Annotated in this window: 42 protein-coding genes and 1 pseudogene (1 of these 43 only partly in view); 34 read left to right on the forward strand and 9 right to left on the reverse strand. The window is 68.4% G+C overall.

Annotation, left to right across the window (positions count from 1 at the left end; genetic code table 11):
- Together BLQ39_RS06645 and BLQ39_RS06650 are read left to right on the forward strand one after the other, a co-directional pair.
- Positions 1–104, forward strand: the 3' portion of a protein-coding gene (locus BLQ39_RS06645; RefSeq protein WP_092322690.1) for a ParA family protein. Its footprint begins 826 nt before the window's first position; 104 of the gene's 930 nt are visible here — the last part of the coding sequence; its start codon lies off the left edge, out of view; it ends in the stop codon at positions 102–104.
- The gene (locus BLQ39_RS06650) at positions 104–1,081 is read left to right on the forward strand and encodes a ParB/RepB/Spo0J family partition protein (RefSeq protein WP_092322692.1); all 978 of its coding nucleotides are present in this window, start codon (positions 104–106) and stop codon (positions 1,079–1,081) included. The genes BLQ39_RS06645 and BLQ39_RS06650 overlap by 1 nt, the downstream gene beginning before the upstream one ends.
- Before the next feature lie 2,146 nt (positions 1,082–3,227).
- Here the strand turns inward: BLQ39_RS06650 and BLQ39_RS06655 are convergent.
- From BLQ39_RS06655 to BLQ39_RS06680, 6 genes are all read right to left on the reverse strand, one after another.
- Positions 3,228–4,184, reverse strand: coding sequence for a D-alanine--D-alanine ligase family protein (locus tag BLQ39_RS06655; protein ID WP_092322693.1), 957 nt, complete (start codon positions 4,182–4,184; stop codon positions 3,228–3,230).
- A gap of 39 nt (positions 4,185–4,223) precedes the next feature.
- The gene (locus tag BLQ39_RS06660; protein WP_092322695.1) at positions 4,224–5,543 is read right to left on the reverse strand and encodes an aminotransferase-like domain-containing protein; all 1,320 of its coding nucleotides are present in this window, start codon (positions 5,541–5,543) and stop codon (positions 4,224–4,226) included.
- 140 nt (positions 5,544–5,683) lie between these two features.
- A complete protein-coding gene (gene trxA / locus BLQ39_RS06665; RefSeq protein WP_092322696.1) occupies positions 5,684–6,007 on the reverse strand; it encodes a thioredoxin in 324 nt (107 codons plus the stop codon).
- 10 nt (positions 6,008–6,017) lie between these two features.
- Positions 6,018–6,992, reverse strand: a complete 975-nt coding sequence (trxB, locus tag BLQ39_RS06670) for a thioredoxin-disulfide reductase (protein ID WP_092322698.1) — start codon at positions 6,990–6,992, stop codon at positions 6,018–6,020.
- 159 nt (positions 6,993–7,151) lie between these two features.
- Positions 7,152–8,783, reverse strand: coding sequence for a murein biosynthesis integral membrane protein MurJ (gene murJ / locus BLQ39_RS06675; RefSeq protein WP_241982833.1), 1,632 nt, complete (start codon positions 8,781–8,783; stop codon positions 7,152–7,154).
- Positions 8,776–11,043, reverse strand: a complete 2,268-nt coding sequence (locus BLQ39_RS06680) for a DUF6049 family protein (RefSeq protein WP_134574922.1) — start codon at positions 11,041–11,043, stop codon at positions 8,776–8,778. The genes murJ and BLQ39_RS06680 overlap by 8 nt, the downstream gene beginning before the upstream one ends.
- A gap of 81 nt (positions 11,044–11,124) precedes the next feature.
- Between BLQ39_RS06680 and BLQ39_RS06685 the strand changes: the two genes are divergently transcribed.
- From BLQ39_RS06685 to BLQ39_RS06755, 15 genes and pseudogenes are all read left to right on the forward strand, one after another.
- Positions 11,125–12,555 carry a CCA tRNA nucleotidyltransferase gene (locus tag BLQ39_RS06685; protein WP_092322702.1) on the forward strand — a complete coding sequence of 477 codons (1,431 nt, stop codon included), beginning with the start codon at positions 11,125–11,127 and terminating at the stop codon, positions 12,553–12,555.
- Complete coding sequence (locus tag BLQ39_RS06690) at positions 12,545–13,441, forward strand: carbohydrate ABC transporter permease (RefSeq protein WP_092322704.1); 897 nt, start codon at positions 12,545–12,547, stop codon at positions 13,439–13,441. The genes BLQ39_RS06685 and BLQ39_RS06690 overlap by 11 nt, the downstream gene beginning before the upstream one ends.
- A 6-nt stretch (positions 13,442–13,447) precedes the next feature.
- Positions 13,448–14,269, forward strand: coding sequence for a carbohydrate ABC transporter permease (locus BLQ39_RS06695; RefSeq protein ID WP_092322705.1), 822 nt, complete (start codon positions 13,448–13,450; stop codon positions 14,267–14,269).
- 45 nt (positions 14,270–14,314) lie between these two features.
- Positions 14,315–15,649 (forward strand): ABC transporter substrate-binding protein, encoded by a 1,335-nt coding sequence (locus tag BLQ39_RS06700; RefSeq protein ID WP_092322707.1) that lies wholly within the window; start codon positions 14,315–14,317, stop codon positions 15,647–15,649.
- Positions 15,650–15,841: 192 nt separating this feature from the next.
- Positions 15,842–16,840 carry a hypothetical protein gene (locus BLQ39_RS06705; RefSeq protein ID WP_092322708.1) on the forward strand — a complete coding sequence of 333 codons (999 nt, stop codon included), beginning with the start codon at positions 15,842–15,844 and terminating at the stop codon, positions 16,838–16,840.
- A 242-nt stretch (positions 16,841–17,082) separates the two neighbouring features.
- Positions 17,083–17,451: pseudogene (rpsF, locus tag BLQ39_RS16090) on the forward strand (30S ribosomal protein S6); the annotation flags it as partial.
- Positions 17,452–17,679: 228 nt separating this feature from the next.
- Entirely contained in the window at positions 17,680–18,183 is a 504-nt protein-coding gene (locus tag BLQ39_RS06715; protein WP_092322711.1) for a single-stranded DNA-binding protein, read from the forward strand.
- A gap of 53 nt (positions 18,184–18,236) precedes the next feature.
- Positions 18,237–18,500 (forward strand): 30S ribosomal protein S18, encoded by a 264-nt coding sequence (rpsR, locus tag BLQ39_RS06720; protein WP_035835236.1) that lies wholly within the window; start codon positions 18,237–18,239, stop codon positions 18,498–18,500.
- Between the two features lie 9 nt (positions 18,501–18,509).
- Positions 18,510–18,959: a 50S ribosomal protein L9 gene (gene rplI / locus BLQ39_RS06725; protein WP_092322713.1), complete on the forward strand. Its 450-nt coding sequence runs from the start codon at positions 18,510–18,512 to the stop codon at positions 18,957–18,959.
- A 464-nt stretch (positions 18,960–19,423) separates the two neighbouring features.
- Positions 19,424–20,809: a replicative DNA helicase gene (gene dnaB, locus BLQ39_RS06730; RefSeq protein ID WP_092322714.1), complete on the forward strand. Its 1,386-nt coding sequence runs from the start codon at positions 19,424–19,426 to the stop codon at positions 20,807–20,809.
- Between the two features lie 218 nt (positions 20,810–21,027).
- Entirely contained in the window at positions 21,028–22,176 is a 1,149-nt protein-coding gene (locus BLQ39_RS06735; RefSeq protein WP_092322716.1) for a Re/Si-specific NAD(P)(+) transhydrogenase subunit alpha, read from the forward strand.
- Positions 22,176–22,484: a proton-translocating transhydrogenase family protein gene (locus BLQ39_RS06740; RefSeq protein ID WP_092322717.1), complete on the forward strand. Its 309-nt coding sequence runs from the start codon at positions 22,176–22,178 to the stop codon at positions 22,482–22,484. Before BLQ39_RS06735 ends, BLQ39_RS06740 begins: the two co-directional genes overlap by 1 nt.
- On the forward strand, positions 22,481–23,854 hold the full coding sequence (locus BLQ39_RS06745; RefSeq protein WP_092322719.1) for an NAD(P)(+) transhydrogenase (Re/Si-specific) subunit beta: 1,374 nt from the start codon (positions 22,481–22,483) through the stop codon (positions 23,852–23,854). The genes BLQ39_RS06740 and BLQ39_RS06745 overlap by 4 nt, the downstream gene beginning before the upstream one ends.
- Before the next feature lie 96 nt (positions 23,855–23,950).
- Complete coding sequence (locus BLQ39_RS06750) at positions 23,951–24,571, forward strand: hypothetical protein (protein ID WP_241977225.1); 621 nt, start codon at positions 23,951–23,953, stop codon at positions 24,569–24,571.
- Positions 24,568–24,822, forward strand: a complete 255-nt coding sequence (locus BLQ39_RS06755) for a hypothetical protein (RefSeq protein ID WP_241982832.1) — start codon at positions 24,568–24,570, stop codon at positions 24,820–24,822. The genes BLQ39_RS06750 and BLQ39_RS06755 overlap by 4 nt, the downstream gene beginning before the upstream one ends.
- Before the next feature lie 146 nt (positions 24,823–24,968).
- Here BLQ39_RS06755 and purB read toward each other — a convergent pair whose 3' ends face one another.
- Positions 24,969–26,351, reverse strand: a complete 1,383-nt coding sequence (gene purB / locus BLQ39_RS06760; protein WP_092322720.1) for an adenylosuccinate lyase — start codon at positions 26,349–26,351, stop codon at positions 24,969–24,971.
- A complete protein-coding gene (locus tag BLQ39_RS06765) occupies positions 26,348–26,875 on the reverse strand; it encodes a low molecular weight protein-tyrosine-phosphatase (RefSeq protein WP_092322723.1) in 528 nt (175 codons plus the stop codon). The genes purB and BLQ39_RS06765 overlap by 4 nt, the downstream gene beginning before the upstream one ends.
- Before the next feature lie 130 nt (positions 26,876–27,005).
- Between BLQ39_RS06765 and BLQ39_RS06770 the strand changes: the two genes are divergently transcribed.
- Both BLQ39_RS06770 and BLQ39_RS06775 read left to right on the forward strand, forming a co-directional pair.
- Positions 27,006–27,305 carry a hypothetical protein gene (locus tag BLQ39_RS06770; protein ID WP_092322725.1) on the forward strand — a complete coding sequence of 100 codons (300 nt, stop codon included), beginning with the start codon at positions 27,006–27,008 and terminating at the stop codon, positions 27,303–27,305.
- 16 nt (positions 27,306–27,321) lie between these two features.
- Positions 27,322–28,788 carry a hypothetical protein gene (locus tag BLQ39_RS06775; protein ID WP_092322726.1) on the forward strand — a complete coding sequence of 489 codons (1,467 nt, stop codon included), beginning with the start codon at positions 27,322–27,324 and terminating at the stop codon, positions 28,786–28,788.
- Here the strand turns inward: BLQ39_RS06775 and BLQ39_RS06780 are convergent.
- On the reverse strand, positions 28,772–29,164 hold the full coding sequence (locus BLQ39_RS06780) for a phage holin family protein (RefSeq protein ID WP_092322728.1): 393 nt from the start codon (positions 29,162–29,164) through the stop codon (positions 28,772–28,774). The genes BLQ39_RS06775 and BLQ39_RS06780 overlap by 17 nt on opposite strands.
- Positions 29,165–29,237: 73 nt before the next feature.
- Between BLQ39_RS06780 and BLQ39_RS06785 the strand changes: the two genes are divergently transcribed.
- From BLQ39_RS06785 to BLQ39_RS06855, 15 genes are all read left to right on the forward strand, one after another.
- Positions 29,238–30,344, forward strand: a complete 1,107-nt coding sequence (locus BLQ39_RS06785) for a histidinol-phosphate transaminase (RefSeq protein WP_174775363.1) — start codon at positions 29,238–29,240, stop codon at positions 30,342–30,344.
- A gap of 4 nt (positions 30,345–30,348) precedes the next feature.
- The gene (locus BLQ39_RS06790; protein ID WP_241977227.1) at positions 30,349–31,479 is read left to right on the forward strand and encodes a thiamine pyrophosphate-dependent dehydrogenase E1 component subunit alpha; all 1,131 of its coding nucleotides are present in this window, start codon (positions 30,349–30,351) and stop codon (positions 31,477–31,479) included.
- A gap of 68 nt (positions 31,480–31,547) precedes the next feature.
- Complete coding sequence (locus BLQ39_RS06795) at positions 31,548–32,507, forward strand: alpha-ketoacid dehydrogenase subunit beta (RefSeq protein WP_241977232.1); 960 nt, start codon at positions 31,548–31,550, stop codon at positions 32,505–32,507.
- 29 nt (positions 32,508–32,536) lie between these two features.
- Complete coding sequence (locus BLQ39_RS06800; protein ID WP_092322731.1) at positions 32,537–33,907, forward strand: dihydrolipoamide acetyltransferase family protein; 1,371 nt, start codon at positions 32,537–32,539, stop codon at positions 33,905–33,907.
- Positions 33,908–33,959: 52 nt separating this feature from the next.
- On the forward strand, positions 33,960–35,789 hold the full coding sequence (locus tag BLQ39_RS15810; protein ID WP_092322732.1) for a hypothetical protein: 1,830 nt from the start codon (positions 33,960–33,962) through the stop codon (positions 35,787–35,789).
- A 70-nt stretch (positions 35,790–35,859) separates the two neighbouring features.
- The gene (locus BLQ39_RS06810) at positions 35,860–36,798 is read left to right on the forward strand and encodes a metal ABC transporter substrate-binding protein (protein ID WP_092322734.1); all 939 of its coding nucleotides are present in this window, start codon (positions 35,860–35,862) and stop codon (positions 36,796–36,798) included.
- 7 nt (positions 36,799–36,805) lie between these two features.
- On the forward strand, positions 36,806–37,585 hold the full coding sequence (locus tag BLQ39_RS06815) for a metal ABC transporter ATP-binding protein (protein WP_241982937.1): 780 nt from the start codon (positions 36,806–36,808) through the stop codon (positions 37,583–37,585).
- Positions 37,586–38,452, forward strand: coding sequence for a metal ABC transporter permease (locus BLQ39_RS06820; RefSeq protein ID WP_198417101.1), 867 nt, complete (start codon positions 37,586–37,588; stop codon positions 38,450–38,452).
- Complete coding sequence (locus BLQ39_RS06825; protein ID WP_092322736.1) at positions 38,452–39,258, forward strand: metal ABC transporter permease; 807 nt, start codon at positions 38,452–38,454, stop codon at positions 39,256–39,258. Before BLQ39_RS06820 ends, BLQ39_RS06825 begins: the two co-directional genes overlap by 1 nt.
- Positions 39,255–39,680, forward strand: a complete 426-nt coding sequence (locus tag BLQ39_RS06830; protein ID WP_092322738.1) for a Fur family transcriptional regulator — start codon at positions 39,255–39,257, stop codon at positions 39,678–39,680. Before BLQ39_RS06825 ends, BLQ39_RS06830 begins: the two co-directional genes overlap by 4 nt.
- Positions 39,681–39,812: 132 nt before the next feature.
- Positions 39,813–40,049, forward strand: a complete 237-nt coding sequence (gene rpmB / locus BLQ39_RS06835) for a 50S ribosomal protein L28 (RefSeq protein ID WP_092322739.1) — start codon at positions 39,813–39,815, stop codon at positions 40,047–40,049.
- On the forward strand, positions 40,049–40,216 hold the full coding sequence (rpmG, locus tag BLQ39_RS06840; protein ID WP_092322741.1) for a 50S ribosomal protein L33: 168 nt from the start codon (positions 40,049–40,051) through the stop codon (positions 40,214–40,216). Before rpmB ends, rpmG begins: the two co-directional genes overlap by 1 nt.
- A 2-nt stretch (positions 40,217–40,218) precedes the next feature.
- Positions 40,219–40,524 (forward strand): 30S ribosomal protein S14, encoded by a 306-nt coding sequence (rpsN, locus tag BLQ39_RS06845; RefSeq protein ID WP_092322742.1) that lies wholly within the window; start codon positions 40,219–40,221, stop codon positions 40,522–40,524.
- A gap of 261 nt (positions 40,525–40,785) precedes the next feature.
- Positions 40,786–41,073 (forward strand): HU family DNA-binding protein, encoded by a 288-nt coding sequence (locus BLQ39_RS06850; RefSeq protein WP_092322744.1) that lies wholly within the window; start codon positions 40,786–40,788, stop codon positions 41,071–41,073.
- 112 nt (positions 41,074–41,185) lie between these two features.
- A complete protein-coding gene (locus BLQ39_RS06855) occupies positions 41,186–43,162 on the forward strand; it encodes a bifunctional copper resistance protein CopD/cytochrome c oxidase assembly protein (protein WP_092322745.1) in 1,977 nt (658 codons plus the stop codon).
- Positions 43,163–43,309 lie beyond the last annotated feature (147 nt).

The raw sequence follows: 43,309 nt of genomic DNA on the forward strand, positions 1-43,309 counted from the left end.
GTGTGATCAGTTACGATTTGAACTCCGCAGGATCGCTTTCCTACCTCGAAGCAGCGGCAGAAATCGCCCGGCGGGGCGCCCCAGAAACAGGAGCACAGCAATAATGGCGAAACGGACTGGCCTCGGCCGCGGCATTGGCGCATTGATTCCCGTTCAGGACCCGGCTCGGCTCTCCCGCCCGGTGGACGTCTTCTTCCCCTACGCGGAAGGGCAGGACCCCGACAAGGCGCCGGCCGCGGACGTGGCGGATGAACCGGAGGATCTCCTCCCCGTGCCCGGGGCCCGGCTCGCGCACCTCGACCCGGCCGATATCGTTCCGAACGCGGTTCAGCCCCGCACCGTCTTCGACGAGAGCGACCTGTCGGAACTGATCCACAGCATCCGCGAAGTCGGCGTCTTGCAGCCGATCGTGGTGCGACCGCTCCTGGAACAGCCGGGCAAGTACGAATTGGTCATGGGCGAACGTCGCCTGCGGGCGAGCAAGGCGATCGGGCTGCCGAGCATTCCCGCCGTTGTTCGTGAGACCGCGGATGTCGACATGCTCCGCGACGCCCTGCTCGAGAACCTGCACCGCGCACAGCTCAACCCGCTCGAAGAGGCGTCGGCGTACCAGCAACTGCTGGCCGACTTCGGCATCACGCAGGAGGAGCTCGCGACGCGGATTGGTCGGTCTCGGCCGCAAATCACGAATACCCTGCGTCTGCTGAAACTTCCGGAACCGGTGCAGCTTCGGGTGGCCGCGGGTGTGCTCAGTGCCGGCCACGCGCGGGCGATCCTGTCCGTGGGAGACCACCAGGGGATGTTGCGCCTCGCCGACAAGATCGTCAACGAAGACCTCTCGGTTCGCGCGGCCGAGGCGGCCGCGACCGCGGTGCCCAAAGCGGCGTCGACGCGCCCCGCGCCGGGGAAGCGGCAGGGTCACCTAGACGAGATCGCGGAACGCCTCGGCGACCGCCTCGACACGCGTGTGAAGATCAACTTGGGAGCAAGAAAAGGCCAGATCACAGTGGATTTCGCTACGATCGGTGACCTCAACCGCATCCTCGTCGTCCTGGGCGAGCCCGGCTTCGGAGCGAACTAGCTTTCGACCCGCAGGATCGTTCCTGACGAGGTGAAAACCGCCAAATTAACCTCAGTTCTGCGCCGGATCTGCAAACAGAAGCTGGCGTTGGGGCCGCCGATGATCGCCCCGGGCCGAGTCCGGCACGCAGGCTGAGGCCGCATGTTTCACGTGAAACATCTTCGCTGCCGACCGTTTCAGCGGTGCTGCTTGCGGGCTGCTTGCTGTGTTTCTCGTGGCGCAGCCAGCCGGAGTTCCGCGTTCCCCTATCTGCCGTATGGGGACGCGCGGGATGATTCGCCCACGGCGGGCGAAGGGACTTCACGAGCACGCCAGCGTGTCGGTAGTTTTGATCCTTTGGGCGGTCCCCGTTATGGGGGAGTGTACGTTTCACGTGAAACATCAGCACCCCCGACGACATCTGTGGTCTTCGGCGGGTCCAAGCGGCCCAGGCGGACCCAAATCGGTGAGACTTCGGCGCAGGGACGGAACCCCATGAACTCTCCCCTGCTGGTGCGATCATGACCACCTTGTGTAGGTTCGCGCTTCCGTCGGAGAGTGTTTCCCACGGCAGTAATCCGCGCACGAGTTCCATCAGGCCCGGGTCTCTTACGCGCACCGTGCCGCACGTTTCACGTGAAACATGCCCGATAGCGAGTGGTTCCGGGGCGGAGCGTGCCCTTGCAAGCCTGAATCTTTCCCCAACGCCGCCCGGGCGTGCCCCGATGTGACGCCGATTTCCCGCAGTGGAGGCCATCCTGAGGGCCGACTTTCCCTGTGTGTGCCGTATTGACGGGGATGGGGTCCATGAGTGCCCAGCAATGTTTCACGTGAAACATGCCCTCTGCGCGGCCGAGAGTTGCGGCCATTCCGCTGCACCCAGTAAGTCTTACAGAAAACATGCGAGTCGGTTCGCGCGTGCCAACTTAGGCTCCAGGCGTGCACGCACCGCTGTCGTGGTGAGGCTCCTTTCCGGAGAGAGAGCCGAACTTTGCAGATCGGCCCCGAAAATGCCCCGCCTGAAGGCGTTGTGGGGCAACGTTCCAAGAATGCAGCCCCAAAGACCATGGGGTTTCACGTGAAACATTGCCCCTGCTTGTCTCGGGACAGGTCTCGCGGGAACAGGTGGGTGACCCCGGGTGGCGATATCAGGACATTCGTGGGAGCTTGGTCATCCAGGGGCGCAGCCCCGGCCGACCAGGCCACTATCCCCAGAAATCGACCCGTCTCGCGTCGAACGTTTACGCTGGGTTGATCCAGCTAAGGGCCGTTTGCGGTGAACCAGCAGTGTTTCACGTGAAACATGACGAATCCGGACGCCACGAGTGGTCCCTGGCGCCCGGAACGTGTGGCCAACTCAGGAGATCCGTAGATTTTCGAGGGTCCGACCGGACTGCTCCGGCTGTCGCCGGCGGAATTTCCTGAGTTAGCCCCACGCTGGTGCTCTGCGCGGGACTGACAGCGGAACAGGTGGGCAGAACGGGGCGCGGGTGGGCGGAACGGGGCGCGGGTGGGCTGAACGGGTGGCGGATGGATCTTGGTCTGGTGTGACAAGGCGATGTGCCGTGGGCAAGCAGAGAAACACGTTGCGTTCGGCGTCCTGGGCGCCGGGAAAGAGTGACACTGAGGCACGCGATATCCCCGTACGGGAACCGGGGAGAGGTCAACTCAGGAGGTCCGGGGCCCGCAGGTGGTTTTCGCGCACTGGTTCGGCCCGCGTGGCCGGAATCTGCTGAGCTGGCTCCGGATGAACTCGGCCGTCGCCGGAGGCCGCGTGCGACGATCGGAGATTCGTGCACCGCATTCCGGTTTCCCGGGATGCCGGCCCGATAGCACTCGTCCTGCTGCGCTGCTGCAGCTGTTGCTAAGGAAGAAGCTGCTGCTGTCGCAAAGCAAGTAAATGACCGGATATGCAATTTGATCAGCAATTTTCTATAGACGACCTAGTGTGTCAGCGCGCGTCGATTACGCGGCTTGCATGAGCTGACACACCGGTCAGTCGGGCGACGCCGGGAGTGTTTCACGTGAAACATCGGCCGCACCCGCACCCGCACCCGCACCCGCACCCGGAGCACCACCGGGGCCCAGGTCGCACAAACAGTTCCCGGGCCTGCGGCGCCCCGGGGGAGGGGTTCTCCCTCGACGGATCCGGGACGGAAGAAAAAAATCAGGCTTCGGCGACAGCCGCCCGGGCGAGCGCCGCGTAGACCGCGCCGAGCGACTCGCCCGATGCCTCGATCGCCTGCGGGACCAGCGACGTCTCGGTCAGCCCGGGCAGAACATTGGCCTCCAGGAACCACGGCGTCCCCGCCGCGTCGACGATGAGGTCGATCCGGGACAGGTGGCGGAGGCCCAGGAGCGAATGGATCGCAACCGCAGTCGACTCGACAGCCGCAAGGACGGTCGGGTCCATGCGAGCGGGAGCGTAGAACAGGGTCTCGCCGGCGTTGTAGCGCGCCTCGAAGCTGTACACCCCGCTCAGGGGAACAATCTCGACCGCGGGGAGGGCGATGGGGCCCTCGCCCTTGTCGATAACCGTCACCGAAACCTCCGTGCCGGAGATGCGGGACTCGACCAGGGCGACATCGGCGTAGGCATAGGCGTCCACCATCGCGCGCGGCAGTCCGGCCGCGGCGGTGACGATAGTCACCCCCTGCGCGGACCCGCCCTGAGCCGGCTTGACCACGAGGGGCGCGGGCAGGGCGGCGAGCAGCCGTTCGAGAACACTCGTCGCGCCGAGGTCGCGGAAGGTCTCCTTCGAGAGGGCGACGGATGCCGGCGTCGCGTAACCGGCCCGGCGCACGAGTACCTTCGCCGTGGGCTTGGACCAGGCCAGGGCGGCCGCTTCGCCGCGCGCGCCGACGTGGGGGATACCCGTGGTCTCGATCAACGCGAGGAGCGCACCGTCTTCACCGGTCGCCCCGTGCAGCGTTGGCCAGATGACATCCGGGTTGCGATCGACGAGTTCGGAGAGCAGCCCGGCGTGCGGGTCGATCACCGTGACGTCGTGGCCCGCTCCGGTCAGGGCATCGGCCAGGCGGCGTCCCGAGCGAAGGGACACCTCACGTTCGTGCGAGATCCCGCCCGCCAGCACAACGATGTCGAGGGGTACGAATTCGGTCATGATCAGGGAGTTTCCTTGCTCTAACTGAGGCGGACGAGATCAGGAGGCGTCGGGCGGCGGGGAGCCGAAGCGCGAATCGGCGCTGGGGGCATGCAGTGAGCCGGTTCCGGCGAAGGTGTCGAGCAGGTCCAGTTCGTCCCGGATGACCGTGGCCAGCCTGCGCACACCGAGCCGGATCTGATCCGGGGTCGGGTAACAGAACGACAGGCGCATGTTCCGGCGCCCATCGCCGTTCGCGAAGAAGGCGGTCCCCGGCGTATAGGCCACGAGCTCGGTGACCGCTCGGGGAAGCATTGCCTTCGAGTCGAGCTCATCGGGCAGCGTGACCCAGACATAGAAGCCGCCGTTGGGGTTCGTCCAGGTCAGCTCCGGGAGGTATTCCTCCAGGGCGCCGACCAGGGCGTTCTTGCGCTCACGGTACACGTCGCGGAACGTGTTGATCTGACCCTTCCAATCGGCGGTGGACAGATACTCGGAGATCACGGACTGGGTAAACGAACTGGGCGACAACACGGCGGCCTCGTTCGCGAGCACGAGCTTCTCCCGGATGGCGTGCGGAGCGAGCGCCCAGCCGACGCGAAAGCCCGGTGCCAGGGTCTTGGAGAAGGTGCCCAGGTACACGACGCCGTCCTCTTCGACCGAGCGCATGGCATCCGGCGCGGGGCGGTCGAAGTACAACAATCCGTAGGGGTTGTCTTCCAGCACGAGGATGTCATTCTGCCTGGCGATCTCGAGCACCTCGAGGCGCCGCTCCCAGCTCAGAGTCACGCCGGCCGGGTTATGGAAACTCGGGATCGTGTACAGGAACTTGATCCTCTTCCCGGCGGACTTCAGCCGGGCAATGTGCTCGCGCAGCGCTTCCGGGATGAGACCGTTCTCGTCCATCGGGACGTGCTCGACCTCGGCCTGGTAGGACTTGAAGATGACGAGGGCCGTGACGTAGCTTGGCCCCTCGGAGAGGACAACGTCCCCCGGGTCGAGAAAGAGCTTGCTGACGAGTTCCAGCGCGTGCTGCGATCCGGTCGTCACAACGACATCGTCGGCGTTGGCCCGGATGCCTTCGAGCGCCATCACGTCGAGGATCTGCTCGCGCAGCAGGGGAATGCCCTGCCCCGAGCCGTACTGCAACGCCGCGGCGCCGCGCTCGCGCATGACACGTTCCATGGCGTCGATCACGAGGTTCTGCGGCAGGGCGGCCACGTACGGCATGCCGCCGGCCAGCGAGACGACCTCGGGGCGGGATGCCACGGCGAACAGGGCGCGCACCTCCGAGGCGCGCAATCCAGCGGCCCGGTCCGCGTAGTGGTGATACCACGGGTCGAGGTTGTTGCCGGCCTGGGAGGAGCCCTGTTCTGTCACGTCACGTCCGATCTGGTGTGCTCTTCATCGTATGGGGTCTTCTGCGGCGCCCTCGAAGTGTGTCCCGGCCGGGAGCACAAGAAAAGACCCGCCCGGCGTGAGCCGGACGGGTCTTCGTTCCTCAGGAACCAGCCGGTCGGCTACGCGAGGTAGGCGGCCAGGTCGGCTTCGAGGGCAGGCTTCGGCTTGGCGCCGATGACGGTCTTGACGACCTCGCCCTTCTGGAACACCTTCATCGCGGGGATGGAGGTGATCTGGTACTTCGCGGCCAGGCCCGGGTTGTCATCGACGTTCAGCTTGACGATGTCGAGCTTGTCGGCGTGCTCATGCGCGATCTGGTCCAGGATCGGGCTGACGGCGCGACAGGGGCCACACCACTCCGCCCAGAAGTCCACCAGAACGGTCTTCTCGTTTTTGATGACTTCCTGGTCGAAGGTTGCCTCTGTAACGGCACGTGCAGTCATGTCATTCTCCTTAGTTGGTAACGCTTGCAAGTTCGGTTTCGCCGGCCTTCGCCAGCAGATCCTCGGGAAGAGTGGAGAGGTAGTGCTCGGCGTCGAGCGCGGAGACACAACCGGATGCCGCGGCCGTCACGGCCTGGCGATAGGTGGGGTCGACCACGTCGCCGGCGGCGAAGACACCGGCCTGGCTGGTCTTGGACGAGCGGCCGCCGACGGAGATGGTGCCCTCGGGGGTGAGGTCCAGCTGGCCGTGCACGAGGTGCGTGCGCGGGTCGTTGCCAATGGCCACGAACAGCCCATCCAGTTCGAGGGTGCTCTCCGTGCCTGAGACGGTGTCGCGCAACTGGACGCCTTCAACGGCATCCGCGCCCAGGATGCCGACGACCTCGGAGTTCCAGATGAACTCGATCTTGTCGTTGGAGAAAGCGCGATCCTGCATGATCTTGGAAGCGCGCAGGGTGTCTTTTCGGTGAATGACATAGACCTTGCTGGCGAACCGAGTGAGGAAGGTCGCTTCTTCCATCGCCGAGTCCCCGCCGCCGACAACGGCGATGGTCTTGGCCTTGAAGAAGAAACCGTCGCACGTGGCGCACCAGGAGACTCCGTGGCCCGACAGTCGCTCTTCGTCGTCCAGGCCCAGCTTTCGGTACGCCGAGCCGGTGGCGACGATGACGGCCAGAGCCTCGTGCGTCTCGCCCGAGCCGAGGGTGACGGTCTTGATCGGGCCGGTGAGGTCAACGGCGGTGACGTCGTCGTAGACAACTTCGGTGCCGAACCGCTCGGCCTGCTCCTGCATCTTCGTCATGAGTTCCGGGCCCTGCACGCCATCGGTGAATCCGGGGAAGTTCTCGACGTCCGTCGTGTTCATCAGCTCGCCGCCGGCCTCGACCGAGCTGGCAATCAGCAGGGGCTTGAGGTTGGCCCGTGCGGCGTAAATGGCGGCCGTGTAGCCGGCGGGGCCGGAACCGATGATGATGATCTGGCGCACGCGTGCACACTCCTTGAATTCTGGGGGAAAGCCGGTAGAAGGCGATCGGGAACGTCGCTCACTGCCCGGTACAACACATCCTAATCGGATGCTATTCCGCGCCTTCCCCTCGGCGGGCGGGCGCACAGGAGGTTCGGAGGGGGCTCCCGCCGATTTGGTCTAGCGCCGGAGGCGGGCACGCAGCGGGACGATGACGGAGCGGAGTTCGGCACTGCGCATCAGCAGCAGCATCCCGAAGTAGGCCGCCGACATGACCACTCCGATGAGGAGCATCGACAGGATCGCCGGGATCCGGCCGGAGACGGCGAAGCCGCCCTCCCGGGCGCCGCCGAGTATCCAGAGCAGGGCCAGGCCGAGCGCGAGCGGCAGCAGCACGGCGACGAGGTATTTGGCCAGGCTGCCCAGGATGCGGCGTCCATCGATCCCCCCGAGGCGGCGATGCAGGAGCAGGGCAGCCAGCCCGGTCTGTGCGATGCCCGAGACCGTCACGACGAGTGCGATGCCGACCGCGATCCACTCCTTCGGCAGCAGCGTGCACCCCAGCACCCCGGCCACGATGAGCACGACCTGGAACAGCGTGAAGAAGAACGGCGTGCGCGTGTCACCCAGGGCGTAGAACGTGCGCTGGAGCACGAACAGGATGCAGAAGGCCACGAGGCCGAGAATGAAGGCGACAATCACGTTGCCGATGCCCTGCACCTGCTCGAACGGACGGACGAAGACGGCTGCGAACGGATAGGCGCAGACCGCGATCACGGCCGACGCGAGCACGATCAAGAGCGTCGTTCCGCGGATGGCGGACGAGGCATCCGTGCGCACCAGGTCGTACATGCCCCGCGAGGCATGTTCACTCATCCGGGTGAAGTACGCGGTGGCAACCGAGACGGTGATCACCGAATGCGGGAGCATGAAAATGAGCCAGGCCGTGGCGAGCACGAAGACGGATGCCTTGCCGGTGGCCACGAGGGCGACCTGCGTTTCGACGATCCCGGCGGCCGTACTCAGGATCAGCATTCCGAAGGTCCAGCCGGCCATCTTGCCTGCCGTGCCGAGACCGACTCCGCGGAAGTGGAAGTCCGGACGGTAGCGCAGCCCTGCTCGCCGCCAGAAGTAGAACAGTACGACCGCCTGCGCCACGACGCCGAGGGTGGCGCTGCCCGCGAGGAGGGCGATCATCTCTGGGCTGAAGGCGCCGGCGGGTCGCTGGCCGTTCGGGTCTGCGCCGAAGAGGAGACCGAAGATGACCAGGCCCGCGATGGCGACGATGTTGTTGAGCACCGGGACCCAGGTGGATGGACCGAACGACTTGCGAGCATTCAGCACCTCGCCCAGCAGCGTATACAGCCCGTAGAAGAAGATCTGGGGGAGGCACCAGTAAGCGAACGCGATTGCGAGGCCGAGCTGGTCGCCCTTCAGGGGGAGCCCGATGAACCCCGTGATGGCCGGGGCCAGCAGGGTGGCCAGGATCGTCGTCGCGCCGAGAATGAGCAGGGCCACGGTCAGGAGCTTGTTGATGTAGGCGGCGCCGCCGTCGGCGTTCAGGCTCGCTCGGACGATCTGCGGCACGAGTACCGCGGTGAGGATGCCGCCCGCGACGATGACGTAGACGGTGTTGGGCAGCTGGTTCGCGAGGGCGAAGGCGTCGGCGCCGTTGCCGATCGCACCGATCATCCCGGCGAGAACGATCAGTTTCACGAAGCCCAGAACCCGGGAAACGATCGTGCCCGAGGCGAGGAGGGCACTCGCCCGGCCGATTCCGCCGGTATCGGCGGTGTCGGCGGCGCTAACCACGCGGCTCCGCGGCGGGTGTGGTGACGTCATCGGTCGCCGCCCCCGTCCCTGTTCCGGTCCCGGCGACAGGCTCGGTCCCGGCGCCCGCGGAGGCCGCGCCTTCACGGCGGCGGCGCAGGATGTTGCGCCAGACGCCGAAACCGAAGAACAGCACGACGATGGCGGCGAAGATCAGGGCGCCCAGGCCCTCCCAGTCGGCGTGCACGCTCACCGCGATCTCCGCCGGACGGTCGATCCGCGTGCCGGCCGGTGTGTAGAGCGAGACGCGAAGCGTCACGTCTCCGTTGCCGACCGCGGCCGTCACCGGCACCTTCACGGTGCGCGCCGACTCGGCGTCAATGGTCGCCTCGACGTCATTCCCGACGACGAGACGGCCGTTGGAGGGCACGACCTGCACCCTGACGCTCACGGCCTGGCCGAGGGCGTTGCTCAAGGTGACCGGAATGTCCACCTTGCTGCCCACGACGTTGATCGGGCCCTTGGTGGTCACGGTGACGGACCTCAGCAGGGCGCCGGACGCGGCGGAACTCGCCGCGGTCGCCTGCTGCCAGGCTGCGGGATCGTCGGCCCACGACGCGGACAGCAGCGCCAGGAGTTCGAGCCGGTGTGCGCCCGTGACGCGCACGGGGTCCTCGAGGGCGGTGGCGAAGGCGCCGACCTCGGCCTCACGTCGAAGGAGCTGACGGCCCTGGTCCACCCGGGCTGCCGATTCCGCCTGGGCCTGGAAGGCCACGGTGGCGGCCTGCGGGGCGGAACGCGCTTCCCTCAGCGTGGCGGGGGTCTGCCACGGGAGGGCAGCGAGGGCGTCGAGGGTCTCGCCGAGCCGGTTGGGACTCGCCGGCCAGCCCCGGTCAAAGGTGGCGAGGAGGATGCGCGCGGTGCCCGGACGTTCCGCCGACACCACCGCCAATTGCGACGACGCCTCCGCCACCGCCTCGTGCCACTCGTCGTCGGTGGTTGCGCGCGCGGCCGTCCGCAACGCCCGGGAGATGGCGTCGTCGGTGGCGAGGCCCCGCCCGCTGCCGAGGGAGAGCACGGTGTTGGGCGTGGGGTCGTCCGCCGACTGGGTGACATTGCTGCCGCTGAGGATCGTCGTGGTGAGGCCGCTGGCGGCGAAGACGTCGAGATCGTTCTTCGCCACGACGCCGGCCGCCGGCCAGCCGATATCCGTCATCGTGTAGTCCCAGTCGAGCAGCCCCGCGCTCGTGGGTGGCGTCACCTCGCCCGGGGTCGGGGACGGCGAAGGAGTGGTCGCTTGACCGGGAGTCGGCGCGATGGTGCCGGGCGTCGGCTGGGGCGTGGCCGGGGCCTCGGTGAAGAGTTCGGGGTCGATGAGCCACTCGAACGAAATCGGGGAGAGCACCGTTTTCGAGCCGGCCTGGGCCTGCAGGGCGATGTCGGCGTCTGCATAGCTGAGAGGGAATATATCGTTCGTGGCCGCGGAGAGGCGGGAAAGCCACTCGGTTGCGCTCGGCGGCGCGGAGCTGCCCAGGATGCGGATCGACGCGATGATCATCGGATCGATCGCGATGGCAACGGGGCGGTCGATCACGCCGTCGAGCTGGCGTGAGAGCAGACCGGACTCCTGCGTGTACGTCTCCAGCTCCTCGGCCGGGATCAGGCCCGCCGATGACTGCGGGGCCGTGATCGGCATCGCAACGGCCAGCTTCACCGGGGTGACCGGGTCGCCGGAGTACCAGACGAAGGTGCCGCGTCCCTGCGCCAGCACCTCCCCGTCTGCCGTCAGGGTTGCCGCGATCCCGCGGGCTCCCCACGCATTCGCGGCACCGAGGCCGATGGCGTCGGCGGGCACGCTCAGCTTGACGCTCGCCGTGCTGCCGGGCTGGATGGTCGTCGTCGGGTGGCTCAGCATCCGGTCGCCCGGATCGCCGATGTCCTTGGGCTTCAGCCAGGAGTCCAGCGCGGACCGCGAAGTCAGCGCGCGCTTGGCCAGGTAGAGCTTGATGGTGCCGGCCGGAATTGAGTCTGCTGTGCTGTTTGTGATGCGCACCGTGACCGGAAGCGGCTGGCCGGGGCGCAGGATCGGCGACCCGGTGGGAAACACGTCGATGCTCACCGTGTCGGGCGGGGTCGCGGCCGCGTGGGCCGCGGAGGAGCCGGGGAACGTGCCGGCGAACCCGGTGAGGGCGAGGAGGAGGGTGACGAGCAGCACCGAAAGCGGCATCCGCAGTCGCGAGGTCAGGCTGCGCACGACCCCCGGGTGCACAGGCCGACGCGCGCGCTTAGTCCCGGCCTCCATAGAGGCGATTCTACGGCGTGCTTGCCGGGAGAAGCCTCCGCCGGGCAGCCAGTCGCTCCCCCCAGCAACTAACATGGGGAGATGCAGAGCGTCGCGGCAGCCCTCGCGCGGCTGGGCGACCTGGCTGCCTCCCCCACGGTGTCCCGACTGGCGAACGCATTCGCCGCCGCGGGGCACGAGCTTGCCCTCGTCGGCGGACCGGTGCGCGACGCCTTCCTCGATCGAGTCACCAACGACCTCGACTTCACGACGGATGCCTCTCCGGACCAGATCCTGAAGATCGTGAAGCCCCTCGCCGACGCGCATTGGGACATCGGTCGTGCGTTCGGCACCATCGGGGCAAAGGTCGGCGACGACACGGTCGAGATCACGACCTATCGCGCCGACAGCTACAACGGGCAGACGCGGCGGCCGGACGTGGTCTTCGGCGCGAGCCTCGAAGACGACCTCGTGCGGCGCGACTTCACCGTGAACGCGCTCGCCCTGCGGCTGCCCGAGGTGAAACTCGTCGACCCCTCCGGCGGCATCGACGACATGCTCGCCGGGATCCTGCGCACCCCCGCCGCGCCGGAGGTGTCTTTCGGTGACGACCCGCTGCGAATGATGCGGGCCGCCCGGTTCAGCGCTCAGCTCGGGTTCACCCTCGACCCGGACACCAGGGCCGCGATGACGGCCATGGCGGACAGCATCCGGATCATTTCGGCCGAGCGCGTGGGCGAGGAGCTGTCGAAGCTGCTGAAAGCGGACCGTCCGCGGTCCGGGATCGAAATCCTGGTGGAATCCGGGCTGGCCGAGATCGTGCTGCCCGAGATTCCGGCCCTCCGGCTCGAGGTCGACGAACACCACCACCACAAGGATGTCTACCAGCACACGTTGACCGTGCTGGAGCAGGCCATCGATTACGAACGGGAGCGCGGCAACCTGCCCGCGCCCGACCTGGTCGTGCGCCTGGCCGCCCTGCTTCATGACATCGGCAAGCCGGCCACGCGGCGGCTCGAGCCGGGCGGGGTGGTCAGTTTCTACCACCACGACGTGGTCGGTTCGAAGCTGGCGAAGAAGCGCCTGCGTGCCCTGCGTTTCGACAATGAGACGATCAACGCCGTGGGGCGGCTGGTCGAACTCCACCTGCGTTTCTTCGGCTACACCGAGGGCGCCTGGACCGACTCGGCCGTGCGCCGCTACGTGCGCGACGCCGGCGACCAGCTCGAGCGCCTGCACATCCTGACCCGGGCGGACGTGACCACGCGCAACCGCCGCAAGGCCGACCGGCTCGGCTTCGCCTACGACGACCTCGAGCAGCGGGTGGCCGAGCTGGCCGAGCAGGAGGAGATGGCGGCGGTTCGCCCCGATCTCGACGGCGAGCAGATCATGGCCATCCTCGGCGTGAAGCCCGGACGCGAGGTGGGCGAGGCCTACCGGTACCTGCTCGAGCAGCGTCTCGACGACGGGCCGCTGGGCGAGGAAGAGGCAACCCGGCGGTTGCAGGCCTGGTGGGCGGGGCGTGGCCGGTAGCGGTGTCGCCCGTCGTGGCGCGATCCGACGGCGCAACGCCCTCACCGGGTACTCGTTGCTGGCGCCGAGCCTCTTCGGTGTCGTCTGCTTCCTGCTGCTGCCGGTGCTCGTCGTCGTCTGGCTCAGCTTCCAGAGCTGGGACCTGATCGGGCCGATCTCCTACGTCGGCCTCGACAACTACCGGTCGGTGCTCACCGACGGCGTGTTCGGCAATTCGCTCCTGGTCACGCTGGTCTTCGTGGCGCTGGTGGTGCCGATCCAGACCGCCATCGGCCTGTGGGCGGCAACCCTCCTGACCCGCGGGCTGCCGGGCTCCGCCTGGTTCCGCACCATCTACGTGCTTCCGTGGATCGCCGCCCCGCTCGCCCTGGGCGTCGTCTGGAAATGGATCCTCGCGCCGACCGACGGGGCGCTGAACACGCTGATCGGCCAGCGGATCGAATGGCTGAGCGACCCCTCGCTCGCGCTGCCGTCGGTGGCCGCCGTCGTGATCTGGACCAACGTCGGCTACGTGACGCTCTTCTTCATGGCCGGGCTGCTGAACATCCCGGACCAGGTCCTCGAGGCGGCCAGGATCGACGGGGCCGGCGGCATGTCGCTGTTCTGGCAGATCAAACTGCCGCTGCTCCGGCCGACGATGTTCTTTGTGCTGGTGACGACCGTCATCTCGGCGTTCCAGGTCTTCGACCAGGTGTACGCGCTGACCCAGGGCGGTCCCGCCCGCACGACCGACGTCGTCGCGGCGCGCATCTACTATGAGGCCTTCAGCGCGTTCGACCTGGGCCGCGCGGCGGTGATGGCGGTCGTTCTCCTCGTCATCCTGGTCACGATCACGCTCGCCCAGCAGCTCTACTTCCGGCGGAGGGTCACCTATGAGATGGAGTGAGTCCTGATGCGCTGGACCCGGCCGGCCGCCGTCTACCTCGTGCTCGTGGCCGGGGCCGTTTTCACCCTGGCACCGTTCCTGCTGAGCGTCCTGACCGCGTTCAAGCCGAGGCAACAGTTCGCCCGGGAGTCGGCGCTCGCCTGGCCGGACCCGTTCACGCTCGATAACATCGTGGCGCTCATCACCGGTCCCGCGCAGTTCGGCCGCGCCATCCTGGTCACCCTGCTCGCGGCCACGCTCATCCTGGTCGGACAGCTGATCTCGTCGATCCTGGCCGCCTACGCGTTCGCGCGCGTCGACTTCCCCGGCCGCAACGCGCTGTTCTGGGTCTACCTGTCGACGCTGATGATTCCGCCGGTGGTGCTCGTGGTGCCGCTCTACCTGATGATGACCGAGGCCGGGCTGCGCAACAGCTTCTGGAGCCTCGTGCTGCCGTTCGCGTTCGCGTCGCCGTACGCGATCTTCCTGCTCCGCGAGTATTTCCGCGGCATCCCCCAGGAACTGATTGACGCGGCCCGGCTCGACGGCGCCAGCACCCTCGACGTGCTGGTCGAAATCGTCGTGCCGCTGTCCCGGCCGATCATCGCCACCCTGACACTCATCACGATCGTGAGCCACTGGAACAGTTTCATGTGGCCGCTCGTGGTCACCAGCGGCAGCGAATGGCGCGTTGTCACGGTGGCGACGGCATCCCTGCAAAGCCAGTTCAACGGCAATTGGACCCTCGTGATGGCGGCGACGACGCTCGCCCTGGTGCCGCTGCTCGTGCTCTTCCTCGTCTTCCAGCGGCAGTTCGTGCGTTCCATTACCTTCTCCGGGTTGAAGTAATCTGAGAGGAATTCCCGGCCGTTCGCCGGAGCAGCAGAGGAAACCATGCCCAAGCGTTCAACAGTTCTCGCCGCGGGTGCCGCGGCCGTCGTTCTCGTCATCGCCGGGGTCGTCACCGCGCTGACCGTGTCGGGCCAGGGCCCGGCCGACCAGACCACCGTCACCGTGCGGCTCTGGGACGACCAGGTCGCCAAGGCCTATGAAGCATCTTTCGCCGAATTCGAGAAGGACAACCCCGACGTCAACGTCGAGTTGAGCGTCATCCCCTGGGCGGACTACTGGGAGAAACTGCGCACGGATGTCGCGGGCCAGAGTGTCGACGACATCTTCTGGGTCGACGGCGGCAACTACCCCGTCTACGCCGACGCGGGCGCGCTGCTCGACATCGACAAGACGCTGGGGCCGGATGCCTCGTCCGCGTGGGCGCCGGCCGTGGTCGACCAGTACACGCGCGACGGGGTGCTCTGGGGAGTGCCGCAGCTGGCCGACCCCGGCATCGCTGTCTATTACAACGCCGAACTGCTCGCCGATGCCGGCCTCACCGCGGCGGACCTCGACGGCCTGCGCTGGGACCCGACCGGCGCCGATGACACACTCCTGCCCCTGCTGGAGAGGCTGACCCGGGACACCGCCGGGCAGACGGCCGACAGCGCCGGCTTCGACGGAAGCAGCCTGGCCCAGTTCGGCTACAACTCGGCCTACGACGTGCAGGCGATCCTGCTGAACTACCTGGCCTCGAACGGCGCGGAGTTCCAGGACGGCGAGGAGTACGCGTTCGCGTCGCCGAAGGGCGTTGAGGCCTTCCAGTACATGGTCGACCTGATCAATAAGCACCACGTGTCGCCGTCCGCCGCGGATACCAACACGAACGGTGACTTCAGCCGAGACCAGTTCCTGCAGGGCAAGATGGCGTTGTTCCAGAGCGGGGTGTACAACCTGGCCAACGTCAACGAGGGCGCCGACTTCGAATGGGGGGTCGCCCGGCTTCCGGCCGGACCGGCCGGCGCCATCAGCGGCGTCGACGGCATCGTCGCCGCGGGCAGCACGGCGTCCGAGCATCCCGCCGAGGTGAAGCGCGTGCTGGCCTGGCTGGGCAGCGCGAAGGGGTCGGGCTTCATCGGCGCCGGCGGTTCGGCCTCGCCGGCAGTGCTCGCCGCGCAGCAGGACTACTCGGACTACTGGGCGTCGCTGGACGTCGACATCAGCCCGTTCTACGACGTGCTCGAGAACGGCACGGCCCCGGCGCCGAAGGGATCCGGCTGGCCCGCCGCCGACAACGCGATGCGGCCGCTCCTGCAGGAGGTCTTCCTCGGGCGCACCCCCGTGGCCGAGGGCGTGCGCGCCGCCCAGGACGCGGCGAACGCCGCCACCGCAAAGTAGCCGCCCCCGCCCCCGCCCGCCCCGCCCCTTTCGCCGAGATTGACGGTTCCGGTCGAGTTTGCCCGGCACACCAGTCAAACTCGACCGCAACAGGCAACCTCGGCGGCACTAGCAGCCTCCTCCCGAGGATGCCGCGCCTGATCTTTGTGCACAGCTCGGCACCGCCACGCCGCCGCGACCAGGGCGCCTTGCATGATCGTCGGCATGGACAGCCGCGATCTCCCAACGCAGGCGGAGCTTGAGCTCACGCGCGACCAGGCCCTGGTCGGGCTGGACGGCCGGGCACTGCGCCGGGCACATCAGAACGGCGAGAAGAACCGCCTCTCGCGTGGCGTGTACCTTTCAGCTCGAGTGTGGGACGCAGCGGATGACGACGCCCGGTACCTCTTGCGGGTGAAGTCCGTCGTGCTGACCAGGCAGGCGCGCCCAGTGCTCTCACATTTCTCGGCCGCGCGGGTCTGGGGCATTCCCATCCTCGGGTCCTGGCCCCGCGAGGTTCACCTGATGGCCCGCGGCGGAGGGACTCGAGGGTCGAAGTACGGCATCGTCTGGCATCACGATTCGCTGCCGGACGATGAGGTCACGGACATCGACGGCTTCCTCGTGACCAGCAGGCTGCGCACGCTCGTCGACCTGGCTCGGAGCACCCGGTTCCTCTCGGCCGTGGTGAGCCTGGACGCCGGGCTCAGCGCCGCATACCGGCTGCCTGATGGGCAGCGCGACCGCGACATCGCCAAAGGAGAGCTCGTCGAAGCCGTCGCGCGCCTCGGCTCAGTTCGCGGATGTCGCGGCGCTCGGCTGGCCGCCGGCTTCGCGGACGGGCTGTCGGGCTCTCCGGGCGAATCCGCGAGCCGCGCGAACATCTTCCTGTCCGGCTTCCCGGCCCCGCTTCTGCAGGTGTCCTACCCACGAATCGAAGGTGGGGAGGACATCGTCGATTTCACCTGGGAGGCGCGGCACCATGTTCGCAGGGTCCCGGTCCTCGGAGAGTTCGACGGCAAGGTCAAGTACACCCGCAACGAATACACACACGGACTCCCGATCGAAGAAATCGTCTGGCGGGAGAAGGTTCGCGAAGACCGGCTCCGCGCCCCCGGACGCGGAATGGTCCGCTGGCTGTGGGATGTCGCGTTGAATCCCGTCGCTCTCCGGGCACGATTAATCAATGCCGGACTGAGGCCGGAGCGATGAGCCGGGGCGCCCACTTTGAGGCTTCCGGTCGAGTTTGCCCCGCGTACCGGGCAACCTCGACCGGAACGGTCAAACTCGGCGGGCGGGACGAAGGACGGGCGTGGTGGCGGAGGGCCGCCGCATCCGGTAGTCTGGGCAGGTTGTCTGTGCGCCGGATTCCCGGCCTCCGCGTTCAACACATGTCACAACCCTCCTGTTGCAGAGATTCTGCAGCCGTTTAGTCCGAAGGAGGTGGGTTAGTCATGCACCAGTACGAATTGATGGTTATCCTCGATCCCGAGATCGATGAGCGCACCGTAGCTCCCAGCCTTGACAAGTTCCTCAACGTTGTTCGCAACGATGGTGGAACCATTGACAAGGTTGATGTCTGGGGTCGTCGTCGTCTCGCGTACGAGATCAACAAGAAGTCCGAAGGCATCTACGCCGTCGTCGATTTCACCGCGAACGCATCCGCAACGGCCGAGCTCGACCGTCAGCTGAAGCTTTCCGAAGCAGTCATGCGCACCAAGGTTCTCCGCGCCGAAGAGGGCATTGCCCAGGTCGTCGTTGCGACCAAGCTCGCCGCAGAGAAGGCCGCCCGCAAGGCTGCCAACCCCAAGGTGATTGCCGCCAAGGCTGAAGCCGCGGCTGCCGCCCCGGCCGCCAAGGTTGCCGCAGCGGTCAAGCCTGCTGCAGCCAAGGCCGACGCTACCGAGGCTCCGGCCAAGGCAGAGGTCAAGGCCGAGGCCAAGACCGAAGCGAAGGCCGACGCCAAGGTTGCCGCTCCGGCCGCCAAGGTTGCCGCAGCAAAGCCCGCAGCCGCCAAGGCTGACGCCGACAAGGCAAGCGACAAGTAGCCCGTGGCCGGCGAGACCGTAATCACCGTGGTGGGCAACCTCACCAGCGATCCGGAACTGCGTTACACGCAGAACGGGCTGGCGGTTGCCAACTTCACCATCGCATCCACTCCGCGCAATTTCGATCGCGCAGCAAACGAGTGGAAAGATGGCGACGCATTGTTCCTGCGCGCGAGCGTTTGGCGTGAATTCGCTGAGCACGTCGCCGGATCATTGACCAAGGGTTCCCGTGTCATCGCTACCGGGCGTCTCAAACAGCGTTCGTATGAGACGAAGGAAGGTGAGAAGCGCACGAGCATGGAGCTCGAGATCGACGAAATTGGTCCTTCGCTGCGCTACGCAACCGCTTCGCTCACCCGCGCGCAGTCTTCATCTCGCGGCGGCGCACCCGCCTCGAGTGGCGGCGACGAGCCCTGGGCAGCCAGCGCTCCCGCCGCACCGGCAGCAGCTTCAGGCGGAGACGTCTGGAACAGCCCGGGAAACTTCAGCGACGAGACTCCCTTCTAAGCCCAACCTCACGGTTGTTGGCTGAATCACACTTTTTAGAAAGTTAGGAAATCATGGCTGGAAAGTCGAGCGGCGACCGCCGCAAGCCGCTTCGCGGAGCTAAGGGTGGCAAGAACGCCGCTCCCGCGAAGTCGATCCGGGTTGGTGTCATCGATTACAAAGATGTCCCCACTCTCCGGAAGTTCATCTCCGAGCGCGGAAAGATCCGTGCCCGCCGTATCACCGGCGTCTCCGTCCAGGAGCAGCGCCTCATCGCCCGTGCCGTCAAGAACGCCCGCGAAATGGCCTTGCTGCCCTACGCGGGCTCAGGCAGGTAAGGAGCCCTCATGTCAAAATTGATTCTGACGCACGAGGTCTCCGGACTCGGTGCACCCGGCGACGTCGTTGAAGTTAAGAACGGCTTCGCCCGCAACTATCTCGTTCCCCAGGGCTTCGCTGTTGCGTGGACCCGCGGTGGCGAGAAGCAGATCAACCAGATCAAGGCAGCCCGCGTAGCCCGCGAGCACGCCACCCTGGAAGAGGCGCAGGCCCTCAAGGCGGCCCTCGAGAACACCAAGGTCAAGCTCGTCGTCACGGCCGGCCAGGGCGGACGCCTCTTCGGCTCCGTCAAGACCACCGATGTCGCCGAAGCAGTCGCGGCTGCTGGTCTCGGTGCGATCGACAAGCGCAAGATCGAGCTCAGCCCGATCAAGATGGTCGGTGAGCACACGGCGACTGTTCGTCTCCGTGACGAGCTCAGCGCCACCATCACCCTGCTGGTGGTCGCCGCTAAGTAAGCGACGATCTCGGCGGCGTAGCGGCGGATCCCCTCGGGGGTTCGCCGCTACACCTGTTTAAGGTCCACCGCTACCCCTGGACAACGCCTCCAGCGCGCCCAGTGTGGGGGTCAATTCGGGCCGACTCATAGCGGCGTTTATACACAGGAATCACCAGCACACACAACGTTCAAGGCGCACTTTAGACAAGTATTTACACACAGGTGTGCATAGTTTTATTTCCTGGTCAAAAGGCATTTATTACGAAATGCTCTTAAGTTATCCCCAGATCAGTCCACAGGTTGTGCACAACTCCCACGGCGTTTCGCGCAGATTATCCACAGGCTTGTCCACAGGGCCGTTTGGCCCGGTGCACGCCGATCCCTAGTCTGGCAACGCGGGGTTTCCCGGAGTGCGCGCGCGCCGGGCCGCGACTGTCAGCGGGTCCTGATAAACCGGTAACAAATACACAAAAAGGAGGCGGAGTGTCGATCGCTCACCTGGGTCTGGCCGACCCGCGCAACGCAGATCCACGCGGTGCCACCGAATACCGTGAGCGCACCCCGCCGCACGACCTCCTCGCCGAACAGAGCGCCCTCGGGGGCATGATGCTGAGCAAGGACGCCGTCGCCGACGTCGTCGAGACGGTGCGCTCGACGGACTTCTACATCCCCAAGCACGAGATCATCTTCGACGCGATCCTCTCGCTCTACTCGCACGGCGAACCGACCGACGTCATCACCGTCACCGACGAACTCACGAAGATCGGCGAACTCTCCCGGGCCGGCGGCGCCGAGTACCTGCACACGCTCACCAGCCTCGTTCCCACCGCGGCCAACGCGGGCTTCTACTCCACAATCGTCGCCGAGCGGGCGCTGCTCCGCCGCCTCGTCGAGGCCGGCACCCGGATCGCGCAGATGGGCTACTCCGGCGAGGGCGAAGTGCTCGACCTGGTCAACACCGCGCAGGCCGAGATCTACTCCGTCACGGGCGGCACCCAGACCGAGGACTACGTCCCCCTCACCGACGCGGTCACCGCCGCGATCGACGAGATCGAGGCCGCCAAGCTCAAGGACGGCCAGATGAGCGGCGTCCCCACCGGGTTCGCCGACCTCGACGAGCTCACCAACGGGTTCCACGGCGGGCAGCTGATCATCGTCGCGGCCCGGCCGGCGCTCGGAAAGTCGACGCTCGCGCTCGACTTCGCCCGGTCCGCCTCGATCCACCACGACATGCCCAGCATCTTCTTCTCCCTCGAAATGGGACGCAGTGAGATCGCGATGCGCCTGCTCGCCGCGGAGGCATCCGTGCCGCTGCAGAGCATGCGTAAGGGAACCGTCGATGCCCGCGACTGGACGACGATCGCCCAGACCCGCGGCCGCATCAACGACGCCCCGCTCTACATCGACGACAGCCCCAACATGACCCTCGTGGAGATTCGCGCCAAGTGCCGTCGGCTCAAGCAGCGCGTCGGGCTCAAGATGGTCATCATCGACTACCTGCAGCTGATGACCTCCGGAAAGCGCGTCGAGTCACGCCAGCAGGAAGTCAGTGAGTTCTCCCGGGCGCTCAAGCTGCTGGCCAAGGAACTCCAGGTCCCCGTCATCGCGCTCTCGCAGCTCAACCGTGGCCCCGAGCAGCGCGCCGACAAGATGCCGGCCATCTCCGACCTCCGCGAGTCCGGCTCCCTCGAACAGGATGCCGACATGGTTATCCTGCTGCACCGCGAGAGTGCCTACGAAAAAGACAACCCGCGCGCGGGCGAGGCCGACCTGATCGTGGCCAAGCACCGCAACGGCCCCACGCGCACGGTCACGGTCGCCTTCCACGGCCACTACTCCCGCTTCGCGGACATGGTTCCCGGCGCGTAGCTAGCCCGCCGCTGTACTGCGCTGGCAAACAGTGCAGGAGGAACCATGGCCACCATCGAACGTGACGTCGTCATCATCGGCGCTGTTCTCGGAATGGCAACCGCGTCGCGGGCGTCGCCCCCGCTACGCTACGAGGACCAGTGCAGCACCGTCGCGCACGTGGTCGGGTCCGCTACCGGTCGCGACCGCCCCCGACGTACCGCAACGAAGGGGAAACCGTGAAAGTTGGAGTGCCACGAGAGAGCCGTGAGGGTGAGCGTCGCGTCGCGGCCACACCGGAGACGGTCGGCCAGCTGAAGGACCTTGGGGTCGAGATCCAGATCGAAGCCGGCGCCGGAACCGCGGCCGGCTACCCGGATTCTGCGTACACGGATGCCGGCGCCCGCGTCGTGCCGCAACTCGACACCGCCGGGCTCGACGTCTACTGCCACGTGCGGCCGCTCACGCCCGCACAAGCGACCGGCCTCAGCCGCGGCACGATCACGATCGGCCTGGCCTCGCCGGCCGCCGAGCTGGACACCGTGTCCGCCCTCGCCACCGCAGGCGTGACCGCCTTCGCGCTCGAATTGGTGCCGCGGATCTCCCGCGCCCAGTCGATGGACGCGCTCAGCTCCCAGTCCCTGGTCGCCGGCTACCGCGCGGTGCTCGAGGCGGCCATCCGTTTTCCCCGGTTCTTCCCGCTCTACATGACGGCGGCCGGCACGATCCCGCCGGCCCGAGTGCTCGTGCTCGGCGCCGGCGTCGCCGGCCTGCAGGCCATCGGCACCGCCAAGCGCCTCGGCGCGCGCGTCTCCGCCTACGACGTCCGCCCCGCCTCCGCCGACGAGGTCACGTCGATGGGCGGCACCTTCATCAACCTGGACCTCGACGCGGTCGAGGGAGCCGGCGGCTACGCCCGCGAGCTCAGCGAAGACCGGTCGGTGCGCCAGCGCGAGCTGCTCGCGCCGTACGTCGCCGCCGCGGACGTGCTCATCACCACCGCGGCCATCCCGGGCCGGCCGGCCCCGCTGCTGGTGACCGGCGCCATGGTCGCCGCCATGCGGGCCGGATCCGTCGTCATCGACCTCGCCGCCGAAACCGGCGGCAACGTCGAAGGCGTGGTCGCCGGGCAGGATGTCGGGGTCCCGACGACCGCGGGCGACGGGGCGGTGATCCTGGTCGGCATGAAGGACGCGCCATCCGCGATGCCCACCGACGCCTCCAGGCTGTACGCGAAGAACGTCGCCAACCTGCTCGCGCTGATGACCTCCGCCGACGGCATCGTCGCCCCCGATTTCACCGACGAGGTTCTCGCCGGTGCCTGTCTGACCCACGACGGCAAGGTCACACATGCGCCGACGGCCACCGCCCTGGAGGGAGAACGCTAATGGAACCGATCACACTCCTGACCGTGGTCGTGCTGTCCGTCTTCGTCGGCTTCGAGGTTGTCTCGAAGGTGTCGAGCACGCTGCACACCCCGCTGATGTCCGGCGCCAACGCGATCCACGGGATCATCCTGATCGGCGGGATCATCGTCGCCGGACAGACGACCGAACCCGGACTGCTGGTTGTCGCCCTGGTCGCCGTCGTGCTCGCCACCGCCAACCTCGTCGGCGGCTTCGTGGTGACCGACCGGATGCTGGGGATGTTCCGGGGCCGAAAGCCCACGACCGACGCCGGGAAGGGCACCAAATGAGCCTGCTGTCTCCCGAATGGACGGCGATCCTCTACCTGATCGCGGCCGTCTGCTTCATCCTGGCGCTCAAGGGACTCAACTCCCCGCGCACCGCCCGGCGAGGCAACCTGATCGGCGCCGCGGGGGCCCTGCTGGCCGTCGTGACGGTGTTCCTGTCGTCGAGGCTCGAGAACATTCCGCTCATCCTCGCGGCGATCGCCGTCGGCTCGGCCATTGCCGCTCCGATCGCCCGGCGCGTGCAAATGACCCAAATGCCTCAGCTTGTGGCCCTCTTCAACGGCGTCGGCGGCGGGGCGGCCGCGCTCGTGGCCGTGCTGGAACTCGGACACAACGCCGACACCTGGGTGCGGGTGGCCGTGGTCTTCACGATGCTCGTCGGCGCTGTGTCCTTCTCCGGTTCCGCCGTGACGGTGGCCAAGCTCCAGGAACTCATCACCACGCGACCGGTCATCTTCCCGGGCATGCGCTGGGTGATGTCGGCCGTGCTGATCGCAGCGCTCGTCGTCGGGGGCTTCGTCATCGCCACCGGGTCGGCCGGCTGGGCGATCGCCCTGCTGCTGCTCGGCCTCGCCGCGGGGCTCCTGCTCGTGCTGCCGGTCGGCGGGGCCGACGTGCCCATCGTCATCTCCCTGCTGAACGCCTTCACCGGGCTCGCGGTCGCGGCATCCGGAATCGTGCTCGGCAACCTGCTGCTCGTGGTCGCCGGCACCCTCGTCGGCGCCAGCGGCACGATCCTGACCCGCGCGATGGCATCCGCCATGGGCCGCGGCGTCAGCGGGATCATGTTCGGGGCGTTCCGCGGCGGATCGACCGCCGGGTCGACCGCGCAGAGCGACCGCCCGGTGCGCTCGTCAGGGCCGGAGGACGTCGCCGTGCTCCTCGCCTACGCCCAGCGGGTCGTGATCGTGCCCGGCTACGGGCTCGCCGTCGCCCAGGGCCAGCACACCATCGCCGAACTCGCCACCACCCTCGCCGCCCGTGGGGTCGAGGTTGACTTCGCTATCCACCCCGTCGCCGGCCGGATGCCGGGGCACATGAACGTGCTGCTGGCCGAGGCGAACGTGCCGTACGAGTCGCTCAAGGAGATGGCCGAGGTCAACCCGGAGTTCAAGCACGCGGATGTCGCCCTCGTCGTCGGTGCGAACGACGTGGTCAACCCGGCGGCCAAGTCCTCTCCCGGGTCACCCATCTACGGGATGCCGATCCTCGAGGTCGGGCAGGCGCGGCAGGTCATCTTCCTGAAACGCTCGATGCGCCCCGGCTTCGCCGGGATCGAGAACGAGTTGCTCTACGACCCGAAGACCTCGCTGCTCTTCGGCGACGCGAAGGATTCGCTGACCAAGGTGCTGGGGGCCGTCAACGCCCTCTGACCGGGCGACCTCTGTCGTTTGCCCGCCCGCTCCGGGGCCCGCACCGCCCGCGCGTAGACTGGGCCGGTACGAGATTCCGTAACGAAAGAGGTGCGCGTGGCGAAAGCCCAGGCAGCCGGCACCGTTGGTGCGCGGCTCGATGTCCGGTCCGGCGCGCGGTACTGGACGGTTCCCGTCATTCGTGCCGCCCTGGCCCTCATCCCGGCGGCGGTCATCACCTTCACGGCCGATCATGCCGCCCAGTTCGGGCTCCTGGTCTTCGGCGCGTTCGCCCTCGCCGGCGGCCTGCTGCTGGCCGGACTGAGTTGGCGCACGCTGGGCGACCCCCGCGAACGCATGCTCTTCGCGGTGCAGGGCGCGGTCGGCGTCGTTGCCGGAGCGCTCGCCCTCGCACTTAACGGTGGCGGGCTCGGCTTCTTCCTCTACCTGGTCAGCGTCTGGGCCGCAGTGACCGGCTTCCTCGAGCTGTACAGCGGTGTCCGCGTGCGCGGGCGGTCGGCATCCTCCCGGGACTGGATGCTCGTGGGCGGCCTGACCGCGGGGCTCTCCCTCGCCTTCCTGCTCTTGCCACCCAACGCCGTCGTCGCGGTCGGCCTGTTCGGCGCCTACCTTGTCATCCTGGGCGTGTACCTCGTCATTGCCGGCCTCTCCCTCAAGTGGGCGCCGACCGATGAGCCGGCCCCGGCATCCGTCCCCAACGATTTGGACCCTTCGTGACCCAGAACACCCCGCACCAGCCCAGCCGATCCGACAGGATGAAGCCGGCCGAGCTCATCGGATTCTCCGGAGTGCTGGCACTGGTCGTCGGACTCGTCGTGCTGATGAGCACGCGCCAGGTCGTGCTGTCCGTGATCTCCCTGGGCGTCACGTTCATCGTGGTGCTCATCTCCGTCGCCATGTTCACGCTGAACATGAAGCCGAACGACGCCGAGAAGACCGACCTCGACGAGCAGAACCACGGCGCCTAAGGCCCACCGAACACCGCCGAGTTTGTCCGTTCCGGTCGACCTTGCCTGGTGCGCCAGGCAAACTCGACCGGAAGTGCCAAACTCGGCGGATGCGCGGATGCGCGGATGCGCGGATGCGCGACTGCAGGCAAGCGGCGCGGGAGGGGTTAGCGCAGGTGGTCGATCAGGGGATCGGCCAGACCGACGTAGCCGGCCGGGGTGAGGGCGAGCAGACGCGCCCTGGCGGCGTCGCCGATCTCGAGGCCCGAGACGAACGCGGCCAGGTCGGCCTGCCCGATGCGCTTGCCGCGGGTCAGCTCCTTGAGCAGCGCGTAAGGGTCCGCGATCGTGGAGCGCCCGGCCGTCACCTCGGCGCGGATCACGGTCTGGATCGCTTCGCCCAGGATCTCCCAGTTCGCATCGAGGTCGGCCGCGAGCAGCACTCGGTCGATGTCGATCTCGCCGAGGCCGCGCACGATGTTGTCGAGGGCGAGCAGGGAGTGGCCGAATCCGACGCCGATGTTGCGCTGCGTGGTCGAGTCGGTCAGGTCGCGCTGCAGGCGCGAGGTGACCAGCGTGGCCGAGAGCGAGTCCAGGATGGCGCTCGAGAGCTCCAGGTTGGCCTCGGCGTTCTCGAACCGGATCGGGTTGATCTTGTGCGGCATCGTCGACGAGCCGGTCGCCCCGGCCTGCGGGATCTGACGGAAGTAGCCGATCGAGATGTAGCTCCAGATGTCCGTGGCCAGGTTGTGCAGCACCCGGTTGGCGTGCGAGACCCTGGTGTAGAGCTCGGCCTGCCAGTCGTGGGACTCGATCTGAGTCGTGAGCGGGTTCCAGGTGAGACCGAGGCCCTCGACGAACTCCCGTGAGATGGCCGGCCAGTCGACGGATGGCTCTGCCGCGACGTGGGCGGCGAACGTGCCGGTGGCGCCGCTGAACTTGCCGAGGTAGTCGTTGCCCTCGACCTGGCCGGCGATGCGTTCCAGGCGGTAGACGAAGACGGCGATTTCCTTGCCCATGGTCGTCGGCGTCGCCGGCTGGCCGTGGGTGCGGGCGAGCATGGCGTCCGCGCGGTATTCCACGGCCCGGCCGCGCAGGGCCTCGATGACGGCGCGAAGCTTGGGCAGCCAGACATCGCCCACGGCCGCGCGCACGGTCAGTGCGTAGGCCAGGTTGTTGATGTCTTCGCTGGTGGCCGCGAAGTGCGTGAGTTCGCTGATGTGCTCCAGGCCGAGGGGGACGAGGCGGCGGCGCACGAGGTACTCGACGGCCTTGACGTCGTGCCGGGTGGTGGCCTCGAGCGCGGCGAGCTCGTCGATTTCGGCCTGGCCGAAGGAGGTGACGATGTGGCGCAGGGCTGCCTTCTGCTCCGCGTCCAGCGGGGAGGAGCCGAACAGCTTGTGGTCCGTCAGCGTGATCAGCCATTCGACCTCGACCTGCACGCGTGCGCGGTTGAGTCCCGCCTCTGACAGGTACTCGCCCAGTTCGGTGACGGCTGCGCGGTAGCGGCCGTCGAGCGGGCTGAGGACCTGGGGGGGTAGTGGACTCATCGGACTCCCTGTCTGATTGCGGGTGCGAGCTGCTTGAAAAGCGCCTGGTTCGCACTGTCAATCATGCCTAAAACCGAGTCAAACAAAGCATCGTCGGAGTAATACGGGTCGGGAACGTCCTGGAGGACGGCCTGATCCGGGTCGAAACTGAGCAGCAGGCGCACCTTGCCGCGGTCGTGCTCCGTGCCCGCCCAGTTGCGCAGGATGCGTTCCTGCGAGCGGTCGAGCACCACGACGAGGTCGAGGTCGGTGAACCAGGTGGGGTCGAACTGGCGCGCACGGTGGTGGCTGCCGTCGTAGCCGCGTTTGGCGAGGGCGGTGATCGTGCGCCGGTCGGCCTGCTCGCCCACATGCCAGTCCCCGGTGCCGGCCGAACTCGTGGTGATCAGTCGACTCAACCCGGAGCGCGTGATCAGGTCGCGCAACATCACCTCCGCCATCGGCGAGCGGCAAATGTTGCCGGTGCACACGAAAATGATGCGGAAGGGTGTCGCCTCATCGGGGTTGAGGGCGGCGAAACTCATTCACCCATTGTGGACCCCGTTTCCTGTCCTGCACACCCGCCCTTTTCGTGAACACTGAACAAACCCGGGCGCGGCCGGGGGCGGGCGGGCGCGGTCGGGCAGGCTCGGGAAAGTCGATGGAGGAGGTGCCGTGGAGGGTCTTCTGCCTGCGGGACTGTTCGGCGACCCGACGGCAGCCGAGCGGGACGCCGAGCGTCTCTGGGCGCTGCGCGAGCAACGGATGCTGCTGCGCGACCTCCGAGACGAGGTGCACCTGGCAGCAGGCTCGGTGGCCGCCGCCGATCTGGGCGACTCGTGGCAGTCGGCGGCGCATCGGGGCTACGCGGCACGCCTCGGCGACCTGGCCGGCGACCTGTGCCGGGCCGGCCGGCAGCTCGACGACGCCCTCGACGCCGTGCACGCGTCCATTTCGAGGCTCACGGCCCCATGACCGGCCGGGCAGCGCAATGAACGGAGACGACGCCCCCGGCGCGCTCGTGCTCTCCGGCGGCGGCACCACGATGGTCTCCACCGACGCGCTCCTGGCGCAGGCGGCGCGGCTGGCGCTCCTGCGGGCCGACGCGAGGGACTGGCAGGCTCGACTGGAACGCATCCGCGCCCTGGAGGCCCTTCCGGCGCCGGCCTGGTCGGCCGAGGACCCAGGCCTCGCGGTGTTCGCGGCCCGGCAAACCATCGACGCGGTCGAAGCCCGCAGCGGGGAGCTGGCCGAATCGCTCGTGGTGGCCGCGGAGGCATACGGGCAGGCCGATCGCACCGCCGCGATGCTCGCCCGCATGACGGGGGCCTGGCTCGGGCACAGCCTGGGCCGGCTGGCTCCGCTGGTCTTCGCCGCCGCGATCCCGGCCGCCACGGCAGGCGCGGTGGCCTGGCTGCTCGGGGGCCTGCTGCGGCGCGACGCCCCCGGCACCGCCCGGAGCAGAGGCCCCGGCACCGCCCGGAGCCCGGGCCCGGACGTCGCCGGGCTGTGGATCGGTGACCCCCGCCTGCTGGCGAACCCGGCCGTGGTCGCCCTGGTGCGGGTGCTGGTGTCCTCGGTCGATGACGTGGCGGCCGGCGCGGTCGGTGTGCCCTTCCCGGTCTCCGCCGCCCTCGGCGACGAGGGGGCCGGGCTGTTCGGGGTGACGACGACCGCGGCCGGCACGCTCGCCGTGGCGCGTTCGATCGGGATGCTGCGGGAGACGCCGGTCACGGTCACCCGCGTCGGGAAGCCGCGACCGGCCAGGCCGCCGGGCGGGTTCGCGGACCTCGCCGCCCGGATCCCCCGCGTCTCAACGGGCGGGCCGCAGGTGCGCATCGAGCGGTACGGCGGCGCCGCGGACGCCGCCTGGCTGGTGTACATCGGCGGCACGGCCGAGTGGAGCCCGGTCTCCGCCGGCGAACCGTGGGACATGACCTCCAACATCACCGCGGTCGCCGAGCAGGGCGCGGGCTCGTACCGGGCGGTCGTCCAGGCCATGCACGAGGCCGGCATCCGCCCCACCGACGCGGTGATCCCGGTCGGCCACTCCCAGGGCGGCCTGGTCGCGGCGCAGCTGGCCGCGGCGGGGGAATTCAACACCGTCGCGGTGGCCACCTTCGGCGCACCGGTCGCCAAGGTGCCGGTGCCGCCCGGGCTGCCCGTGATCGCGGTGGAGCACTCCGAGGATCTCGTGCCCGCGCTCGGCGGCGCCGCCCGCGATGCCGCGGCCCGGCTCACCGTGAGCCGGGAGCTGTACGCCGACGCGGCGGTGCCCGCCTCGCCGCTACCGGCTCACGGACTGGTGACCTACCGGGAGACCGCCCGCATGATCGACGCCTCCCCGGCTCCGGCGCTGGCCGACTTCCGCACGCTGCTCGCGGCGACCGTGGGTACGGCCCCCGGCGTCGCCTCCCGGTGGCGGGGAACCCGATCGGGTTCTAGCGGCGCGCAGTGACCGGCCGCACGAGAATCCCGAGCAGCCAGCTGATGATGCCGAGCACGAGCGCGCCGAGCACGCCCCACCAGAAGTCGTCGACGACGAGGCCGAAGCCCATCAGCTCGGAGATCCAGGCGACGAGCATCAGGAGCAGGCCGTTCACGATCAGCGCGAGCAGGCCCAGGGTGAGGATGTACAGCGGCAACGCGATGATGCGGACGAGCGTGCCGATGACGGTGTTGACGAGGCCGAAGATCAGGGCAACCAGCGCGAAGGTCAGGACGGCTGCCACGGTCGTGTCCGCGTACGGCTCGACATGCACCCCGGTGACGATCAGGGTTGTCAGCCACAGCGCGACCGTGTTGAGGATCAGCTTGATCAGGAATCTGCCCATGCGTCCACTATGGCACCGGACCGGGGCCGTGCGCATGCGGTCAGGTGAATATGCCGCGGCGTAGACTCGCCGAGTGAGCCCCTCTGACCTGCCATCAGTCCGTCTGCGTCCCGAGATCGTTGCCCTGCCTGCTTACCGCCAGGGCAAACCGGCCGACGCGTCGGCGTTCAAGCTGTCGAGCAATGAGAACCCGTTCGACCCGCTCCCCAGCGTCATCGAGGCGGTGAACGCCGTCACCGCGTTCAACCGCTACCCGGATGCCTCCGCCCTGGCGCTCCGGGAACGCCTCGCCGCCAGGTTCGGTGTCGGTTCCGACGAGGTGCACGTCGGCTCCGGGTCGGTGGCGCTGCTGGCCCAGCTGATCCTCGCCGCGGCCGGACCCGGCGACGAGGTGCTGTACTCCTGGCGCTCGTTCGAGGCCTACCCCGGCCTCGTCACGGTCAGCGGGGCGACCAGCGTGCAGGTCCCGAACCGCGCCGACCATGGCCACGACCTGCCGGAGATGGCGGCGAATATCAGCGACCGCACCCGGGTCGTCATCGTCTGCAGCCCGAACAACCCGACCGGCACCATCGTCACGGCCGAGGAATTCGACGCGTTCATGGCCGTCGTTCCGCGGGACCTCCTCGTCATCCTCGACGAGGCCTATGCCGAGTTCGTGACCGCCCCCGACGCGGTCAACGGGCAATTGCTGCTCGCCCGGTACCCCAACCTGGTCGTGCTGCGCACCTTCTCCAAGGCCTTCGGGCTCGCCGGACTCCGGGTCGGCTACGCCCTCGGCCCGGTCCCGATCCTCGACGCCGCCCGCTCGACGGCGATCCCCCTCTCCGTCACCGGGCCCGCCGCCGCCGCCGCCATCGCCTCCCTCGACGTCGAACGCGAGCTGCTCGCCCGGGTCACGGTCATCGCCAAGCGCCGCGACGCGGCCTGGCGGGCGCTCGGCGAGCAGGGCTGGAACATCCCGAACCCCCAGGGCAACTTCCTCTGGCTGCCCACGGGCGAGCAGACGACCGAGGTCACCGACCGGCTCTTCGACGCAGGCCTCGTCGTGCGTGCCTTCCAGCCGGACGGCATCCGGGTCTCGATCGGCGAGGAAGCGGCTGTGGAGGAACTCCTACGGATCGCGGCTGACATTGTCGGAAATCTACCGACGGGCAACCCGGCCCGCCGGTTAGGTTAGAACCGTGGCAGCCACCCCCAATGACGCACTTCCGACCGTGCAGCTGCTCTCCACGGAGGGCGTGTTCCGGCCGAATGACGCCGCGGCCGAGTTCCTGCCCTACCTCGAGCGGCTGACCGAGGACGACCACCGCCGGTTCTACCGCGACATGGTCGTCGTGCGGAAGTTCGACACCGAAGCGGCCAACCTGCAGCGCCAGGGCCAGCTGGCCCTGTGGGTGCCCAGCCACGGCCAGGAGGCCGCCCAGGTCGGCTCCGCCTACGCGACCAGGCCGCAAGACCACGTCTTCCCCTCCTACCGCGAACACGTCGTCGGCATGATCAGGGGGCTCGACCCCGTCGACATCCTCCGGATGCTGCGCGGTGTCACCCTCGGCGGCTGGAACCCTGAGGACCACGGCAACTTCCACCTCTACACGCTCGTCCTCGCCTCGCAGACCCTGCACGCCACCGGCTACGCGATGGGCATGCAGCTTGACGGATCAACGGCCACCGGCAACCCGGAGACCGACCAGGCCGTGATCGTCTACTACGGCGACGGAGCGTCCTCGCAGGGCGACGCCAACGAGGCGCTCGTCTTCGCGGCCAGCTACCAGACCCCGCAGGTGTTCTTCCTGCAGAACAACCACTGGGCCATCTCGGTGCCGGTCACCCGCCAGTCGCGCACGCCTCTGTACCTCCGCGCGGGCGGCTTCGGCATCCCGGGAATCCAGGTCGACGGCAACGACGTGCTCGCCAGCTACGCCGTGACCGCCAAGTCGATGGACGACGCGCGCGCCGGCCGCGGCCCGGCCCTGATCGAGGCTCTCACCTACCGGGTCGGCGCCCACACCACGGCCGACGATCCGACCAAGTACCGCGACCCGGACGAGCTGGCCCGGTGGGTCGCCCGCGACCCGATCGCGCGGTTCCGCACCTATCTGCAGGGACTCGGCGTGGAGCAGGAGTTCCTCGACTCCGTCGATGAGGAAGCCGCCGACTACGCCTCCGATGTGCGCCGCCGGGCGCTGGAGATCCGCGCGCCGGAACGCTCGATCATCTTCGACAACGTCTACGCCGAGCCCCACCCGCTCATCACTGAACAGAAGACCTGGCTCGAACGCTACGAGGCATCCTTCGAAGGGGGCCAGGCATGAACGACGAGACGGTGACCACCGGCCCGACCGTCACCGACGGCGCCCCCGCGGCATCCGCGAACCTGCCCATGACGAAGGCCCTGAACGCCGGGCTCCGGCAGGCGATGCTGGCCGACCCGAAGGTGCTGCTGATGGGCGAGGACATCGGCCCGCTCGGCGGCGTCTTCCGCGTGACCGAGGGGCTCTTCGCCGAATTCGGCGACAAGCGCGTGCTGGACACCCCGCTGGCCGAATCCGGGATCATCGGCACGGCGATCGGCCTGGCCATGCGCGGCTTCCGCCCGGTCTGCGAGATCCAGTTCGACGGTTTTGTCTTCCCCGGCTTCGACCAGATCACCAGCCAGCTCGCCAGGATGCGGAACCGCCACGAGGGGCAGCTGGTCATGCCCGTCGTCATCCGCATCCCCTACGGCGGCCACATCGGTTCGATCGAGCACCACCAGGAGAGCCCGGAGGCGTACTTCGCGCACACGCCGGGCCTGCGCGTGGTCAGCCCGTCGAACCCGCACGACGCCTACTGGATGATGCAGGAGGCCATCGCCTCCGACGACCCGGTGATCTTTTTCGAGCCCAAGAGCCGGTACTGGCCCAAGGGCGAGGTGCAGTTCGGTGAGAGCGGCAGCCCGTTGCACGCGAGCCGCGTCGTGCGCACCGGCACGGATGTCACGGTCGTCGGCCACGGCGCCATGGTGAGCGTGCTGCTGCAGGCCGCCGACATCGCCCAGGCGGAGGGCATCAGCATCGAGGTCGTGGACCTGCGCTCGCTCTCCCCGATCGACTACGGACCGATCCTCGCCTCCGTGGAGAAGACGGCCCACCTGGTCGTCGCCCAGGAGGCGCACGGCTTCGTCAGCGTCGGCTCCGAAATCGCCGCGACCGTCGCCGAGAAGGCGTTCTACACGCTCGAGGCCCCCGTGCTGCGGGTCTCGGCCTTCGACACCCCGTTCCCGCCGGCGGCCGTCGAGACCCACTTCCTGCCGAGCCCCGACCGCGTCCTCGAGGCCATCGACCGCGCCCTCGCCTACTGACCCATGATTCGTCTCAAGGAAGGCACAGCATGACCGTGTCGAAGTTCACCCTCCCGGATGTCGGCGAAGGACTCACCGAGGCCGAGATCGTCGAGTGGAAGGTGGCTCCCGGCGACACGGTGACCATCAACCAGGTCCTCGTCGAGATCGAGACCGCCAAGTCGCTGGTCGAGCTGCCGTCCCCGTTCGTCGGCGTCGTCGGCGAGATCCTCGTGCCGGCCGGGACGACGGTGGACGTCGGGACGCCGATCATCACGATCCGGTCGGACGCGGCCTCGGACGCCGCCGCTGCGCCGGGGGCCGACGTGCCGGCGCCGATCAGGGAGGCTGCCGACGCGGCCGCCGATGTCGCCAACACGATCACCGAGGACGGATCGGCCGCGGTCCTCGTCGGCCGCGGCGCCGCGGCGACGATGCCGACCCGCCGCAAACGGCACAGCGGCGCCCGCGTGGCGCACGAGTCGATGGCCCCGCCCGCCGCGGCATCCGCTCGCCCGGCTGCCACCCCACTCCCGCAGCAGGTGCCCGGCGCCCCGGTGGGACCGGTGTTCGCCAAACCGCCGATCCGCAAGCTCGCCAAGGACCTCGGCGTCGACCTCTCCCAGGTCACCCCGACCGGCCCGATCGGGGACGTGACCCGCGAGGACGTGCTGCGCGAGGCGACCCAGGTGAGCGTTTTCCGCAACATCGAGACCCCGGAGTGGCCCGCCGACCGCGAGGAACGCATCCCGGTCAAGGGGGTGCGCAAGGCCATCGCCCAGGCCATGGTCAAGAGCGCGTTCACCGCGCCGCACGTGAGCCTCTTCGTCGACGTCGACGCCACCCGCACGATGGAGTTCGTGAAGCGACTCAAGGCGTCGACCGACTTCGCCGGGGTGCGGGTGTCGCCGCTGCTGATCATGGCCAAGGCCATGATCTGGGCGGTGCGCCGCAACCCCACCGTCAACTCGACCTTCACCGACGACGAGGTCATCATCCGGCACTACGTCAACCTGGGCATCGCCGCGGCGACACCGCGCGGGCTCATCGTGCCCAACATCAAGGAGGCCCAGGACATGAGCCTGCTCGAGCTGGCTTCTGCTCTCGAACGGCTCACGATCATCGCCCGCGACGGGAAGACGAGCCCCGCCGAGATGGCCGGCGGCACGATCACGATCACGAACATCGGCGTGTTCGGCATGGACACCGGAACGCCCATCCTCAATGCCGGCGAGGCCGGAATCGTCGCGCTGGGCACGATCAAGCAGAAACCGTGGGTCGTCGACGGTGAGGTCCGCGTGCGGTACGTCACCACGATCGGGGCGAGCTTCGACCACCGCGTCGTCGACGGGGATGTCGCCAGCCGGTTCCTCGCCGACGTGGCGAGCATCATCGAGGAACCGGCGCTGCTGCTCGAATAGCGGGCCGCAGTCGTCCGGGAAGCACGTCATCGGGGAAGCAGGGGAGGGGTCGATGGGGCATTCAGTCCGGGGCGCCACCCGCGGCGCCGGCGCCCGCATCCTCGGCACCCTTCTCCTGGGCGCCCTCCTCCTGTCGGGCTGCGTGGCCGAACCGGCACCGCAGACGGATGCCCCCGCAGCGAGCGAGCGCCCGAGCGTGCCCGGGCGGGTGCCCTCGCCCGTGCTCGACGCGACAACGGCCCGGCCGGGCACTCCGCTCACCGTGATAGCCGACGCCGATCCGGTGCGGAATGCCATCGCCGCCAGCGCCGCCCTGTACTCCGAGTCGCGGCTGGTCGTCACGGCGTCGGTGGGTGACCTGGCTGCCCAGCTCCTGGCCTCCTCTGCCGCGGTGGCGCTCGGTGTCCCGCTCCTGCTCACGCCAACGCCGGATGCGACGGCCGCGGCCGCAGCGCTTGAAGACGAACTCGGCCGCCTCGGGGCATCCCACCTGCTGAAGGTGGGCGGCGATCCCGCGGCCCGGCACGTCGGCACCGATGCGGCGGGGAGGGAGGAGTTCCACGTGGTCGCCTCGCCGGACGCGGTGGTCGCGATCCTGCCCCGCGAGCTCGCCGCGGAGGCGGTGACCGCGGACGCCGTGACCGCGGACGGCGCGCTCGCCGCGGTCGCGAAGCTGAAGCCCGGCACCCCGCTCCTGCTCGGACTGGCCGCGGGCGCCGACCCGATGCCGACCACGATGCCGACCACGACGCCGACCACGACGCCGACCACGACGCCGACGGCGCCTGCAGCGGCAGCGACGGACCGGCCGCCGGTGACGCTGCCGCGCGTGCGACGCAGCGTGCCGCGCACCGGAGTGCTGGTCCTGGCCGTGAACGACCCGGCCCAGCTGGCCGGGGCGGCCACGGCGCGTGCGGCAGGCGTCGACGTGCTGCCCGTGCCGGCCGACCACCCGAACCCGCAGGCATCCGCCGCACTGGTGACGGCGCTGGGCGCGGCCCGGCCGTCGGCCGTGCTCGCCCTCGGCGCCGCGTTCGCCGGCGAGGAGCGCCTGGCCTGGAAGGTCCGCGCCGCCGCCACCGGCGTCCAGCTGCCCGGCGGGGGGCAGGTGCTCTTCCCGGCCAGCCTGCTCGTTGCCTTGTACGGAACGCCGGGGACGTCGGCGCTCGGCGTGCTCGGCGAACAGGAGCTTCCGGCGGCGATCATCCGGGCCAGGAGCACGGCGAGCCAGTACGCGGAGCACACCGAACGCACCGTCGTGCCGATGATGGAGATCATCGCCACGGTCGCCGCCGGGGCGGAGGGGGCCGACGGGAACTACTCCAACGAGCTCTCCGCCGACCGCCTCCGACCGTGGGTCGAGGCAGCGGGCAAGGCCGGAATGTACGTGGTGCTCGACCTGCAGCCGGGGCGCACCGACTTCCTCACCCAGGCGAAGCGGTACGAGTCACTGCTCGTGCTGCCCCACGTGGGACTCGCCCTCGACCCGGAGTGGCGGCTCGGCAAGACCCAGCGGCACCTCGAGCAGATCGGATCGGTGGACGCCGCGGAGCTCAACACGGTGATCACCTGGCTCGCGGACCTGACCAGCACGCACGCGCTGCCACAGAAACTGGTCGTGCTGCATCAGTTCAGCCTGAAGATGATCCGGAATCGCGCCAGCCTCGACACCTCCCTCCCTGAACTCGCCCTCCTCCTGCACGTTGACGGGCTCGGCGGCCAACCGGCGAAGCAGGCCACCTGGCGGGCCCTGCGCGCCGGCGCGCCGGCCGGCATCTTCTGGGGCTGGAAGAACTTCATCGACGAGGACCAGCCGATGCTCACCCCGGCACAGACCATGGCGCAGGTCGCGCCGAGCCCGGACCTCATCACCTACCAGTGACCCGCCCTCGGGTCCTTTGACCCGGACTAATGGTTTTGACAATCATTATCAATAAGCGTAGTGTCGCACCGTGAGACCCAGACACCTGTCCCTTGCCGCCCTCGTGGCCGCGGCCGTCGTCCTGCTCTCCGGCTGCGGTACCGACCCGGACGCGTCTGACGCCGGGCTCGAGATCGTGGCAACGACCACGCAGGTAGCCGATTTCACCCGCGAGGTCGTCGGCGACACGGCCCACGTCGCGCTCACCCAGCTCGTCCGGCCCAACCAGAGCGTCCACGCCTTCGACCCGTCGGCCGCGGATCTGACCGCGCTCGGGCGGGCCGACGTGCTCGTCGTCAACGGCATCGGGCTCGAAACCTGGCTCGACGACGCCATCGAGGCATCCGGCTTCGACGGTGTCACGATTGACGCCAGCGAGGGGATCTCCCTGTTGGAAGACGACAATCCGCATGTCTGGACCGACCCGCGGAATGCTGACGCCATGGTGAACACCATCGCCTCGGGGCTTGGCAACGCCGACGCGCCGAACGCCGAAGCGTTCGACGCCAATGCGACGGCCTACGCGGACAAGCTCACCCGGCTCGATGACTGGACCCGCGCCAACGTGGACACCGTCCCCGCGGGCGATCGCCTGCTGGTGAGCAACCACGACGCCCTCGGCTACTTCACCGCCGCCTACGGCATCACCTACGTCGGATCCGTCATTCCGAGCTTCGACGACAACGCCGAGCCCAGCGCAGCCGAGATCGACAAGCTCGTGGCCGCGATCACCGCGACGGGCGTCAAGGCCGTGTTCTCCGAGGCGTCCCTCGACCCGAAAGCCGCGCAGACCATCGCGAGCGAGGCCGGGGTGCGTGTCTACTCCGGCGAGGATGCCCTCTACGTCGACTCGCTCGGCCCGGCCGGAAGTGAGGGAGAGACCTACCTCGCGGCGCAGGTGCACAATGTCATCGTCGTTCTCGAATCCTGGGGCGTCACACCCAGCCCCGTCCCGGCCGAGCTGGGATAGTGGTGCTGTGAACGAGAACCCTCCCGATCCGGCGCCCGCACTGGCGGTCTCCGGCGCCTCCTTCAGCTACGGCCGCGGGCCCGCCCTGGAGGACATCACCTTCGAGTTGCGACCCGGCGAAGCCGTTGCCCTGATCGGCCCGAACGGCTCGGGAAAATCAACGCTGCTCAAGGGCGTCCTCGGGCTGGTCCCGCGGGTCAGTGGCACCGTCACGGTGCTCGGCCAGTCCGCGGCGCCCGCCGGCTCGGTCGGCTACGTTCCCCAGACCGAAGACATTGACCCGCACTTCCCGATCACGCTCGAGCAGGTCGTCATGATGGGCCGCTACCGCTCCCTCGGCTGGCTGCGCCTGCCGTCCCGGCGTGACCGCGACGCGGTAGCGCACGCCCTGGAAACGGTGGGCCTGGGGCCGCTGGCGAAGAGCCGATTCGGTCAGCTTTCCGGCGGACAACAGAAGCGGGGCCTGCTCGCGCGGGCCGTCGTATCCGGCCCCCGCCTGCTGCTGCTCGACGAACCATTCAACGGCCTCGACCAGGAGAACCGCGACGCCCTGATCGGCACCATCGACCGGCTGAAGGCGGGCGGCCTCGCCGTGCTCGTGTCGACCCATGACCTGGAGCTCGCCCGGGCCGTCTGCGAAGAGGTGTTGCTGCTCAACGGCAGCCAGGTTGCCTTCGGACCGCGCGACGAGGTGCTGACCCTCGACAACGTGCAGCGCACCTTCCAGGACGTGGGCGTGGAGATGGACGAACACACCGTCGTCGTGCCCGGGCACGAGGGCCACTAGGTGGACCTCGCCGGCTTCCTGTTCGACGGCTTCGCGCTGCCGTTCATGGCCCGCGCGCTGGCCGTACTCGCCGCACTCAGCCTTGTCGCCGGGGTGGTCGGGGTGCTGGTCAACCTGCGCGGACTGGAGTTCATCAGCGACGGGCTCACCCATGCGGTCTTCCCCGGAATAGCCATCGGCTTCGTCTGGAGCGGGCAGGACGGACTCTTCGTCGGCGCGCTGATCGCCGCACTTGTCGCCTCCGTCGCCCTGACCCTGATCGCGCGCAGCAAGGTGCCGACGGATGCCGCCATCGCGGTCGTCTTCACGGCCATGTTCAGCATCGGCGTCGTCGTCGTTTCCCGTGAAGCCAACTACGCCGGGCAGCTCGAGCAGCTCCTGTTCGGGCGCCTGCTGACCGTCGGCCCGGCCGAGGTCGTGCAGACGATCGTGATCTGCGGCGTCGCCCTCCTGGTCGTGGCGCTCACCCTCAAGGAACAGGTCTTCCGGGCCTTCGACCACACCGGGTTCTCCGCGGCCGGCTATCGTCCGCTCCTGCTCGACCTGATGCTCAACGGTGCGATCGCCCTCGTCGTCGTGGCGGCGACGAGTGCGGTCGGCAACCTGCTCGTGCTCGCCGTGCTGATCGTCCCCGGTGCGGTGGCGCGCCTCCTCACCTCGCGGCTGTGGCTGCTCTTCCCCATCGCCGCGGTGTTCTCCGGGGTGGCGGCCTGGCTGGGGCTGGCGCTCGGCTATGCGGCATCCGTCGATCTCGGCATCGAGTTGTCGAGCGGCGCGACCGTCGTGCTCGTGCTGGTCGCGGGCTACGCCGTTGCTCTCCTCGCCCGGATCCTTGTCGACCGGCTGCGCGGCAGGACGGAGCGGTGATGGGCTACTTCGAGAAGGCTCTCCTCGCCGCCCTCGTGATCGGGGCGCTCTCCGGGCTGGTGGGCTCACTCGTCGTGTTGCGCCAGCGCACGTTCTTCGCCCAGGCGCTCACCCACGCGACCTTCCCGGGCGCCATCGCCGCAGCCATCCTCGGGGTCAGCATCCCCCTGGGCGCGGCCGTTGCGGCCGTCGCCATTGTCGGCATCATGACCGTGATCGGAAGGGTCGAGCGGCAGGGAGCCCAGGTTGCGTCGGGCATCGTGCTCACCGCCGGGTTCGCCCTCGGCGTGCTCCTCCAGGCCCTGAACCCGTCGTTGCCCGTGCAGGTCGACTCCTACCTGGTCGGGTCGATCCTCACCGTGACGACCGGCGACGTGCTCCTGGCCGCCGGCGTGCTCCTTCTCGCCGTCGCCGTCATGGTCTTCCTGGGCAAGGAGATCCTCTTCTCCACCTTCGACAAGAACGGATTCCGCGCCGCGGGCTACCGGGAATGGCCGATCGAACTGCTCAGCCTCGCCCTCATCACGGCGACGGTGGTCACGGCGATGCCGGCCGTCGGCGCCATCCTCGCCATCGCGCTCATCGCGGCGCCCGCGGCCGCCGCGCGCCAGCTCGCCCGCACGACGACCCAGATCTTCGTCGCCGCGCCGCTGGTCGGCGCGGCATCCGGGGCCATCGGCGTGCTGCTCTCCCGCGCCCTTGACGTGGCGGCCGGGCCGGCGATCGCCCTCACGGCGGCCGGCTTCTTCCTGGCGGCCCTCGGCGTTCACCGGCTCGGCCGGGCGCGGATACGGCCCCGAGCATGAAGCGAAACACCTGGCAGCGGGAAGCCGTGCGCGCGGCCCTCGACACGGCCGAGGGTTTCGTCAGCGCGCAGGGCCTGCACGCCACGCTGCACGCGACCGGCTCGCCGATCGGCCTCGCCACGGTGTACCGCGCCCTCGCCGACCTCGCCGCGGAGGGCGCCGCGGACTCCCTGCAGTCGCCGGAGGGCGAGAGCCTGTACCGGGCCTGCACGAACGACCACCACCACCACCTGATCTGCCGAAACTGCGGCCTGACGGTGGAGATCGAGGCGGATGCCGTGGAGATCTGGGCCAAGAACGTGGCCGCAGAGCACGGCTTCAGCCAGGCCGCCCATGTGGTCGACGTCTTCGGCCTCTGCGCCACCTGCGCCCCCGTCGCCCCCTCGCCGGGCCGGTTTGCGCGAGGCGCGTCGAGGCCGTAGAGTTGACCGTTGCTGCGCACATCCGTGCGTGCATTGCCGCAACGTGCCGCTCCCCACCAGGGAGAGCGCGGGCGTTCCGGCCGACAAGAGATCTTGGGAAGGGCATTCGCCCTTCGGTAATGGAGGAAAACCATGGCAGCTGTCTGCCAGGTGACTGGAGCCGTTCCCGGCTTCGGACACAACATTTCGCACTCGCACCGACGCACCAAGCGTCGCTTCGACCCGAATGTTCAGAAGAAGACATATTACGTACCCTCGCTCCGCCGGAACGTCACGCTGACCCTGTCGGCCAAGGGCATCAAGGTCATTGACGCACGCGGCATCGAGTCCGTCGTCAAGGACGTACTCGCTCGTGGGGTGAAGATCTAATGGCAAAGCAGCATGACGTCCGTCCGATCATCAAGCTTCGTTCGACCGCCGGAACGGGTTACACCTACGTGACCCGCAAGAACCGTCGCAACGACCCCGACCGTCTCGTACTCAAGAAGTACGACCCCGTAGTGCGCAAGCACGTTGACTTCCGTGAGGAGCGCTAAAAATGGCGAAGAAGAGCATGATTGCCAAGAACAACCAGCGCAAGGTAATCGTCGAACGATACGCCGCCAAGCGCCTCGAGCTGAAGAAGGCTCTCATCGACCCGAACGGCACCGATGAGTCCCGTGAGGCCGCTCGCCTGGGCCTGCAGAAGCTCCCCCGCAACGCTTCGCCGGTGCGCCTGCGCAACCGCGACGCGGTTGACGGACGCCCTCGCGGCCACCTCAGCAAGTTCGGTATCTCGCGCGTTCGCTTCCGCGACATGGCGCACCGGGGCGAGCTGCCCGGCATCACCAAGTCCAGCTGGTAGCACCCCGGACGGCCGCGTGAGCGGTCCTCCGTAACGTCCTCAGGGGATGTCGACTTCGGTCGGCATCCCCTGAGTCGTTCCGCGCAGAGCGAAATAAAAGCGACTCGCCGGGGAAAAGCGCTCCGAAACGCCGGAAATCCGCGGAATTCCGCCGATCTCTGTTAGATTCAACGCGGTCGAACCGACCAGCGGAGAAGCTCCCCGGAGTCAATTCGTTCACCCTAACTACCTGTTTCTACGAAGGTCCGAGGAGGACACTCAATGGCTGACAAGTCGCTGAACAAGACCGAGCTCGTTGCCAAGGTTGCCGCAGACTCTGGCCAGAGCCAGACTGCCGTCGACAGCGTTCTGAACGCTTTCTTCGCAACCCTCGCCGACACCGTTGCACACGACGGCAAGGTCACCATCCCGGGTTGGCTCGGAGTCGAGCGCACCGCTACCGCCGCGCGCACCGGCCGCAACCCGCAGACCGGCGAAGAGATCCAGATCGCCGCAGGCCACCGCGTCAAGCTGACCGCCGGCAGCAAGCTCAAGGCCGCCGCCAAGTAGCATTCGGTACCTGCACGACAGACGGGCGTCGACTTCGGTCGGCGCCCTCTTCTGTGCCCGGGCGCGGATCCGGCCGCGAGCCGGGGCGGGCCCGCACGGTTAGGCTGGCTGGGTGCCTCGTCTTGTCCGCCTCATCGGTCCGGCAGCCCTGCTGCTGGTGGCTCTGCTCGCGACTCTCGCCGGGCTCGCGTATGGCGGCGGTGCGGCCGCGCAGCTCCTCGCCGACCCGGGCCCCGTGGTGCGATGGAGCCTGCCCATCGCCAAACTGCTGGTCAACCTCGGCGCGGCCGGCACGATCGGCGCCCTCGTGCTCACCCTCTTCGCGTTGAGCCCCGGGGAACGTGAGTTCAACACCGCGCTCGACTTCTCCGCGGCATCCGCAGCCGTCTTCACCGTCGCCTCGGCGCTCACCGGGTTCCTCACCTTCCTGCAGGTGACGAACGTCTCGCTCAGCTTCGATGACACGTTCAGCGCGACGATGGGCCAATTCTTCAGCCAGATTGAAATCGGCCAGGCCTGGCTCGGCACCACCCTGATCGCCGCCGGCGTCACGGTGCTCTGCTTCGCGGTGCGCAACCAGACCGCGATCGTCTTCGTTGCGCTCCTCGCGGTCGCCGCGCTCGTGCCGATGGCGCTGCAGGGGCACTCCGCGGGCGCGACCGGCCACGATCAGGCGATCACCGCACTCGGCGTGCACCTGCTGTTCGCCGCCGTCTGGCTGGGTGGGCTGCTGACCGTCCTCGTGCTGCGCGGCAGCCTCACGGGCGATCGTCTCAGCGTGGTCCTGTCCCGCTATTCTTCCCTCGCACTGGTCTCCTTTATCGTGGTCGCCGTATCCGGCTACTTCAGCGCGGAGCTCCGCGTCGGCAGCCTCGAGCGGATCTTCAGCCCCTACGGCGTGCTCGTGCTGGTGAAGGTGGCGGCGTTGGTCGCCCTGGGCGGCTTCGGTGTGCTGCAGCGCCGGTTCGTCATCGGCCGGATGACGTCCGGACGGTCGGACTCCCGCCCGTGGCTCTGGTGGCTCATCACCGCGGAACTGGCCTTCATGGGCCTGGCCTCGGGCGTCGCGGCCGCGTTGGCGAAGACGGCCACGCCGGTCGTGCAGGTCACCGCCGCGGAGATCCCCACCTCGACGCCGGCGCAAATCCTGACCGGGGAGCTGCTGCCGCCCGAACTCACCTTCTCCCGCTACTTCACCGAGTGGAATTTCGACCCCGCCTGGGTGTTCTTCTGCGCCTTCGGCATATTCTTCTACCTGGCCGGGGTGCAGCGACTCCGCCGCCGCGGCGACAGCTGGCCGGTGTACCGCACCGTGCTGTGGGTCCTGGGCATGCTGGCCTTGTTCTACATCACCAACGGCGGCGTGAATGTGTACGGCAAGTACCTGTTCTCCACCCACATGCTCGCGCACATGGCCCTGACGATGCTCGTGCCGGTGCTCCTGGTTCCCGGGGCGCCGGTCACGCTCGCTGCGCGCGCCATTCGCAAGCGCCACGACGGCAGCCGCGGCCCGCGGGAGTGGATCCTGCTCGCCGTTCACTCGAAGCCCGCCGGGATCCTGGCGCATCCGTTCGTGGCGGCCATCGTCTTCGCCGCATCGCTGTGGGTCTTCTACTACTCGGCGTTGTTCAGCTGGGCGACCACAGACCACATCGGCCACGAGTGGATGGTCGTGCACTTCCTGATCACGGGATACCTGTTCGTGCAGTCGCTGATCGGCATCGATCCCGTGCCGTACCGGCTGCCCCACGCATTCCGATTGCTGCTCCTGCTGGGCACGATGGCGTTCCACGCGTTCTTCGGGGTGGCGCTGATGACCGGGACCGGGCTGCTGCTTGCCGACTGGTACGGGGCCATGGGGCGCGACTGGGGCCTGAGCGCCATCGCGGACCAGCAGGCCGGCGGCGGCATCGCCTGGAGCATCGGCGAGATTCCGACGATCGCGCTGGCCATCGCGGTGGTGATCCAGTGGAGCCGCGGAGACGAGAAGGAATCCCGGCGCATCGACCGAAATGCGGACCGCACGGGCGACGCCGACCTCGAGGCGTACAACGCGCGGCTCGCGCGTCTCGCGGCGCACGACCGGTAAACGCCCCGGGCAGGTGGTCGGGCCCAGTGCCCGGCCCGGCGGCCAGGCTAGTTGTTGTTCCCACGGAGGTTGTGTGCGTGGCGTGAGCTAAAAAGGTGAGGACCTCCGGTATCGATTGGGTTACCACACTCAAGCCGATGCCACGGA

Origin of the sequence: Cryobacterium psychrotolerans (assembly GCF_900101115.1) — a bacterium.
Lineage (GTDB): Bacteria > Actinomycetota > Actinomycetes > Actinomycetales > Microbacteriaceae > Cryobacterium > Cryobacterium psychrotolerans.

Coding starts and splice junctions, on each gene's coding strand:
- BLQ39_RS06800 (WP_092322731.1), top strand. CDS start 32,537: ATGACCGTGTCGAAGTTCACCCTCCCGGATGTCGGCGAAGGACTCACC.
- BLQ39_RS06775 (WP_092322726.1), top strand. CDS start 27,322: ATGAACGGAGACGACGCCCCCGGCGCGCTCGTGCTCTCCGGCGGCGGC.
- BLQ39_RS06825 (WP_092322736.1), top strand. CDS start 38,452: ATGGGCTACTTCGAGAAGGCTCTCCTCGCCGCCCTCGTGATCGGGGCG.
- BLQ39_RS06795 (WP_241977232.1), top strand. CDS start 31,548: ATGACGAAGGCCCTGAACGCCGGGCTCCGGCAGGCGATGCTGGCCGAC.
- rpmB (WP_092322739.1), top strand. CDS start 39,813: ATGGCAGCTGTCTGCCAGGTGACTGGAGCCGTTCCCGGCTTCGGACAC.
- BLQ39_RS06680 (WP_134574922.1), bottom strand. CDS start 11,043: ATGGAGGCCGGGACTAAGCGCGCGCGTCGGCCTGTGCACCCGGGGGTC.
- rplI (WP_092322713.1), top strand. CDS start 18,510: ATGTCAAAATTGATTCTGACGCACGAGGTCTCCGGACTCGGTGCACCC.
- BLQ39_RS06650 (WP_092322692.1), top strand. CDS start 104: ATGGCGAAACGGACTGGCCTCGGCCGCGGCATTGGCGCATTGATTCCC.
- BLQ39_RS06685 (WP_092322702.1), top strand. CDS start 11,125: ATGCAGAGCGTCGCGGCAGCCCTCGCGCGGCTGGGCGACCTGGCTGCC.
- BLQ39_RS06655 (WP_092322693.1), bottom strand. CDS start 4,184: ATGACCGAATTCGTACCCCTCGACATCGTTGTGCTGGCGGGCGGGATC.
- BLQ39_RS06830 (WP_092322738.1), top strand. CDS start 39,255: ATGAAGCGAAACACCTGGCAGCGGGAAGCCGTGCGCGCGGCCCTCGAC.
- BLQ39_RS06745 (WP_092322719.1), top strand. CDS start 22,481: ATGAGCCTGCTGTCTCCCGAATGGACGGCGATCCTCTACCTGATCGCG.
- rpsR (WP_035835236.1), top strand. CDS start 18,237: ATGGCTGGAAAGTCGAGCGGCGACCGCCGCAAGCCGCTTCGCGGAGCT.
- purB (WP_092322720.1), bottom strand. CDS start 26,351: ATGAGTCCACTACCCCCCCAGGTCCTCAGCCCGCTCGACGGCCGCTAC.
- BLQ39_RS06765 (WP_092322723.1), bottom strand. CDS start 26,875: ATGAGTTTCGCCGCCCTCAACCCCGATGAGGCGACACCCTTCCGCATC.
- BLQ39_RS06780 (WP_092322728.1), bottom strand. CDS start 29,164: ATGGGCAGATTCCTGATCAAGCTGATCCTCAACACGGTCGCGCTGTGG.
- BLQ39_RS06700 (WP_092322707.1), top strand. CDS start 14,315: ATGCCCAAGCGTTCAACAGTTCTCGCCGCGGGTGCCGCGGCCGTCGTT.
- trxA (WP_092322696.1), bottom strand. CDS start 6,007: ATGACTGCACGTGCCGTTACAGAGGCAACCTTCGACCAGGAAGTCATC.
- BLQ39_RS06850 (WP_092322744.1), top strand. CDS start 40,786: ATGGCTGACAAGTCGCTGAACAAGACCGAGCTCGTTGCCAAGGTTGCC.
- rpmG (WP_092322741.1), top strand. CDS start 40,049: ATGGCAAAGCAGCATGACGTCCGTCCGATCATCAAGCTTCGTTCGACC.
- BLQ39_RS15810 (WP_092322732.1), top strand. CDS start 33,960: ATGGGGCATTCAGTCCGGGGCGCCACCCGCGGCGCCGGCGCCCGCATC.
- BLQ39_RS06705 (WP_092322708.1), top strand. CDS start 15,842: ATGATCGTCGGCATGGACAGCCGCGATCTCCCAACGCAGGCGGAGCTT.
- BLQ39_RS06740 (WP_092322717.1), top strand. CDS start 22,176: ATGGAACCGATCACACTCCTGACCGTGGTCGTGCTGTCCGTCTTCGTC.
- BLQ39_RS06695 (WP_092322705.1), top strand. CDS start 13,448: ATGCGCTGGACCCGGCCGGCCGCCGTCTACCTCGTGCTCGTGGCCGGG.
- rpsN (WP_092322742.1), top strand. CDS start 40,219: ATGGCGAAGAAGAGCATGATTGCCAAGAACAACCAGCGCAAGGTAATC.